Raw genomic sequence first — 57,281 nt, 5'->3', positions numbered from 1 at the left:
TCGATCGCCGCTTTGAGCTGATGGAAGCCTACTATCTTGGTGACGGTTGGTATTCCGATGGTCCCGGTCGACCGAAAGATTACTACATCTCAATGGCTTTTCACTTCTACGGTCTGTTGTATGCCACCCTCAGCCCGGATGACACCGAACGCGCTGTCGTTCTGCGTGAACGTTCGCGCTTGTTTGCCGAAGATTTTATTTACCTGTCCGCCGCTGACGGCGCATCGGTGCCGTTTGGCCGCAGCCTGACCTACCGCTTTGCCATGGTTGCTTTCTGGAGCGCGGTGGCGTTTGCCGAACTGGATGTTCTTTCGCCAGGCATAATCAAAGGGGTGATCCTGCGTCATTTGCGCTGGTGGCAGAAGCAGCCGATTTTCGATCGTGATGGCATTCTGACGCTGGGGTTTGCCTACCCGAATCTGGCGATGTGTGAAGACTACAACTCGCCGGGATCGCCTTATTGGGCATTGAAGGTTTTTTTGATTCTTGCACTGCCGGAGGATCATCCATTCTGGCAGGCTGAAGAGCTGGCGCTACCGCAACTCGTTGAAAAACGCGTTATCCCCCATGCTGCGCAGATCCTGCAGCATAGTGAGCATTCTGAGCATGTCATGATGTTGACCTCAGGCCAGCTTGAACTGAACAACTACGTTAATACCGAAGCCAAATACACCAAATTTGCCTACTCCAGCCGCTTTGGTTTCACCATTGAGCGCGGCCGTTACGGCATCAAACATGCAGCCTGTGACTCTATGCTGCTGTTGGCGGACGGCGATGGCTACTATCGTGGCCGTCGTCAGTGCGACGAGGTTCGGGTCGATGAGAATTTTATCTGGTCCCGCTGGTCTCCCTGGCATGACGTAATGATTGAGACCTGGCTTGTCCCGTTTGGCGAATGGCATCTTCGCCTGCACCGTATTAACAGTGCGCACACGCTGCAAACGGTGGAAGGGGGATTTGCGGTGATGAAAGCCGAGCCTCGGTTATGTGAGCGTGGATGCCTCCTTGCGGCATGCAACGGAACCAGCGTTATCGTTGATCTGTCGCCGTCCATAGTTCGCCAGCCAGACAGCGTGGTCACGCCGCCGAACAGTAGCATCATGTTCCCTGAATGTGCGTCGATTCCTGTGTTGACCAGCGAAATCCCGCAGGGCGAAAGCTGGCTTTGCTGCGCCGTGAGTGCCAGCGGGCAGCAAAGACAGTACTCAGCCGTTCCGCAGCTATCCATCAACAATAACCAGGTTGTTATTCAGCAACCTGAAAGTGCGCGCCAGTTGTCGTTCTTTTTATAGCGAGGGTGGTATGAAAAATAATTCAACGGGAAATCGGACTGAATATTATAAAATAAGCAGTTTTATATTCCTTTATTTCTTTACCTGGTCCGCAAGTATTGGTTTGTTGGCTATCTGGTTGGGGCAAAAAGCGCAGTTGAGCGGTACGGCGATCGGCACCGTATTTGCTGTGAACGGTATTTTCTCGGTTATTCTGAAGCCTATTTATGGCTATATCCTCGATAAAATAGGTATGAGCAAATATCTGCTCTATTTCGTCGTAGTGATGTCAGCGTTAATGGCACCGTTTTTTATTTATATCTATCAGCCATTATTACTCTCCAATACCATGCTGGGTATTATAGTTGGCGCGATTTACTTGAGCTTTGCGTGGTATGCCGGGGTGGCGGCCTGTGAATCTTATTCTGACCGCTACAGCCGTCTGAACGGCATGGAGTTTGGGCAGATCCGTATGTGGGGGTCGCTTGGCTGGGCGGTGGCGTCATCGTTCTCTGGCCTGCTGTTTAACCTCTCACCGGCCTATAACTTTATGCTCGGCAGCCTGACGTCAGTGGTGATGCTGGTTGTTCTGGTGAGTCTGAAAGTCAATGTCAATGCGGCCAACGCCTCGGAGGTGATAACTAAAGAGAAAATCTCCCCGACGGATGTTTACGCCCTGCTGCGTAATCGCAAATTTTGGGCATTCTGCCTGTACGTTGCGGGCGTGGCGTGGATGATGTTTATCGCGGAGCAGCAGTTCTCCCGCTACTTCGTCACTTTCTTTGCCGATGTACATGAAGGGAACGCCGTCTTTGGTTATCTGGGCACAGTGCAGTCGGGAATGGAATTTGTCATGTACATGGTCATTCCGCTATTCGTCAATTATATTGGCGCGAAGCGTGGTCTGCTGATTGTTGGGACGCTGGTGGGCGCGCGATTGGTGATATCTGGGCTATGTGACTCTCATTTATTAATTTCTGTGCTGAAGCCGCTATACGGCCTGGAGATCTGTTTATTACTGGTTTCCGTCTTCAAATATATTGCCGAGCATTTTGATAAACGTGTCAATGCGACCATGTATTTACTGGGTTATCAGGCGATGCTGTATGTCGGTAACGTGGTGGTTTCCTCTCCTGCCGGATTAATGTACGACCGGATAGGCTTTGAGAAGACATATATCATTATGGGCATTGTGGCGCTGACCTTTACATTGATATCGGCATTTACTTTATCTGCCTGTCAGAGCAAACGTGGCAAAAATATCGCTCTCGATATTGCTGAAAATACCCCTGCAAAATAATTTACGTCATAAGGAACCGAAATATGTTAAATCATATCGTTGAGGAATCGTTGCGCGTATTTCCTGGCAGTCCGGTTAATCCCGGCAGTTTTCAGGATCAAATAAGTTGCGCCAGAGAAGATGTCCTCGAATTGATTAGCCGTCATTTAACGGAATTCGGTGAACAATTTCCTGCCGAAACCTGTGTGCAAGGTTATTACCCACTGACAGAGAATGTGGAATGGACGACCAGCTTCTGGACCGGGCAATTATGGCTGGCGTGGGAAATGAGTGGTGAGAGCAAATTTCGTGAGATGGCGGAGAAGCATGTGCGTTCGTTTGGCATGCGTATTGCCGGACGCCACGATACCAACACCCACGACCTGGGATTCCTCTACACGCTTTCCTGTGTGGCGGCCTGGCGATTGACCGGCAATCGCGATGCTCGAGGTTTTTCCCTGATGGCGGCAGAAGCGCTGTTGGAGCGTTTTCATGAAAAGGCGCAGATCATCCAGGCGTGGGGCGATCTTCGCGATCCCGATCAGGCCGGACGGATGATCATTGATTGCAATATGAATCTGCCGCTGCTGTACTGGGCTAGCGAGCAAACGGGCGATCCGCGTTTTGCGAATGCGGCGAAGGCCCACGTTGCGCAGGCAGCCAAATATCTGATCCGCCAGGATGCGTCGACCTTCCACACCTACTATATGGACGTGCAAACCGGCGCACCGCGTTACGGTAATACGCAGCAGGGCTATGCTGATGATTCTTGCTGGTCGCGTGGGCAGGCATGGGGGATTTATGGTTTTCTGCTGAGCTATATTTACACTGGCGATACACAAATGGTGCAGCTGTCGAAAAAGCTGGCCAACTACTTTCTTAATCGCCTGCCGGAAGATGCCGTTTGCCACTGGGATCTGGCATTAGTCGGAACCGATGCGCTGCGCGATTCATCTTCGGCGGCGATTGCCGTCTGTGGTCTGCTGGAGCTGATTAAACATCTGCCGGTGACCGATCCGGATCGCGAGTGCTACCAGCAGTGGGCGATGGGGATCATGTCTTCGCTGACCAGGCATTATCTGATGGGTAAAGATGAACAGGGGAACGGGCTACTGAAACACTCGGTGTATCACCTGTCGAGCAACAAAGGGGTCGATGAGTGTGCAAGTTGGGGGGATTATTTCTACGTTGAAGCGTTAATGCGCTTCACTCAGAGCTGGAAGCTCTACTGGTAAGGAGTGCCCGGTGGCGCTGCGGTTGAATGCCGGATGGTGGCCTAAAACGCCTCATCCGGCAAATCGACAACCTTAAATACCCGACTCCAGAATTCGAATATTCATGTCCAGCACGTCACCTTTCACGGCTTCGCTGTAGGCTTTCATATGCGGGGTCTGCAAATGCGCTTCAAGATGCGCGATGCTTTCCCACTGCTCAACCATCACGATTGAATCTGGCGCTGTGGTCTGAAAACTCACACCTGCGGCATGATCCACCATCGGCGCATAGCCGTGGCAGCCTTCTTCTTTCAGTACGGTCGGAACGATTTTAGCAAACTGATCCAGTACCGCCTGGCGGTGATGTTGACCTGGACGTGTACGGATTTCTGCAATAACGGTAAGCATGGTTAACTCCTTCTAATTCCAGGTTACCAGTTAACCAAAAATTTCGGTCAGATGCTTGCGATATTCTGCGATATAGCGCGGGACGTCCGGCATTTTAATCACATCATTGGTGATAAAGGTCGGCAGCGCTTCCATTCCCAGGAACTGGTTTGCTTTATGGAACGGGAGATAGACGCCATCAACACCAACGCCATGGAAGAACTGGTCTTTTTCAGTGAAGGCTTCCATCGGTGCGTTCCAGGTCAGGGACAGCATGTATTTTTTGCCCTGAATCAGCCCGCCGGAGCCATATTTTTTAGAGGCATCTGAACGTGTGCGGCCATCGCTGGCGTACAGCGTGCCGTGACCTTCGGTAAACACGTCATCGATGTATTTTTTCACGGTCCACGGTGCGCCCATCCACCAGCCTGGCATCTGCCAGATAACCGCATCGGCCCAGACGAAATTCTGCACTTCTGTTTTTACGTCATAATCGCTGTCCGCGCGTACGACTTTAACATCATGCCCGAGGTCGCGCAGGATACCGTCCGCGACCTCGGTCAGGGTGTCATTCAGTTGGCCATTAGAATGGCCGAATTTTTTCGCCCCGTTGATAATCAGAATGTTGCTCATTTTGTGTCCTCAAGGAAATACGTTTGAGGACGATTTTACCCCCACCAGCGGTGCGGTGAAATTAGCAAAATGTGCAAAGTCTTTTGCTATTTGAGCAATAATAATGCAGTTACCAACTGACCTTAGCTTCAAAGCCACCTTCCGAAGCGTTGCCAAACGAGGCTGACATTCCATGCAATGTTGCGATACGGCGGACAATTGACAGGCCGAGACCGCTGCCGGTCACGCTTTGTCCTGGTGGACGATAAAAACGTTCACCGATGTGTGTAAGTACCTCCGGCGCAACGCCAGGACCATTATCTTTGACGCTGAAATTGCGGGCGTTGAGCGTCACTTCCACAATGCTCCCCTGCGGACTGTAGCGAATGGCATTATCCAGCAGATTTCGTACCATCAGGCTCAGCAACAGCGGCTGTCCTGTGCGCATAATATTGTGTGCGTTAATCTGCAAACGTACGTCAATGTGCGCCTGCTGGGCCGGGTGGTAGATATCCATCACCGCGGATTGCAGTAGCTCCTCCAATGAAATTTCCGCCACATCCTGAAGATTATCGAGGGAGTCGAGGCGCGAAAGCGTCAGGAGCTGATCGACCAGTCGGGTGGCGCGTTCAATTCCCGCATGTAGCTGCGCCAGCGCTTTTTCCCGCGTTTGCGGGTCGTCGTCTGACAGTTGCACCACTTCGGTTTGCACCTTCAGCGCGGTCAACGGACTGCGCAGCTCATGGGCGGCATCAGAAGTGAAGCGGCGTTCACGCACCATCATTGAGTGGATGCGGGTAAACAGCTGATTTAGCGATTCAACCAGCGGGCGCACTTCGCTTGGCACACCTTTCGAGTCGAGCGGCTCTTCTGATTCCGGGGCGCGCCAGCGCAGAGCTTGCGCCAGTTTTTTTAGCGGCCTGAGTTCGCGACTCAGCATGACCACCAGGATCAGCAACATCAGCGGCAGCGCAACCAGCCATGGGGTTAATTGTGCAGTAAGGATCGACAGCGCCATATCCTCCCGATATTCCCACTCCTGGCCCACCACAATGCGATATTTCCCATCAGCGGAATTCAGCCACAGGAAGCGCCAGGAATCGCTGTCGCCCCTGAGTTGGCCGTCGCTAAACCCTTCCCGGCTGTAGCTGTAGGGAATATCCTGGCCATTATCGCCATCGTGTAGCACCATTTTGCCGTCGGTGGAGTAGATGGCAAACGCCAGTGCGTCGTCATCAATATGGCCATGCTTCAGTTTCTTTGGCGTGCGGGCCATATTGCTTGAGGTGGTGACATCGCTGATATCCAGCGTGCTAAGCCGCTTGGCGAACAGCATCAGCTGGGTATCAAACAGCTCATCGACATTATCGGTAGTCTGCCTCCAGGCCACAAAACTGGATACGGCCCAGGTGGCTGATGCCAGAATCAGAAAAATAAGCGTTAGCCTGACGCGCAGGCTGAGGCGTTGTGTGAGTTTCATGCGTCACCCAGGGTGTAGCCAATGCCATGCACGGTACGGATAAAGTCGCTGCCGAGCTTACGGCGTAAGTGATGAACGTGGACCTCAACCGCATTGCTGGAGACATTTTCGTCCCAGGTATACAGTTTTTCTTCAATCAGTTTGCGGGGCAGGACGCGACCTTTGTTGCGCATCAACAGTTCCAGCAGTGCGAACTCTTTAGGTTTGAGTGACAAAGGTTCACCCGCCGCCGTGGCGACCAACGCGCCGGGATCGAGCGTTACCTGGCCATGGCGCAATGTGTTGCTGGCCTGGCCGCTGGCACGACGCACCAGCGCCTCCAGTCTGGCAGCAACTTCGATCAGCGCAAAGGGTTTACACAGATAGTCATCTGCGCCCAGGCGCAGGCCTTCAACGCGTTCCGCCAGCGCGTCGCGAGCGGTCAGAATCAGTACCGGCTCCTGCTTCCCGTTAGCTCGCCATTCGCGCAAAATGTCCCGTCCGTCTATGCCTGGCAGTGTCAGGTCGAGGATTACCGCATCATAAGGTGCGCTGTAGAGTGCTTCTTTCCCCTGGCGACCTTCGGTAAACCAGTCAATGCTGAAACCCATTTTACTCAGACCTGTTTTCAGGCCATCGCCAATCAACGTGTCATCTTCGATCAGTAAAATACGCATATGTTCTTCCCTGCGATACCTCATTTGCAGTCAGTAAACCTGTGGCTACAGTCTCTGTACAGTAAAAAAAGTATCTTTTTTTGCCTTAAGAACTTGTTAAGGATTAACTTATTTAATAGTCGTAAACCAACATGAAAGGGAGACATGACGATGAAAAAATTAGCTGCAATGGTTGCCGTAATGGCACTGTGTTCCGCACCTGTTCTGGCAGCTCAGCAGGGCGGCTTCTCTGGGCCAACGACAACCACTACGCAGAGCCAAAACGGCGGATTTGTCGGCCCGAACGGTAGCAGCACGACAGTAGAAAGCGCCAAATCACTGCGTGATGACACCTGGGTTACCCTGCGCGGGAACATCGTTGAGCGTATTTCCGACGACCTGTATGTGTTTAAAGATGCGACCGGCACGGTGAATGTGGATATCGACCACAAGCGCTGGAACGGCGTAACCGTCACACCGCAGGATGTGGTTGAAATCCAGGGTGAAGTGGATAAAGACTGGAACTCCGTTGAAATCGACGTGAAACAGATTACCAAAGTTGCTAAGTAATCCCCATCAGGGCCGCGTCCGCGGCCCTTTTCTTTGTGACTCAACACGCCAGATAGGGTAGTATCTGCGGCAATATTGCCCTTCAATAGAGGGGTACAAAGTTGAGGAACCACGATTAATGAGCGATATGGCAGAGCGCCTGGCGCTGCATGAATTCACGGAAAACGCCTATCTGAACTATTCCATGTACGTCATCATGGATAGGGCGTTGCCGTTTATTGGCGATGGTTTGAAACCCGTTCAGCGTCGCATCGTGTACGCGATGTCCGAACTGGGGCTGAATGCCAGCGCCAAATTTAAAAAATCCGCCCGTACCGTCGGTGACGTGCTGGGTAAATACCATCCGCACGGCGACAGCGCCTGCTATGAAGCGATGGTGCTGATGGCGCAGCCGTTCTCTTACCGTTATCCGTTGGTTGACGGGCAGGGGAACTGGGGGGCGCCGGACGATCCGAAATCCTTCGCGGCGATGCGTTATACCGAATCCCGCCTGTCTAAATATGCGGAAGTCCTGCTGGGTGAACTCGGTCAGGGCACGTCGGACTGGGTGCCGAACTTTGACGGCACCATGCAGGAGCCGAAGATGCTGCCTGCGCGTCTGCCAAATATTCTGCTCAACGGTACGACCGGTATTGCCGTTGGTATGGCAACGGACATTCCGCCGCACAACCTGCGTGAAGTGGCAAAAGCAGCGATTACTCTGATTGAGCAGCCGAAAACGACGCTGGATCAGTTGCTGGATATCGTGCAGGGGCCGGATTACCCGACCGAAGCGGAGATCATTACCTCGCGCGCGGAGATTCGTAAGATTTACGAAAACGGACGCGGCTCCGTACGTATGCGTGCGGTATGGACGAAAGAAGACGGCGCGGTGGTGATTTCCGCGCTGCCACATCAGGTTTCCGGGGCAAAAGTGCTGGAGCAGATCGCTGCTCAAATGCGCAATAAAAAGCTGCCGATGGTAGACGACCTGCGCGACGAATCGGATCACGAAAACCCGACTCGTCTGGTGATTGTCCCGCGCTCCAATCGCGTGGATATGGAGCAGGTGATGAACCACCTGTTTGCCACCACCGATCTGGAAAAAAGTTACCGCATCAACCTGAACATGATCGGTCTTGATGGGCGTCCGGCGGTGAAAAACCTGCTGGAGATCCTCACCGAATGGCTGGCGTTCCGCCGCGATACCGTGCGCCGCCGCCTGAATTATCGTCTGGAAAAAGTGCTCAAGCGCCTACACATCCTTGAAGGCTTGCTGGTGGCGTTTCTCAATATTGACGAAGTAATCGAAATTATTCGTCATGAAGATGAACCTAAGCCAGAGCTGATGTCGCGGTTTGGTATTTCTGAAACCCAGGCTGAAGCCATCCTTGAGCTGAAATTGCGCCATCTTGCCAAACTCGAAGAGATGAAAATCCGCGGCGAGCAGGATGAACTGGCGAAAGAGCGCGATCAGTTGCAGGCCATTCTGGCTTCTGAACGTAAAATGAATAACCTGCTGAAGAAAGAGTTGCAGGCTGACGCTGAGGCCTATGGCGACGATCGTCGTTCTCCGCTGCAGGAGCGCGAAGAAGCGAAGGCGATGAGCGAGCACGACATGCTGCCGTCTGAGCCGGTGACCATTGTGCTGTCCCAGAGTGGCTGGGTGCGTAGCGCGAAAGGCCACGACATCGATGCGCCGGGATTAAGCTATAAAGCGGGCGACAGCTTTAAGTCGGCAGTGAAGGGTAAGAGCAATCAGCCGGTGGTGTTCGTGGACTCGACCGGCCGCAGCTATGCCATCGATCCGATTACGCTGCCGTCGGCGCGCGGTCAGGGTGAACCGCTGACCGGGAAGCTCACTCTGCCGCCGGGCGCGACGGTTGAGCACATGCTGATGGAAGGCGATGATCAGAAACTGCTGATGGCATCGGATGCGGGCTATGGTTTTGTCTGCACCTTCAATGACCTGGTAGCACGTAACCGTGCAGGTAAGGCATTGATTACGCTGCCAGAGAATGCGCGCGTCATGCAGCCGGTGGTGATTGAAGATGAAACCGATATGCTGCTGGCGATTACTCAGGCTGGTCGCATGTTGATGTTCCCGGTGAGCGATTTACCGCAGTTGTCGAAAGGCAAAGGGAACAAGATCATTAATATCCCTTCAGCGGAAGCGGCGAAAGGCGAGGATGGTCTGGCGCAACTTTACGTGCTGCCGCCGCAGAGCACGCTGACTATCCACGTCGGTAAGCGCAAAATCAAACTGCGTCCCGAAGAGTTGCAGAAAGTGACCGGCGAGCGTGGCCGTCGCGGCACGCTAATGCGTGGTCTGCAGCGTATCGACAGCATTGAGATTGACTCGCCTCGACGCGCCAGTCACGGCGACAGCGAAGAATAACGCTACCGTCCGGCTCTCCCTGTTAAAGCCCAGGGAGAGCCAACGTTAAAAATTCCCGTGAAACCGTTGTTTATTCGTGCGTTGCGATTAACAATACGCTTTTCCAGAGAGCCGCCCTTAACAAAGCCCTAACCTGATACCGCGTGATGAATCAGGTGACGTAAAATGCCAGGCTCTTAGGCCTTAGAGGTTGTTATGCTATATATTTTTCGTTTAATTATTACTGTTATTTACTGCGTTCTGGTCTGTATTTTCGGTTGCATATACTGTCTGTTCAGCCCGCGAAATCCAAAACACGTTGCAACGTTCGGTCATATGTTTGGCCGCCTGGCTCCCCTTTATGGTCTGAAGGTCGAGTGCCGCATGCCGGCAGACGCGCAGAACTATGGTAATGCTATCTATATTTGTAACCATCAGAACAACTATGACATGGTTACTGCTGCGAATATCGTTCAACCGCCGACGGTGACGGTAGGTAAAAAAAGCCTGCTGTGGATCCCTTTCTTCGGGCAGCTGTACTGGTTAACCGGTAACCTGCTGATTGACAGAAATAACCGCGCAAAAGCACACAGCACCATTGCTGCCGTGGTTAATCATTTCAAAAAACGCCGCATTTCTATCTGGATGTTCCCGGAAGGAACGCGTAGCCGCGGTCGCGGTCTGCTTCCGTTTAAAACCGGCGCGTTCCATGCAGCGATTGCTGCTGGTGTCCCGGTCATTCCGGTGTGCGTTTCCACAACCTCGAACAAGATAAAATTAAACAGACTCAATAATGGTCTGGCGATTGTCGAGATGTTGCCGCCGGTGGATATTAGCCACTTTGGCAAAGATCAGGTTCGTGAACTGGCAGCACATTGCCGCACGTTGATGGAACAAAAAATCGCAGAGCTCGATAAAGAAGTTGCTGAGCGGGAAGCCGCCGGTAAGGTTTAATCCGCGCAATTCGGGTTTTTTACAGGAAATGACTTCCTGCGTGTTAATAGCCAGTTTTTTATGGAGTTTATATGTCATTCAGTCGGCGTCAGTTCATTCAGGCATCGGGGATCGCACTGTGTGCAGGTGCTGTTCCGCTGAAGGCTAATGCTGCCGGTCAGCAACAACCGTTACCTGTGCCTCCGCTGCTGGAATCCCGCCGGGGGCAGCCGCTATTTATGACGCTGCAACGTGCGCACTGGTCCTTTACACAAGGCACGCGCGCACCTGTCTGGGGAATTAACGGCCGCTACCTGGGACCGACAATTCGCGTCTGGAAAGGGGATGACGTCAAGCTTATCTACAGCAACCGTCTGACTGAGAATGTCTCGATGACCGTCGCCGGGTTACAGGTACCAGGCCCGCTGATGGGCGGCCCGGCGCGCATGATGTCCCCGAATGCTGACTGGGCGCCGGTGCTACCGATTCGCCAGAATGCCGCCACGTTGTGGTATCACGCCAATACGCCAAATCGTACTGCTCAGCAGGTCTATAACGGCCTTGCCGGGATGTGGCTGGTTGAAGATGAAGTGAGTAAATCACTGTCTATTCCCAACCACTATGGCGTGGATGATTTTCCGGTCATTATCCAGGACAAGCGGTTGGACAACTTTGGCATGCCGGAATACAGCGAGCCCGGCAGCGGTGGCTTTGTCGGTGATACGCTGCTGGTCAATGGGGCGCAAAGCCCGTATGTCGAAGTCTCCCGCGGCTGGGTGCGCTTGCGTTTACTGAACGCTTCAAACTCGCGTCGTTACCAGCTGCAAATGAGCGATGGCCGTGCGCTGCATGTGATTTCCAGCGATCAGGGCTTTTTACCTGCGCCCGTTTCGGTGAAGCAGCTTTCGCTTGCGCCTGGCGAGCGTCGTGAGATCCTGGTGGATATGACGAACGGTAATGAGGTCTCTATCACCTGTGGCGAGGCAGCCAGTATTGTCGACAGGATCCGCGGGTTCTTTGAGCCTTCCAGTATTCTCATCTCCACGCTGGTGCTGACTCTGCGTCCAACGGGGCTTCTGCCGCTGGTGACTGACAGCCTGCCAATGCGCCTGCTGCCAACGGAAATCCTCAGCGGTTCGCCGATTCGCAGCCGTGATATCAGCCTGGACGATGACCCTGGCATCAACGGTCAGCTGTGGGACGTCAATCGTATGGATATTACCGCTCAGCAGGGCTCCTGGGAGCGCTGGACGGTGCGGGCGGATATGCCCCAGTCCTTCCATATTGAAGGCGTCTCGTTCCTGATCCGTAATGTGAATGGCGCGATGCCGTTCCCGGAAGACAGAGGCTGGAAAGATACCGTCTGGGTTGACGGCCAGGTTGAATTACTGGTTTATTACGGACAGCCTTCCTGGGCCCATTTCCCGTTCTACTTTAATAGCCAGACGCTGGAAATGGCAGATCGTGGCTCAATCGGACAGATGTTGGTGAACCCGGCGCCGTAATGCGCCGGGATTTCCGTTATGCCCGCCAGAACATGCGCGAGAACAGGATCAGAATGGGGTAAATCTCCAGACGCCCCATGATCATGGCCGCGCACATCAGTAGCTTTGCTTCCTCATTTAAGGTGCCAAATGTTGTGGCGGTGACGCCAAATCCTAGCCCCATATTGTTGATGCAGGCGGCGACGGTGGCAAAAGAGGAGAAGAGATCGTAGCCCATCAGATTGAGCGCCCAGATAAAAAAGCTGGTGAACAAAACGTAGAGAAAGAAAAAGCTCCATACCGAACGCACCACCCGGTCGCTTACCACGCTATTGCCCACTTTAATGTTCAGCAGGGCACGGGGATGCGCGAGCTGGTGTAACTCCTGACGGCACTGCTTGAACATAATCAAAAAACGTAGCACCTTAATCCCCCCGCAGGTCGATCCCACACAACCGCCGAAGAAACTGGCGCTGAGCAGCATGAAGATCGTGTGCGAAGGCCACTGCGCATAATCCGCCGTCGACAGGCCATTATCTGTCAGCATCGAACTTGCCAGAAAAAAAGCATGCACCAGGCTGTCCGTTAATCCGTACATGCCTGCCCGCCAAACTTGCCAGGTGGCGATCAGAGTGACAACCAACGCAATAAGCAAAAAGAAACGCAGTTCGGCATTACGACGAAAGGGTTTGAAGGTACGTTTCACGATAGCCACGTACCAGAGGGTGAAGTTAAACGCGGACAGCAGGGAAAATACCCCAGCGACCAGCTCGATCGCATGGCTGTTATAGAAGCCGATGCTTTCACTGCGAGTGGAAAATCCGCCGAGAGAAACCGTCGACAGCCCGTGGCATAAGGCATCGAAGAACGACATCCCGGTAGCCCAGTAGGCCAGAGTACAGATTAGACCCAGAATGACATAGGTCAGCCACAGCGTACGTGCAGTATCGGCAAGCCTTGGAGTGAGCCGTTCTTCTTTGAAGGGACCCGGCATTTCAGACTGATACAGCTTCATGCCGCCGATACCCAAAAGCGGTAATACCGCCACGGCGAGGACAATAACACCCAGGCCACCAATAAAATTAAGCTGGGCCCGATAGTAGAGATACGACTTCGGCATGGCGCTGACGTCGCCAATTACCGTTGCGCCCGTGGTGGTAATCCCGGAAACCCCTTCAAACAGGGCATCCGCAAAGGAGAGGTTTAAGCCATCGTCCATCCACATCGGCATCGCGCTGATAAACGAAAACAACAGCCAGAACAGGACGATAATAACGAAACCATCTCGTGTTCGCAGTTGAATACCCGCATGTTTGGTTGCCAGCCACGCCCCGCCGCCGAGGGTGAAGAAAGTCATAAATGTGCTGAAAAAAGCGAACAAGCTCCGCTCTTTGTTTAACAAAGCGATGGTCATCGGTGGCAGCATAGAAAAGCTGTAGAGAAGAACCAGAAACCCACACAGGTGAACAACAACCCGTAGCTGGGAAATATGCAGTGAATCGTTGAGTCGCAATGAAAAATCCCCCGCCGAAAAAGAGTTATCTCAGCTGGCCGGCATGGTGTTAATTATGATTGATAAAAATGAGCGTCGTAAAATTTAACAATTTATATAACTTTCTACTGCCCTGGTTCAGACTCCACTTCATTTCTTGTCGACATACAGCGTATAATCCCCGGCCTTTGATTATTTTTTTACCATTTTTGGAAGCATTATGAGCGCAATATCCCTGATCCAGCCGGACAGAGACCTTTTCTCCTGGCCGCAGTACTGGGCTGCCTGTTTTGGCCCGGCACCGTTTTTGCCGATGTCACGCGACGAAATGGACCAACTTGGCTGGGATAGCTGCGACATCATTCTGGTTACCGGCGATGCATACGTCGATCATCCCAGCTTTGGCATGGCAATATGCGGCCGTATGCTGGAAGCGCAGGGCTTTCGTGTAGGGATTATCGCCCAGCCGGAGTGGAACAACAAAGACGATTTTATGCGTTTGGGTAAACCGAACCTGTTCTTTGGTGTGACCGCAGGCAACATGGACTCGATGATCAACCGTTATACCGCCGATCGCCGACTGCGCCATGACGATGCCTACACACCAGACAACGTAGCAGGTAAACGCCCGGACCGCGCCACGCTGGTCTATACCCAGCGTTGTAAAGAAGCATGGAAAGATGTGCCGGTTATTCTCGGCGGCATTGAGGCCAGCCTGCGCCGTACCGCGCACTATGACTACTGGTCTGATACCGTTCGTCGCTCTGTTCTGGTGGATTCCAAAGCCGACATGCTGATGTTCGGCAACGGCGAACGTCCGCTGGTAGAAGTGGCGCATCGTCTGGCGATGGGCGAAACCATCGATCAGATCCGCGACGTGCGTAACACCGCGATTATGGTTAAAGAAGCGCTGCCGGGTTGGAGTGGGGTGGATTCCACGCGTCTCGACACGCCGGGCAAGATTGATCCGATCCCCCATCCGTACGGCGAAGATCTGCCGTGTGCTGACAACAAACCGGTCGCACCGAAAAAGCAGGAAGCGAAAGCGGTAACCGTACAGCCGCCGCGTCCGAAACCGTGGGAAAAAACCTACGTGCTGCTGCCGTCCTTTGAAAAAGTGAAGGGCGATAAAGTGCTGTATGCGCATGCGTCGCGTATCCTGCACCACGAAACCAACCCTGGCTGCGCGCGTGCGCTGATGCAAAAGCACGGCGATCGCTACATCTGGATCAACCCGCCAGCCATTCCGCTGTCTACCGAAGAGATGGATAGCGTCTTTGCGCTGCCGTACAAGCGCGTGCCGCATCCGGCGTATGGCGACAGCCGCATTCCTGCCTATGAGATGATCCGTTTCTCGATCAACATTATGCGTGGCTGCTTTGGCGGCTGTTCGTTCTGTTCGATCACCGAGCACGAAGGCCGCATTATCCAGAGCCGCTCTGAAGACTCGATCATCAATGAAATCGAAGCCATTCGCGACACCGTTCCGGGCTTTACCGGCGTGATTTCCGACCTCGGCGGGCCAACGGCGAACATGTATATGCTGCGCTGTAAGTCACCGCGTGCGGAGCAGACCTGCCGTCGTCTGTCATGCGTCTACCCGGATATCTGTCCGCATATGGACACCAACCACGAACCGACGATTAACCTTTATCGCCGGGCGCGTGATTTGAAAGGCATTAAAAAGATCCTCATTGCTTCCGGTGTGCGCTATGACATCGCGGTTGAAGATCCGCGCTATATCAAAGAGCTGGCGACCCACCACGTTGGCGGCTATCTGAAGATTGCGCCAGAGCATACTGAAGAAGGCCCGCTGTCGAAGATGATGAAGCCGGGGATGGGCAGCTACGATCGCTTTAAGGAGTTGTTCGATACCTACTCTAAACAGGCGGGTAAAGAACAGTACCTGATCCCGTACTTCATCTCCGCGCACCCGGGTACGCGTGACGAGGATATGGTGAATCTGGCGCTGTGGCTGAAACAACGTCGTTTCCGTCTGGATCAGGTACAGAACTTTTATCCATCGCCGCTGGCGAACTCCACAACCATGTATTACACCGGGAAAAACCCGCTGGGTAAAATTGGTTATAAGAGTGAAGACGTGGTGGTGCCGAAAGGTGATAAGCAGCGCCGTTTGCATAAAGCCCTGCTGCGTTACCACGATCCAGCTAACTGGCCGTTAATCCGCCAGGCGCTGGAAGACATGGGTAAAAAGCATCTGATCGGCGGTCGTCGTGAATGTCTGGTTCCGGCGCCTACGCTGGAAGAGATGCGCGAAGCACGTCGCCAGAATCGTCATACCCGTCCGGCGTTGACCAAGCACACCCCGGTGGCGCACCAGCGCCAGACCCCTGCCGCAAACAAAAAACGCGGGAAAGTAGCGGGACGTTAATTTGCTTTGCCCGGTGGTGAAATGCTTATCAGGCCTACGAGCAGCACAGTTTTGTAGGCCGGATAAGGTGCTTGCACCGCCATCCGGCAGAAGTGCTCAGTATTTATGCCTCACGAATTCTGGCCGCTAATGCGGCCAGTTTTGCATCATCCGCCCGTTCATGATCGTGTGATGACAGATACCCTTCATATTGCTCGAAAAATTTGGTCTGCCGCGACTCAATCGGTTTCCAGTGAGTTAGATCGCCAGTGCCGTGCATGGGGCTTAATTTGCTGTGCACATGGTCTACGCCGAAACCTTCGAAGAACATCCCCGTACGACTGACATCCGGGAAAGCCTTATCCAGTTTCTTAGCCACTTTTTGGGTTGCCATCATCAGGTCAGCCAATGCCTGCGGCGGCATATCGAAGGCATAGCTGGGGTAATGCTTTTTCGGGATCACCACGGTAAAACCGTCGGTGTTCGGGAAAATCGACAGAAAAGCCAGATGGTGCTCGTCTTCCCAGACCTTATGGCAGGGGGCTTTACCTTCAACAATTTGACAGAAAATACAGGTCATTCCTTTTCTCCGCAGGTAAGGTGATTCGTCAGGGCGCAGTTAGTTTAGTACAGACCCAACACCTTCCACCACATCAGACCTACGGTGATAAACACCGCCTGGTTAAACAAGCTAATGATAAATCCTGTGCGCCACCAGACGCCCGTTGGAACGTACCCGGCGCCAAACAGGATTGGACCGCGAGCGTGGGTGTACTGGGTGAGCGAGCAGTACAAACTGCTGGTGAAGGCCAGCATTAACGCCGTGGGGGCTGCGGGGATATTCAGATGCAGTCCGACGCCGAGGAAAACGGCGTACAGCGCGGCAATCTGTGCATTACCGCTGGCAAAAAAGTAGTGGGTATAGAAGTAGGCGGCATTCAGCAGCAACAGGACGATCACCCAACTGGTACCGTGCATAGTACTGCTCAGGCTATCGCCGATCAGATTGCCAAACCAGGTAGTGAAACCTAGTTTTTTCAGCTGGTTCGCCATCATCAGCAGCGCGGCAAACCAAATCAGCGTGTCCCATGCGCCTTTCTCGCTTTTCACATCTTCCCAGCTCAGAACGCCGCTTAGCAATAAAATGGACAGTCCCACGAACGAGGCTGTAGTGGCGTCGACGCCTAACGTATCGCCAAAAATCCACAGCACCAGCAGTACGCCGACGGTAACCAGCATTAGCCATTCGCCGCGAGACATACTGCCCATTTCCGCCAGCTCTTTGCGCGCCAGGTTCGGGGCATCCGGCGTGTGCTTTATTTCCGGGCGCACGATCCAGTAGACCAGCAGTGGAACCAGCAGTAAGGATACAAGGCATGGCAGCAGCGCCGCCATAAACCAGCTGCCCCAGGTCAGCGTGACGCCCGCATTGGCCGCCAACTTCACCGCCAACAGGTTGCCGGTATAACCGGTCATAAAGAGCGCGGCGGTGACGTCGTTGACGTTGCCAATGCAGGTGATAAGAAAGGTACCGATTTTACTGCGGGACTCATCTTCCGGGTTCGAATGGAAACTGCGTGCCAGAGAGTCGGCAATCGGATAGATGACGCCGCCGCAGCGTGCTGTATTACTCGGCATTGCCGGGGAGAGGATCAGATCGGCAAAAGCCAGACCATAGGCGAGTCCCAGCGTGCGCTTGCCGAGCAGACGGATCATCTGCAGCGCAATGCGTCGTCCGAGGCCAGTTTTGATAAAACCGCGGGCAATCATAAAAGCCACGACGATAAGCCAGATAAGTGAACTGTTCAGTTCGCTTAGCGCTGTGGTGATAGCGCCGCTGGCGGTTTTATCCCCGGCCGCATAGGCGAGTGCAAAAACCGTAATCCCAATAATGCCAACCGCGCCGATGGGTAAAACTTTTGCCACGATAGAAGCAATCGTCGCAACGAAGATAATTGCCGAATGCCAGGCTGGCGCACTTAACCCGGATGGAGGGGTAAGTTGCCACAGCCCGGCAGAAATGAATGTTATAAGAATTAATGGGAGCCATTTGACTCCGCTACCTTTTTTCTCAGTCACGGTTACGCACCTATGGATATGGTGAATACATTCATCAAATAAATATATTTATTTGATAATTAACAGGTTATGTTGCGCAATGCTGCTCCAGTGACTGCAAGAAATACAACAATATATGTGCGTGAATTGTTTCCTGATATTTCAAATCAGTAAAGGCCCGACGAGAGTGTCGGGCTGGAGGGAAGGGGTTAACCGCCGAACTGGTCCGGGTCTGGCCCCAGACGCTTGCCCTGATCGAGTTTCGCGATTTCGCCTAATTCATCTTTATCCAGGCGGAAGTCCCAGACGTTAAAGTTTTCTGCGATACGCGCAGGGGTGACCGATTTCGGAATCACCACCAGGCCGCTATCCAGATGCCAGCGGATGACAATCTGCGCCGGTGATTTGCCATATTTCTCTGCGAGGTCACGGATTATCTTTTGATCGAAGACGTCTTTGCCGCCCTGCGCCAGCGGGCTCCAGGATTCGGTCTGGATTTTATGTGTGGCGTTCCAGGCGTGCAGCTGGCGCTGCTGCATGAGCGGGTGAAGTTCTATCTGATTAATCACCGGAGGTACGCCGGTTTCATCCATCAGCCGCTGGAGATGGTTGATCTGAAAGTTGCACACGCCGATGCTCTTAATCAGCCCTTCTTTTTGCAGGTCGATCATGTTTTCCCACGCTTCAACGTAGTGGTCGATCGCCGGAACTGGCCAGTGCATCAGGTACAGATCGAGGTAATCAAGCTGGAGTTTCTCCATGCTTTCGAGCAAGGCTTCCCGGGGGCGTTTCTGGTCATCATTCCACAGCTTGGTGGTAATGAATAACTCTTCCCGTGGCACGCCTGCGTCACGTATTGCTTTGCCGACACCTTCTTCGTTTTTGTACGCTGCCGCGGTATCAATTGAGCGATACCCCACTTCCAGCGCTTTATGAATGGCAGTGATGACTTCTTCGTTGCTTGCCTTCCAGACCCCCAGGCCCAGTTGCGGCATGACATTACCATCCTGTAGTTTGATAATGGTTGGAGTGGTCATAATTCCTCCCCTTAATGACTGTCACCGGAACATACTCCGGTGACATAGGTGTGACTTAAGTCTGGTATAAATACCCAAAAACGAAAGGCGGAGGTTAAAAAACCTTAGCGGGCAGCTTCGTAAATCCGACGGCTGACCTCAAGCGTAATGTCCTGATGTTCGCCCAGTTTCGTACCGCCATGCGCTTGCAGTTTTTCCAGCAGCGCCGGGATGGAGCTACCGTCCAGACCGTAGTCAGACAGGCGAGTCGGTACGCCCATTTGTTCGAAGAAAGCGCGGGTTGCGGCAATGGCGGCGTCGATGCGCTGGTCATCGCTTCCTTCGGTGATATTCCAGATACGCTCTGCGTATTGCAGCAGTTTGGCACGCTTGGTATCACGTTTTTCATTCCACAGCGCTGGCAGAACGATGGCCAGTGTTTGAGCATGATCCAGACCGTGCATTGCAGTCAGTTCATGGCCCAGCATATGCGTTGCCCAGTCCTGCGGTACCCCTGCGCCAATCAGACCGTTCAGCGCCTGGGTTGCCGCCCACATGACGTTCGCACGCACGTTGTAATTTTCCGGTTCCTGCAAGGCTTTCGGACCTTCTTCTACCAGTGTGAGCAGAATGCCTTCGGCAAAGCGATCCTGAATTTTCCCGTCGACCGGATAAGTCACATACTGCTCAACGGTATGAACGAACGCATCCACGACGCCGTTTGCAACCTGACGTGGCGGCAGGGTGTAGGTGTAAACCGGATCCAGTACGGCAAATACTGGCTGCACAAATGGGGTCATAAAGGCCAGTTTATCGCCGGTGGTTTTACGCGAAATTACCGCGCCGGAGTTAGATTCAGAGCCGGTTGCAGGCAGGGTTAATACGGAGCCCATCGGGATGGCACTTGTTACGTCGTTGCCGTGGGTTTCCAGAATGCGCCATGGATCGATGCCGTCAGCGTACTGTGCAGCAGCCGCGATGAATTTGGTGCCGTCCAGCACGGAACCGCCGCCTACTGCCAGCAGAAACGTCACTTTCTCATCACGCACGATTTTTACCGCGTTCATCAGCGTTTCATAAGATGGGTTTGGCTCGATACCGCCAAACTCCAGCACGTCCAGACCTTTCAGCGCGTCCTGAACTTGTGCCAGGACACCTGTTTTTTTCACGCTGCCGCCGCCGTAAGTAACCAGTACGCGAGCGTCCTGAGGAATTTGATCGCGCAGCTCAGCAATCGCGCCTTTACCAAACAAAATACGTGTTGGGGTATGGAGATTAAAGTTGTTCATTGCTCGTTCCCTTTGGTGGGTAATAAAAGAGGGCAGGAGAGTGTCTGCCGGATGATGAACATTGTGGTCGCCCGCCGCGCTGCTCTCAATGCTCATTTCTGCCGATGTCTTGCCCATTTCTACAGACTGCTGGAGAAAACGGATAAATCTGCGCATTATGTCAGGGTCGAAAAACGATAATGAAATGGTGCCCCATGAACCGTGATGAGATCTGCCTTCTGCTGACAGATAAAATTAAGCATCTGAAAAACAATGAAAATAAACTTAGCGAACTGCTGCCAGATGTCCGCCTGCTACACGGTACGGAGCCGGCGGCGCGTACACCAGTCATGTATCAGCCAGGCATCATATTTCTCTTTTCGGGACATAAAATTGGTTACATTAATGAGCGCGTATTTCGCTATGACGCCAACGAATACCTGCTGCTAACCGTACCTTTACCCTTCGAATGTGAAACGTATGCGACGACGGAGGTTCCTCTGGCCGGTATTTACCTGAATGTCGATATCCTGCAATTGCAGGAGCTGTTGATGGACATTGGGGAAGACGAGCTGTTCCAGCCCGCTATGGCTGCCAGTGGGATTAACTCTGCGACGCTCTCAGACGAAATTCTCTGTGCTGCTGAGCGCCTGCTGGATGTGATGGAGCGACCGCTGGATGCGCGTATTCTGGGGAAACAGATCATTCGCGAAATCCTCTACCATGTGCTGACAGGGCCGCGTGGTGGCGCGTTACTTGCGCTGGTAAGTCGCCAGACGCATTTCAGTTTGATAAGCCGGGTACTCAAGCGGATTGAAACCAAATACACCGAAAACCTCAATGTAGAACAGCTGGCGGCAGAGGCGAACATGAGCGTATCGGCGTTTCATCATAATTTTAAAGCGGTGACCAGTACCTCGCCGCTGCAATATCTGAAGAGCTATCGCCTGCATAAAGCACGGATGATGATGATCCACGATGGAATGAAGGCCAGTGCGGCTGCAATGCGCGTCGGCTATGAGAGCGCATCGCAATTCAGTCGGGAGTTCAAACGTTTCTTTGGCGTAACGCCGGGGGAAGATGCGGCAAGAATTCGTATGATGCAGGGGAGTTGATTTCTTGTCGGCTTTAAAGCTAGCTGTGCGCCATCAATGAAATGCCGGAGTGACTCCGGCATACGGCTAATACTCAGGCGCTACAGTATTTTTTTTTAATCACCACGAACAGCGTTCCCAACAGACCTGCGGTTAACAGAGCAATCGGCAGGATCATTAAAAAGGTCATCACCTGATCTTCATGACGTTTGACGAACGGGATCATACTCAGCGCATAGCCGAAACTGGTAACGACGGTGACCCACAGCAGTCCGCTCAGCCAGTTAAAAAACTGGAACCGACGGTTAGGAAGCCCTGAAATGCCCGCCATCGTTGGCAGCAAGGTACGGACGAACGCCAGGAAACGCCCGGCAAGCAGCGCCATCAACCCGTGTTGGTCAAACATGCAGGTAGCGCGTTGATGGTATTTTTCAGGTAATTGCGCCAGCCAGCCTTTCACCGTGCGCGTGTTGCCCAGCCAGCGTCCCTGAATGTAGCTCAGCCAGCAGCCCAGACTGGCTGCGGCAGTCAGAATAGCTATGGTAGGTAAAAAACTCATCACGTCCTGAGCGATCAGCGCTCCTGCCAGTAATAACAGGCTGTCTCCGGGTAAAAAGGAGGCGGGCAGCAGGCCATTTTCTAAAAACAGTGTGGCGAACATGACGAAGTACACCACGCTCACAACGTGTGGATCCGCCAGTGCGGCAAAATCGTGTTGCCAGAGCGCGGAGACAATATCTTGAATGACTACCATGGACTTTCCTGTGGAACAGCGTTTATATGTGGATTGTACTCCTGAATTGCCCGGGATGCCTTGATCCCGGACGCAACAATTGCAGACTTTTCCACCAGAAGTGTCTGCATATATGTCCATCTGTGGCAATTTTACTCGATTCGGGCAAATCCTGCGGCCAAATCGGCAATCAGATCGTCAACATTCTCTAAACCAATATGCAAACGGATGAGCGTTCCGCTGAAGTCCACCTCGCCTTGCGGACGGATTGCCGCAATGTGTTCCGGCTGGTTGGCGAGAATCAACGACTCAAAACCGCCCCAAGAGTAGGCCATGCTGAACAGGCTGAAGTGATCCAGATACGCGGCCAGCTCCTCATTATTGAGTTTCTTATTCAATACAAAGGAGAACAGGCCGCTGCTGCCGGTGAAATCACGTTTCCAGAATTCATGCCCTTTACTGCCGGGCAGTGCCGGGTGGTTCACACGGGCGACCTGCGGATGGCTGGCCAGCCACTCGGCGACCTTTAAGCTGCTTTCATGGTGCTGACGCAGGCGCACACTCAGCGTACGCAGCCCACGACTGGTCATATAGGCGGTATCGGCGTCCAGCATTTGCCCCATCAGATACGCATTTTCGCGAAGTTGATCCCAGCAGCGGGCATTAGATACCGCCGTTCCGACCATGCCGTCGGAATGGCCAATCAGATATTTGGTGCCTGCCTGAATAGAAATATCGATGCCAAAATCCAGCGCTTTGAACAGCACTCCGGCAGCCCAGGTGTTATCAATCATGATGATTGCGTCAGGTGCTACGCTTCTGACGGCGGCAACAATTGCCGGAACATCATGCACTTCCATGGTGACAGAGCCGGGCGACTCCAGAAATACGACTTTGGTGTTCGGCTGCATGTGCTTCACAATATCGGCGCCAATCAGCGGATCGAACCAGCCGGTGGACACGCCGAGCTTGCCGAGAATTTTGGTGCAGAAATCCTGACTGGGTTCATAGGCGGTATTGGTCATCAGCACATGATCGCCTTGCTCCACAAAAGCGAGGATGGTGTTGGCAACGGCAGCCGCACCACAAGGGAACAAGGCGCAACCCGCGCCGCCTTCCAGTTCGCACATCGCTTCCTGCAGAGAGAAATGCGTCAGGGTTCCGCGACGTCCATAGAAAAGCGCACCGTTGGCACGGTTGTGTGTGGCCTGCTTTTTGGCCTCCACGGTGTCAAACACCAGCGAAGAAGCGCGCTGGATCACGCTATTTACCGAGCCCAGCGTGTATTTTTTACTGCGTCCTGCGTGAACGAGCTTGGTTTCAAGTTGCTTATCTGCCATGTTGTCTTACCTGTTTTTATACGTCTGGATGTCTAAACTACCATGAATCAAAGATGACGCATCCTGCAGAACGGTCATACAGTAGAAAATAATCTCAAAATGCTTCTGGTGACTTTTTTACTGCGTAAGCGCAAGGAAAAGAAACCAAAGGTGCGGCAATATGTAAATAGTAATGAGAACGACTATCAATTCGACGTCTTTTTGATATCATTACGCTCAGATTTTGTGATTTGCGTCCTGGAGATACAGAGTGGGTAATAATTTGATGCAGACGGATCTTTCCGTCTGGGGTATGTATCAGCACGCCGATATCGTGGTTAAGTGCGTGATGATTGGGCTGATTTTGGCGTCAGTGGTCACCTGGGCTATCTTCTTTAGTAAGAGCCTTGAGTTCTTTACTCAGAAACGCCGCCTTAAGCGTGAACAGCAACTGCTGGCGGAAGCCCGCTCTTTAGATCAGGCAAGTGAGATTGCCGCAGGATTCGATGGCAAAAGCCTGGGCGCACAGTTGATTAACGAAGCGCAAAACGAGCTGGAACTGTCAGAAGGCAGTGACGATAACGAAGGCATTAAAGAGCGTACCGGCTTCCGTCTGGAGCGTCGTGTGGCGGCGGTAGGTCGTCATATGGGACGTGGTAACGGATACCTGGCCACCATCGGGGCTATCTCTCCATTCGTCGGTCTGTTCGGTACCGTATGGGGCATCATGAATAGCTTCATCGGGATTGCACAAACTCAAACGACCAACCTGGCCGTTGTTGCGCCGGGTATCGCAGAAGCGCTGTTAGCGACCGCAATTGGTCTGGTCGCAGCAATTCCAGCGGTTGTTATCTACAACATTTTCGCACGTCAGATTGGCAGCTATAAAGCGATGCTGGGTGACGTCGCGGCACAGGTGCTGTTACTGCAAAGTCGCGATCTGGACCTGAACGCAAGCGCATCCGCGCATCCGGTACGTGCAGCGCAGAAATTACGTGTAGGATAATGTTCCATGGCAATGAGCTTTAATGAAAACCTGGACGATAACGGTGAAATGCATGAAATCAACGTGACGCCGTTTATCGACGTTATGTTGGTTTTATTGATCATTTTTATGGTGGCCGCACCGTTAGCAACGGTGGATGTGAAAGTGAATCTTCCTGCCTCCACCAGCACGCCGCAGCCGCGTCCGGAAAAACCGGTTTACCTGTCTGTTAAAGCCGATAAAAGTATGTTTATTGGCAACAATCAGGTGACGGATGACACCATGATTAGCGAGTTAAATGCACTGACAGATGGGAAGAAAGACACCACCATTTTCTTCCGGGCAGATAAAACCGTTGATTATGAGACCATGATGAAGGTTATGGATACGCTGCATCAGGCGGGCTTCCTGAAGATTGGTCTGGTTGGCGAAGAGACTGTGAAAGCGAAGTAATCCTCCTCATTGCCGGGTAATGGTTGCCGCCTTACCCGGCGTGCATCTCCTGATTCAACTCTCTCGCATACCTGTTCTTATCTGTTCTCGTCTAACGCGACCGTGGTTATCCTGGTGGGTTCGTAGTTCCCTTCAGACAGCTTTCGTGTCAGGCGTAAGGTGGCTGTTTCCCGCGCGAGTATATGCTGGTAGGTGCTTTCCAGTCGGGCCATGATTTTGTCCCGCAGTTCTGGTTGCTGCTCCATAATGGCTTCGATCGCGGCACCGTAGATCTCTTCTTTAGCCTGTAGCGTGTAAATTTCACGCCGATTTTGCCATTTCATCCGTACCAGTGCAGCGGGAATAGAGACTATCTCCTGAGCAACGCTTTCCAGCGTCGCGTTTTTATTGGCAATCAACACGGCTAAATTTTGCTTTAAGACAAACTCATCGCTTTTATGGTTATCTAAAGCCAAATAAACATTGTTATCCTCAACATCTTTCATTCTATTTCTCTTCCAAAGAATAAAAAATAGGGTCGCTGGTTTCACGCGTAATTAAATTAAGCCAAATTTTGTTGCCCTGTTCATTTATGATGGCTGTTTTTTGAGTCAAAATTTTACTTAATTCTTGTGCGTTAATATCGCCTTCTGCTTGTAGTGAATTGAGAAGGCGAGAGAATGACTCAATTTTTGCTGCACGAAACAGACGCTCTTTTAAATGACGGTCGCACTCTTCAAATAGCATATTTCGTGACTGACCGGTAGCCGTTGAGCTAATCAAAATATCGGATTCGTAATCGCTTAATGTTCTCTTTCCCTGAGTCAAATTTTCATTATTATCTACGGGATTGGTATTGGTAGCGGGGCTGGATAAGTGAAAGTGCGAGGGAACAAGATGCTCGGGAAGCATGTTGAAATATCCTTTGATGCCAATGATATGTTGTTTTAAATAAACCAGGCCGCGTTGACAATAGCATGGCGTAATTTTAAAATCAAAAAAAATGGAGCCAGTATATGAACAGTATATTTTATTCTGTTATTACCCTGCTATTGCTGACCTGCGGGGTACTTTTGTTAATGCGCAGTGCAAATAAAAACCGACATGCCGAAAATGGGCACTCTGAAAACCAGCCGGAAATGCTGAGTAAAGAAGAAGGCGAGGACCATTTCTCGGTATTGATGAATTCGATTACGCCGGTCTGGTATTGGCGCGTTAATCACGAATATATCGATTTTATCCACTCCACGATCAAGCGGATGACAATGGTGGAGTTGAATGAGACACCTGGATTATTTGATGCGCAGCGGCGTTGTAGCGATCTCAACTCTGCGGTGTATAAATATTACGACAATATTAAAAAGCGCTGTTTGAGCGGTGAGAAGGTCCCGCATGCCGACCTGGACGTGCTCAACCTGCGTCAGTGTTTCAGGGAGTTCAGCCTGGAGGCTTATCCCGCGCTTGTCGCGCTGGTGTGGCCGGAGTATCAACGCCCGGAGATCAAAGCGGAAGAGGTGTGAAGGGGACTGTTTGGCCCGTATTACGTGCCGGGGAGGCTAACGCTGTCACCCGGCACGATGTTACATACGGCTATTTGTCAGATGAGGCCTGCCACAGGTTCAGCTTACCGTCCGCGACGTGCTTATCGATCTGCGCCAGTTCTTCGGTGCTGAACGTCAGGTTCGCCAACGCCTGAACGTTTTCCTCCAGTTGCTCCGGTCGACTGGCGCCAATTAATACCGAAGTCACCCGGTTGTCTTTTAGCAGCCAGCTTAAGGCCATTTGTGCCATCGACTGTCCACGCTGTTGCGCCATCTCATTGAGCAACCGCAGGCTGTTAAGATTCTCTTCCGTCAGCATATTTTCCGTCAGCCCACGAACTTTTTTCCCTTCACGCTGCATGCGTGAACCTTCCGGAATGCCGTTGAGGTATTTCCCCGTCAGCAGTCCCTGAGCCAGTGGCGTAAAGGCGATGCAGCCCATGCCATTGGATTCCAGCGTATCCAGCAGGCCGCTGCTGTCTACCCAGCGGTTAAGCAGGTTGTAAGAAGGTTGGTGGATCAGCAGGGGAATTTTCCATTCCCGCATCAGCTCGGCCATTTTCTGCGTACGCTCTGGCGAATAGGATGAGATGCCGACATACAGCGCTTTGCCGCTCTGTACGGCGTGGGTCAGGGCTGAGGCGGTCTCTTCCATTGGCGTATTTTCGTCGACGCGGTGTGAGTAGAAGATATCGACATAGTCGAGGCCCATGCGTTTCAGGCTCTGATCGAGGCTGGCGAGCAGGTATTTGCGCGAACCGCCAGAACCGTATGGCCCTGGCCACATGTCATAGCCTGCCTTGGTGGAGATAATCAGTTCATCGCGATAGTGTGCAAAATCCTCGCGCAGTAATCGGCCAAAATTCTCTTCTGCGCTGCCTGGTGGCGGCCCATAGTTATTGGCTAAATCAAAATGCGTGATGCCTAAATCAAATGCTTTACGCAACAGGGCTCGCTGTGAATCCAGCGCCTGAACGTGCCCAAAACTGTGCCATAAACCCAGCGATAGCGCGGGTAAGCGCAAACCGCTGCGCCCACAGTAGCGATAGAGCATCTGTTCGTAACGTTCAGGATTGGCAAACCAGGCCATGAGATCTCCTTAGTGCAGGTGAATTTCGAAACAACGTTTCTATTCTAGCGGGTTCACGGTGAATATCCCGTTCACCAGGTCACACTGAGATGAAAAACTGGGCAAAAACAGGTCACTGTGCTTTGCTTAAAAAAACATCAATCAGGAGTGCGACGATGCCGCGTTTGACTGCCAAAGATTTTCCGCAAGAACTGCTCGACTACTATGACTATTACGCTCATGGCAAAATAACGAAACGCGAGTTTCTCAATATGGCAGCGAAATATGCAGTGGGTGGCATGACGGCATTGGCCTTATTCAATTTATTGAAACCCAACTACGCTCTCGCAATGCAGGTAGAATTTACCGATCCCGATATTCTGGCGGAATATATTACCTATCCCTCGCCTGAAGGTCATGGTGATGTGCGGGGGTATTTGGTTAAACCAACGAAGGTGACGCGGAAAGTTCCGGCGGTGGTGGTAGTGCATGAGAATCGTGGGCTGAATCCGTATATTGAAGATGTGGCGCGACGGGTGGCGAAGGCGGGCTTTATGGCACTCGCGCCTGATGGGTTAAGTTCGGTAGGGGGATACCCAGGCAATGATGATAAAGGTCGGGAATTGCAGCAGCAGGTTGACCCCGTAAAGTTAATGAACGACTTTTTTGCCGCCATTGAATTTATGCAGCATTATTCAGGGACGACGGGAAAGGTAGGTATCACCGGATTTTGCTATGGTGGTGGTGTGTCGAATGCCGCAGCTGTGGCTTTCCCTGAACTGGCCTGCGCGGTGCCTTTTTATGGGCGTCAGGTTCCTGCATCAGATGTCCCTAAAATAAGCGCGCCTTTATTACTGCACTATGCGCAATTAGATACCCGAATTAATGAGGGATGGCCTGCATATGAAGCGGCGCTAAAGGCGAATAAGAAAGTCTATGAAGCATATATCTACCCCGGTGTTAATCATGGCTTTCACAATGATTCTACCCCTCGTTATGATAAAGCTACCGCTGAATTAGCCTGGGAACGTACCCTTGCGTGGTTTGATAAATATTTGCGATAGAAAACAATAGATTATTTAATGCTTTTAATTAATTACCTGAATAATAATGCTACCTAATTTCATTAGCATTCATAGTGATATAGGGTGGAGAGATAGTGGATGTACTTAAGAAAGTAAAAAAATAAAGAACGCATTATATCTTCTCTACTGCCTGCCGATAACAAGGATAAGTATCGCCTGATGGCGAATTCCTCATCAACGGCAAGGAAATTATTATGCGTCTGCTGAAAAACTTCACTATTCGTATTGTCATGTTGGCAATACTGGGACTTTTCTGCCTGCTCTGGTCGGGCGTGGGTTTATTCAGTCTTCATTCGTTATCAAAAATATCTGAAGGCAATGATATTGACCGCCATCTTGTCCATCAGATGACGGTTCTCAGTCAGGGTAACGATCAGTACTTTCGCTTCGTAACGCGCTTAAGTCGCGCCATGGATGTCAAAATGAGCGGCGGAACGCCTGATTTTGCGCCGGCGCAGCAGTCCCTGGAGAATATGAGTAAAAAACTCCAGGAGATGAAAACATTGTCTCCAGGCCCCATGGATCCGGAAGTTGCCGCGGCGGTACTGACGAAGTGGCAGGCGCTGCTGGACAATGGCGTGATCCCGCAAATGCAGTTGGCAAAGCAGGGCACGCTCACGGCCTTTGCGGAACATGCCAGTACCATAACGCCAGCGCTGAGCCGTGAATTTGGCGCCAGTGCCGAACGTTTTAACGCCACGGCAGGAGAGCGGCTCGATACCACCCGCGTGATGGTCGATGGCAAAACGTCTATCATCCGGACGTTAATTATTACTGCCGTTATCCTCGGTATTGCCCTACTGTTCTTTACCGACCGTTACCTCGTCGCCATGATGGTGAAACCGCTGGGACGTATTCGCCAGCAGTTCCAGCAGATTGCGCAGGGCGATCTCAGCCATCCCATTGAAGATTTTGGTCGTAACTGTGTGGGCCAACTGGTGCCGTTACTGTGCGCGATGCAGGACAGCCTGCGCGAAGCCGTCAGTACCATCCGTTCAGGTAGTGACAACATCTGGCGAGGGGCGACGGAAATTTCCACCGGTAATAACGATCTCTCCTCACGTACTGAAGAGCAGGCCGCGGCGCTGGAAGAGACCGCTGCCAGCATGGAGCAACTGACCGCAACGGTAAAACTGAACGCTGAAAATGCGCGTGAAGCCAGCCAGCTTGCCGATACGGCCACAGAAACGGCAGGTAAAGGGAGCACGCTGGTTTCAGAAGTGGTTGAGACGATGGATGGTATTGCCGCCAGCTCTAAACAGATCGCGGAAATCACGTCAGTTATTAATAGTATTGCTTTCCAGACCAATATTCTGGCGCTGAACGCCGCAGTTGAAGCTGCCAGGGCAGGCGAGCAGGGGCGCGGTTTTGCCGTCGTTGCCGGTGAAGTACGCAACCTTGCCAGTCGCAGCGCCGGAGCGGCGAAAGAGATTGAGACGCTAATTGGCGAGTCATCGCGTCGTGTCGACCAGGGGGCTCGTCTGGTTAAAGAAACGGGATTAACCATGGAGGCAATTCTGCGCGGTGCCACCGAAGTGACGGTCATCATGAAGCAAATTGCCTCAGCCTCGGAAGAACAGAATAAGGGCATCTCGCAGGTGAGCGTGGCGATCACGCAGATGGACAGCGTAACGCAACAGAACGCTGCATTGGTAGAGCAAGTCTCCGCCGCTGCCGTGGCGTTGGAACGCCAAACAGAGGAACTGCAACGCTCGGTGCAACAGTTCCGCCTCTCAGCGAATGATGTGCAATACGCCGCTGCTAATACTGCTTCCCCTTCAGCAGACAACAAAACGTCTGCGGCAGCTAAAACGGATGAATGGGTGTCCTTTTAAGCTGGCATAAAAAGTTCGTGATACCTCTGGTTTTTGCTCAAAAAATCGCTATATAATTTATTATATAGCGATTGGAGGTTATGCATGGACAACCATTTTGGAAAAGGCCTGATGGCCGGATTAAACGCCTCAAGTGCGGACAGCGCACGCTCAGTGGCGAATTTTTGTGCGGATTATAAGCGTGGTTTTGTGTTGGGATTTTCACATCGCATGTTTGAAAAAACGGGCGATCGACAGCTTAGCGCGTGGGAAGCGGGCATCCTCACGCGTCGCTATGGACTGGATAAAGAGATGGTTATGGATTTCTTTAGAGAGAATCAATCCAGTACAACAATTCGTTTTTTCATGGCTGGCTATCGACTCGAAGCTTGATCCGAAAGGGGTATTATCTTGCTTTAATTAATTACACTATTGACCTACGCCTTCGTTTTGTTGCTCCGTCGAAGTATTATAATGCACATAACCATATAAAAAGTGTGGTAATGGCGCGCCGATCGCAATATGCAACATGCGAATGGTGCAAAATAAAAGCCAGGTCTTCGCAACGGAATAACTATAAAATGACTGGAGATAACTCTCTCATCAATTCGAGCGGCATTAATCGCCGTGATTTCATGAAGCTTTGTGCAGCACTGGCCGCTACCATGGGGCTCAGTAGCAAAGCCGCCGCAGAAATGGCCGAATCAGTTTCTCGTCCTCAGCGCCCACCGGTTATCTGGATTGGTGCCCAGGAGTGTACGGGTTGTACTGAATCGCTGCTTCGCGCGACACACCCTACAGTGGAAAACCTCGTTCTGGAGACAATCTCTCTGGAATACCATGAGGTGCTCTCTGCCGCCTTCGGCCATCAGGTTGAAGAGAACAAACATAACGCTCTGGAGAAGTACAAAGGGCAATATGTTCTGGTAGTAGATGGATCTATCCCACTGAAAGATAATGGTATTTACTGCATGGTTGCCGGTGAGCCGATCGTGGATCACATCCGCCGGGCCGCAGAGGGCGCAGCCGCTATCATTGCCATCGGCTCTTGCGCCGCGTGGGGTGGTGTTGCTGCCGCTGGCGTTAACCCAACGGGTGCCGTCGGCCTGCAAGAAGTTCTGCCAGGCAAAACCATCATCAACATCCCCGGCTGTCCGCCGAACCCGCATAACTTCCTCGCAACGGTCGCGCATATCATCACTTACGGTAAGCCGCCGAAGCTGGATACCAAAAACCGTCCGACATTCGCCTATGGCCGTTTGATTCACGAGCACTGCGAACGTCGCCCGCACTTCGATGCTGGTCGTTTTGCGAAAGAGTTTGGCGATGAAGGCCACCGTGAAGGTTGGTGCCTCTACCATCTGGGCTGTAAAGGGCCAGAAACCTACGGCAACTGTTCAACGCTGCAATTCTGCGACGTTGGCGGCGTGTGGCCGGTGGCTATTGGTCACCCTTGCTACGGCTGTAACGAAGAAGGCGTCGGTTTCCATAAAGGTATTCACCAGCTTGCTCATGTGGAAAACCAAACGCCGCGTTCCGAGAAGCCTGACGTCAATATGAAAGAAGGCGGTAATGTATCTGCCGGAGCGATTGGACTGCTGGGTGGCGTAGTAGGACTGGTTGCCGGCGTCAGCGTGATGGCGGTACGTGAACTGGGGCGTCAGCAAAAGAAAGATAACGCTGACTCACGGGGAGAATAACCGTGAACAGACGTAACTTTATTAAAGCAGCCTCCAGCGGGGCATTGCTGTTGGGCGCAGCGCCGTCCATCAGTCATGCGGCTGCAGAAAACCGTCCGCCGATCCCGGGTTCTCTTGGGATGCTCTATGACTCGACGCTGTGCGTAGGCTGCCAGGCCTGTGTCACCAAGTGTCAGGATATCAACTTCCCGGCCCGTAACCCGGAAGGCGAGCAAACCTGGTCGAACAACGACAAACTGTCTCCGTATACCAATAACATCATCCAGGTGTGGCGTAGCGGAACAGGCGTGAACAAAGACCAGGAAGAAAATGGCTACGCATACATCAAGAAACAGTGCATGCACTGTGTTGATCCGAACTGCGTTTCCGTTTGCCCGGTCTCCGCGCTGAAGAAAGATCCGAAAACCGGCATCGTCCATTATGACAAAGACGTCTGCACGGGCTGTCGTTACTGCATGGTCGCCTGCCCGTACAACGTGCCTAAGTACGACTACAACAACCCGTTTGGTGCGCTTCACAAATGTGAACTGTGTAACCAGAAAGGCGTTGAGCGTCTGGACAAAGGCGGTTTGCCGGGTTGTGTTGAAGTGTGCCCAGCCGGTGCGGTGATTTTTGGTACCCGTGAAGAGTTGATGGCTGAGGCGAAAAAACGTCTCGCGCTGAAGCCTGGCAGCGAATACCACTATCCGCGTCAAACGGTGAAAGCAGGCGATACCTATCTGCATACGGTACCGAAGTACTACCCACACCTGTACGGTGAGAAAGAAGGTGGTGGTACACAGGTTATGGTGCTGACGGGTGTTCCTTACGAGGATTTGGATCTGCCGAAGCTGGATGATCTTTCAACTGGTGCGCGTTCCGAACATGTTCAACATTCCCTGTACAAGGGCATGATATTACCCCTGGCTGCGCTGGCGGGCTTAACCGTGCTGGTTCGTCGTAACACGAAAAACGACCATCACGATGGAGGAGACGATCATGAGTCATGATCCTAAACCGTTGGGCGGAAAAATAATCAGCAAACCGGTCATTATTTTTGGGCCGCTTATCGTCCTGTGTATGCTCCTGATCGTGAAACGTCTGGTCTTCGGACTGAGCTCAGTCTCCGATCTGAACGGCGGTTTCCCATGGGGTGTATGGATCGCGTTTGACCTGTTGATTGGTACTGGCTTTGCGTGCGGTGGTTGGGCGCTGGCGTGGGCGGTGTATGTTTTCAACAGAGGACAATACCATCCGCTGGTACGTCCGGCGCTGTTGGCGAGCCTGTTTGGCTACTCGCTGGGTGGTCTGTCAATCACCATCGACGTCGGTCGTTACTGGAACCTGCCGTATTTCTACATTCCGGGCCACTTCAACGTGAATTCGGTACTGTTCGAAACGGCGGTCTGTATGACCATCTATATCGGCATCATGGCGCTGGAATTTGCTCCGGCTCTGTTTGAACGTCTGGGGTGGAAAGTTTCTCTCAAGCGTTTGAATAAAGTGATGTTCTTTGTTATTGCTCTCGGCGCGCTGCTGCCAACCATGCACCAGTCTTCAATGGGTTCATTGATGATTTCTGCGGGTTATAAGGTGCATCCGCTTTGGCAAGCTTATGAAATGTTGCCGCTTTTCTCGGTATTAACCGCCTTTATTATGGGCTTCTCGATCGTCATCTTTGAAGGCTCACTGGTACAAGCGGGTCTGAAAGGTAACGGTCCGGACGAGAAAAGTTTGTTCATCAAGCTGACGAACACCATCAGCGTGCTGCTGGCGATTTTCGTGGTTCTGCGCTTTGGCGAACTGATCTATCGCGACAAGCTGTCGTATGCGTTTGCAGGCGATTTCTACTCAGCCATGTTCTGGCTTGAGGTCGTGCTGATGGTCTTCCCGCTGGTGGTGCTGCGCGTCACTAAGCTGCGTAATGATTCGCGCATGCTGTATCTGTCTGCGCTGAGCGCATTGCTGGGTTGTGCAACATGGCGTCTGTCCTATTCGCTGGTGGCGTTCAATCCTGGTGGTGGCTACCACTACTTCCCGACCTGGGAAGAACTGTTGATTTCTATTGGTTTTGTGGCTATTGAGATTTGTGCATACATCGTACTCATTCGTCTACTGCCGATACTTCCTCCTTTAAAACAAAACGATCAAAATCGTCATGAGGCGAGCAAAGCATGAGCCAGAGAATTACTATTGATCCGGTAACCCGTATTGAGGGTCATTTACGCATCGACTGCGAAATCGAAAATGGCGTGGTATCTAAAGCATGGGCTTCCGGCACCATGTGGCGCGGCATGGAAGAGATCGTGAAAAACCGCGATCCGCGCGATGCCTGGATGATTGTGCAGCGTATCTGTGGCGTTTGTACGACCACTCACGCTATCTCTTCCGTTCGTGCAGCAGAAAGTGCGCTGAATATTGATGTTCCGGTGAACGCACAGTATATCCGTAACATCATTCTGGCCGCGCACACCACGCATGACCACATTGTTCACTTCTATCAGCTGTCTGCGCTGGACTGGGTGGATATCACCTCTGCCCTGAAAGCTGACCCAGCGAAAGCATCTGCCATGCTGAACGGCGTGTCCTCCTGGCACCTGAACAGCGCAGAAGAGTTCACCAAGGTTCAGAACAAGATCAAAGATCTTGTTGCCAGCGGTCAGTTAGGCATTTTTGCTAACGGTTGCTGGGGTCACCCGGCAATGCAACTGCCGCCGGAAGTGAACCTGATTGCGGTCGCTCACTATCTCCAGGCGCTGGAATGCCAGCGTGATGCCAACCGCGTTGTGGCGCTGTTGGGCGGTAAAACGCCGCACATCCAGAACCTGGCGGTAGGTGGGGTTGCTAACCCGATTAACCTCGACGGTCTTGGCGTGCTGAACCTTGAACGCCTGATGTACATCAAGTCATTCATTGATAAGCTGAGCGACTTCGTTGAGCAGGTTTACAAGGTTGATACCGCAGTCATTGCTGCGTTCTACCCTGAATGGCTGGAACGTGGTCAGGGCGCGGTTAACTACCTGAGTGCGCCGGAATTCCCGACTGATGGTAAAAACGGCAGCTTCCTGTTCCCGGGTGGTTACATTACTAATGAAGATCTGTCGACCTATCGTCCGATCACCTCTCACTCCGATGAGTACCTGATCAAAGGGATTCAGGAGAGTGCGAAACACGCGTGGTACAAAGACGAAGCGCCGCAGGCTCCGTGGGAAGGCACAACGGTTCCTGATTACACCGGTTGGTCAGATGACGGCAAGTACTCCTGGGTTAAAGCACCGACCTTCTATGGTAAAACGGTTGAAGTGGGTCCGCTGGCCAACATGCTGTGTAAACTGGCGGCCAAACGCGAGTCTACTCATGCCAAGCTGAATGAAATCATCGCGATTTACACCAAGCTGACCGGTAAAACTATCGAAGTGTCTCAGCTGCACTCTACGCTGGGTCGTATTATTGGCCGTACCGTTCACTGCTGTGAACTGCAGAACGTTCTGCAGGATCAGTACAACGCGCTGATCGTGAACATCGGTAAAGGCGACCACACCACCTTCGTGAAACCGGATATTCCGGCAACGGGCGAATTCAAAGGTGTTGGTTTCCTCGAAGCGCCACGCGGTATGCTGTCTCACTGGATGGTGATTAAAGATGGCATTATCAGCAACTACCAGGCGGTTGTACCGTCAACCTGGAACTCTGGCCCACGTAACTTTAATGATGAAGTGGGACCGTATGAGCGCTCGCTGGTAGGTACGCCGATTGCCGATCCAAACAAACCGCTGGAAGTGGTTCGTACCATTCACTCCTTCGATCCTTGTATGTCATGTGCGGTGCATGTGGTGGACGTTGACGGGAACGAAGTGGTCTCAGTTAAGGTTCTGTAATGCGGATATTAGTCTTAGGGGTCGGCAATATTTTGCTGACCGACGAAGCCATCGGAGTACGTATCGTTGAGGCATTAGAGCAACGGTACATCCTGCCAGACTTTGTTGATGTTCTGGACGGTGGTACGGCTGGGATGGAGCTTCTCGGCGATATGGCGAACAGAGATCATCTGATCATTGCTGACGCCATTGTGTCGAAGAAAAACACGCCAGGAACGATGATGGTCCTGCGGGATGAAGAGATCCCGGCGCTGTTTACCAACAAAATCTCACCGCACCAGCTTGGCCTGGCCGACGTTTTGTCGGCCCTGCGTTTCACCGGCGAGTTTCCGAAAAAGCTGACGTTAGTCGGCATTATTCCGGAATCACTGGAGCCGCATATCGGGCTAACGCCAACGGTCGAAGCGATGATTGAACCTGCGCTTGAGCAGGTTCTTGCTGCGCTTCGCGAATCAGGTGTTGAAGCGATCCCTCGGGAGGCGGCTCATGTCTGAGGAGTTTGTCGGTTTTCAGACGGCCCCGAAGATGCAGATTCAGGCAGCGTTTGAAGAGGTTGCCCGGCGTTCGATGCACGATCTCTCTTTCTTGCATCCGAATATGCCGGTATATGTCTCTGATTTTACGCTGTTTGAAGGGCAGTGGACGGGGTGTGTTATCACACCCTGGATGCTCAGCGCACTGATTTTCCCTGGACCAGACCAGGTCTGGCCGGTACGTAAAGTCAGCGAAAAAATCGGGCTGCGTCTGCCGTATGGCGAGATGACCTTTACCGTTGGTGAACTGGAGGGCGTATCACAATACCTTTCCTGTTCACTGATGTCGCCGCTTTCGCACAGCATGTCTGCGCAAGAAGGTGTGCGCCTGACTGACGATTGTGCGCGAATGCTGTTATCGCTGCCGGTGAGCGATCCAAATGCGCCGCAGCTCAATCGCCGCGCGCTGCTGCTGGGTCGTCGGAACTGCGAAAATGCATGAGCTGTCCCTTTGTCAGAGCGCGGTTGAGATTGTTCAACAGCAGGCAGAGCAGCACGGTGTCAAACGTGTAACCGGCGTTTGGCTGGAAATCGGGGCGCTCTCCTGCGTTGAAGAGAGCGCCGTGCGTTTCAGTTTCGACATCGTCTGTCAGGGGACGCTGGCGCAAGGGTGTGAGCTGCATATTGATTACAAGCCAGCCCAGGCATGGTGCTGGGATTGCAGTCAGGTTGTGGAAATCACCCAGCATGATGCGCAGTGTCCACATTGTCAGGGGGATCGTCTGCGAGTTGATGCGGGCGATTCACTGAAAGTGAAAAGTATTGAAGTCGAATAACCCATAGGTTGCTATGGGGCGGAGTCAGATATGTGTATTGGAGTCCCTGGTCAGGTTCTGGCCGTTGGTGAAGATATTCACCAGCTTGCGCAGGTTGAAGTGTGCGGCATCAAACGTGATGTCAATATTGCCCTGATTTGTGAAGGTGATACGGCTGAGCTGGTCGGGCAATGGGTGCTGGTGCACGTAGGGTTCGCCATGAGCATCATTGATGAAGATGAAGCTAAAGCCACGTTAGACGCACTTCGCCGTATGGAGTACGACGTCACCAGCGCGTGATTTTATGCCGGATGGCGGCGCAAACGCCTTATCCGACCTACGGCATGACATCTTTGTAGGCCTGATAAGACGCCCCGGCGTCGCCATCAGGCATTTTAAGCCTGGCGCTTATCTTCGGTATTGGTATCGAAGTCGCTGGCTTCATGGCGTTCATGAAGCTGCTCGTTCAGAGGTCCGTTGGTGCGGTTCACAATACGACCACGCTTAACCGCCGGACGTGCCGCAATCTCTTTTGCCCAGCGCTGCACGTGCTTGTAGCTTCCTGCATCAAGGAACTCTGCCGCGTCGTACACGTTACCCAGAACCACATTGCCAAACCACGGCCAGACTGCCATATCGGCAATGGTGTATTCATCTCCGGCGACAAACTGATGCTGCGCTAACTGTTTATCCAACACGTCAAGTAAGCGCTTGGCTTCCATGGTGAAGCGATTAATCGCGTATTCAATTTTAACCGGCGCATAATTATAGAAGTGACCAAAGCCACCGCCAAGGAACGGGGCAGCACCCTGTAACCAGAACAACCAGTTTAGCGTTTCAGTACGTTTTGCCAAATCCTGCGGCAAGAAATAACCATATTTTTCCGCCAGATAGAGTAGGATTGCGCCAGATTCAAATACGCGAACCGGTGGGTTTTGCGAGTGGTCACGCAGTGCCGGGATCTTCGAGTTCGGATTCACCTCAACAAAGCCGCTGGAAAACTGATCTCCATCGCCGATGCGGATAATCCAGGCATCGTATTCCGCGCCCTTCACGCCCTGCGCCAGCAACTCCTCCAGCATAATCGTCACTTTCTGCCCGTTTGGCGTACCCAGCGAATAGAGCTGCAGCGGATGCTTGCCAACCGGCAGCGTTTTCTCGTGTGTAGCGCCGGAAACAGGGCGGTTGATATTGGCGAATGCGCCGCCGTTCGATTTTTCCCACGTCCAGACTTTCGCGGGCTGATAGGTATTGTCTGACATAGTGACCTGCCTTCTGAGTGGTTGTTTGATGCAGTGTAGCAGCCAGGTAGAACTGAATTTAACAGATTGGGACTTTATGCCGTTTTGTGCTGAAAGGGGAAGATAAATCTAACCCGTTCATTGTACCTGGCCCGTACTCCATGAAGAGGAAATCATTGTTGCACGGAAATTGCTACCGTATTCGCCATCAAAAATTGGCGGTGAATAAGCAGTAATAATGAAAAAGGGTGTTCCAGGAGTAAGCGGTTATCAGGGCCCGGCGGGTGGGTGGGGCGCGGTAAAAGCCGTCACTGCTTCGCTGTTTTCGCAAAAGGCTGTCGCCCGCGACATTATCGCGATGTTTAAAATGAACCAGGTGAAAGGATTCGACTGTCCGGGCTGTGCATGGCCGGACCCTGGCCATCGGGCACCGATGGAGCTGTGCGAAAATGGCGTTAAGGCGGTCTCCTGGGAGACAACCAACAAGAAAGCGTCACCGGAATTTTTCAGCCGTCATCCGGTTTCTACACTCTGGCATTACAGCGATTATGAGCTGGAAAACATTGGTCGTTTGACGCATCCAATGAAATACGATGCCGCATCAGATACCTGGCAGGCGGTGGATTGGGATATCGCCTTCCAGGAGATCGGCGAGCGTCTGCGCAGCTATGATTCAGCACAACAGGTTGAGTTTTACACCTCCGGCAGAACGTCAAATGAGGCAGCGTTCTTGTATCAGCTGTTTGCCCGCGAATATGGCAGCAGCAACTTCCCTGATTGCTCAAACATGTGTCACGGATCGACCAGCGCAGGGCTAACGCCGGCCATTGGCCTTGGAAAAGGAACCGTTGAACTTGAGGACTTTGACCACTGCGATCTGGTGATTTGTATCGGGCATAACCCTGGCACTAACCATCCGCGCATGCTGACCACCTTACGCGACGTTGCCAAACGCGGGGCTAAAATTATCTCCATTAATCCGCTGAACGAAAGGGGGCTTGAGCGCTTTAGCTTCCCGCAAAGCGCGAAAGAGATGTTCACTGGTCAGGCGACGGCGCTGAGCAACGACTACTACCAGGTAAAAATTGGCGGTGACGCTTCGCTGCTCAAAGGCATCATGAAAGCGCTAATCGAAATGGACGAAGCGCGGATCTTATTGGATCAGCAGCCGACGCTCGATCATGCGTTTATCGAAGAGCATACCGCTGGATATGCCGCGTTGTATGATGACTTACGCCAGCGTAGCTGGGCGGAGCTGGAACAGGACTCGGGTCTGACGCGCAGTCAGATGGAAGATCTGGCGCACAGTTACAGTAAATCCCGCGCCACGATTGTTTGTTACGGCCTGGGCATCACCCAGCATAAAAACGGCACTGAGAACGTCCAGCAACTGGTAAACCTGCTGCTGCTGAAAGGCAATATAGGTAAGCCTGGGGCGGGGATCTGCCCGTTGCGCGGTCATTCTAATGTGCAGGGCGATCGTTCTGTGGGGTTCAACGAAGCGGCGTCCGAAGATTTCCTGCAACGCCTTGAGACGTATTTTTCTATCCGTGTTCCGCGCAAACATGGTCGTTCCAGCGTGGAGAGTATTCGGGCCATCGAGCGGGGCGATGCAAAAGCACTCATCTGCATGGGTGGCAATCTGGCGGTGGCGATGCCCCAGCCGCAGCGTACCTTTGCGGCGATGAAAAATCTGGATCTGCAGGTCCATGTGGCGACCAAACTGAACAGATCGCACCTGCTGCTGGCAAAACACAACTATTTGCTCCCCGCGTTGGGTAGAACCGAGCGCGATCTGCAAGCTACGGGCATTCAGTCTGTGACCGTCGAAGACTCGATGTCGATGGTCCACGCGTCCTGTGGCGCGCTGAAGCCGGCTTCCCGCTGGCTAAAATCCGAGCCTGCGATTGTGGCGGGCATGGCGCGCGCAACGCTGCCGCTTTCGCCGGTAAACTGGGAAGCGTTGACCGGGGACTACGCGCTGATCCGTAATGCCATTGAAGCCGTGATCCCGGCGTTCCACGACTACAACGCCCGTATTGCTGAACCGGGCGGGTTTCGTATGGATACGCCTGCTTCGCGCCGTGAATGGCGAACGGAGAATGGCAAAGCCAACTTTATCGTCAGCCATCAGCGGGCGGTAGAGCGGGAGAACCAGCCTGCTGCTGCGCTTGTGCTGGCGACGCTACGCAGCCACGATCAGTACAACACCACGATTTATGGTATGAACGATCGCTATCGTGGCATTACCGGCCGTCGGGATGTGGTGTTTTTAAGCGCTGAAGAAGCGATGAGCCGCGGTCTGAGCCAGGGTGATGTGGTCAACGTTCAGGCGCTGGACGACAACGGTCAGCCCTGCGCGGATCGCATCATGTACGGTTTAACGGTGGTGATTTACAACATGGCGGCGGGCTCAATTGGCGCGTATCTACCTGAAGCGAATGTCCTGCTCTCGTTGGACGCGGTGGATACACAAAGTTTGACTCCGGCCTATAAAAGCGTACCGGTAATCCTTACTCAGGTGTAGTTCCTGTTGTGAATTTTTCGCCTCTGAGCGCCAGCCGCTGCGTTGAGGTGTATGATGATGTCGACCTCTGTCCGGTTAGTGTCGCAGAGCAGGTAATCAGAGCGAAAAATTCACGCCAACCTGCTCAGGCTGTATTGTTTTGAGGTAAGGTGCATGAGCAAAGGAACGACCAGTCAGGATGCCCCATTCGGGACATTATTGGGCTACGCCCCAGGTGGCGTAGCAATCTACTCTTCAGATTACAGCTCCCTCGACCCGCGGGACTACGACGATGATGCGGCATTTCGCAGCTATATCGACGACGAATACATGGGCCACAAATGGCAGTGCGTAGAGTTCGCACGCCGCTTTCTCTTCCTTAACTATGGTGTGGTCTTCACCGATGTAGGCATGGCCTGGGAGATCTTCTCCTTACGCTTCCTGCGCGAAGTGGTGAACGACAATATCCTGCCGTTACAGGCATTTCCCAATGGTTCACCCCGCGCACCGGTAGCAGGCGCGTTGCTTATCTGGCAAAAAGGCGGCGAATTTAAAGATACCGGGCATGTGGCGGTCGTTACCCAGTTGCTGGAAAACAAAATCCGTATTGCCGAACAGAACGTGCTCCATACGCCGCTGCCTCCCGGACAGCAGTGGACCCGCGAGCTGGAGATGGTGGTTGAAAACGGTTGCTACACTCTGCGGGATACCTTTGACGACACCACCATCCTTGGCTGGATGATCCAGACCGAGGATACTCGTTACAGCCTGCCGCAGCCGGAGATCGCCAGTGACTCACTGAAAATTGGCGGCGCACGACTGGAAGATAACGGGCAGTTTGACGGTAAATGGCTGGATGAACAGGATCCGCTGCAAAAAGCCTACGTGCTGGCGAATGGGCATGTGATTAATCAGGATCCGCATCAGTACTTCACCATTACCGAAAGTGCCGAGCAGGAGCTGATCAAAGCCACTAACGAGCTGCACCTGATGTACTTGCACGCGACCGACAAGGTGCTGAAAGACGATAACTTGCTGGCACTGTTCGATATTCCGAAAATCCTCTGGCCGCGCTTGCGCCTTTCCTGGCAGCGTCGTCGGCATCATATGATTACGGGTCGTATGGATTTCTGTATGGATGAACGTGGACTGAAGGTGTATGAGTACAACGCCGATTCCGCCTCGTGCCATACCGAAGCTGGCTTGATTCTCGAAAGATGGGCCGAGCGTGGCTACACAGGGCAGGGACACAACCCGGCTGAAGGGTTGATCAACGAACTGGCGGGTGCCTGGAAGCACAGCCGCGCACGTCCGTTTGTCCACATCATGCAGGATAAGGATATCGAAGAAAACTATCACGCGCAGTTTATGCAGCAGGCGCTGCGTCAGGCCGGGTTTGACAGCAAAATTCTGCGTGGCCTCGATGAGCTACGTTGGGATGATGCCGGTCAACTGATTGACGGTGACGGCCGCCTGGTGAACTGTGTCTGGAAAACCTGGGCGTGGGAAACCGCGATTGAGCAGGTGCGAGAGGTCAGCGAAACGGAGTACGCCGCGGTACCAATTCGTACCGGGCATACGAATCAGGAAGTGCGTTTAATCGACGTGTTGCTGCGCCCGGAAGTGCTGGTCTTCGAACCTCTGTGGACGGTGATCCCAGGCAACAAAGCGATATTGCCAATCCTCTGGCAGCTTTTCCCGCACCACCGCTATCTGCTTGATACCGATTTCACTGTTAATGAAGAGCTGGCACAAACCGGTTATGCGGTGAAACCCATTGCAGGACGTTGTGGCAGCAACATCGATCTGGTGAGCCATCAGGAAGAGCTACTGGATAAAACCAGCGGTAAGTTTGCCGAGCAGAAGAACATTTATCAGCAGCTTTGGTGTTTGCCAAACATTGCCGGTAAATATATTCAGGTTTGTACCTTCACCGTAGGCGGTAACTACGGCGGTACCTGCCTGCGCGGCGACGAATCACTGGTGATTAAAAAAGAGAGCGATATCGAACCGCTGATTGTGGTGAAGGAATAATCGCAACCCCCTGTGGTGGTGATGTTACTACCACGGGGTTATTTGATGGGAATAATTTTAGAAATACTCCAAAGCAAAAACCCGCCTTTTGGGCGGGTTCTTTGAATAGTGGTGCCCGGACTCGGAATCGAACCAAGGACACGGGGATTTTCAATCCCCTGCTCTACCGACTGAGCTATCCGGGCAACGAGGCGCATTAAACCCGATTCACTTCGTTTCGTCAACGAAATTTCTTCAAATCAATGCAGACTGCACAATCTATCACCACATTGTTGCTATTGCACGCATTCTCAGGCAAAAAAAGCCGTCCACGCTGCGGAAAGCGGCATTGCCAGTAGAAGGGCAGGAAGCATATTCACCACCGCAAACATTTTGATGCCACAAATCCGCAAACCGGTTGCAAGTAGCAACAGTCCGCCTACAGCGCTGAAATCGGCCATCATGGCTGGGGTTGTCAGCGGTAAAATCAGAGCCGCACAGGTGGCAAGCGTCAACTGAATTGCCAGCATCGGTATGAAAATGGCAGATACGGCGATCCCTAGCGAGCAGGCGAAGATAATAGCGGTGAAGAAATCGAGAAATGACTTGGCGATTAAAATATTAGGATCGCCGGTCATCCCTTCATGGATCGCCCCGAATATCCCGGTCCCGCTGGCGCAAAACAACACGATGATCGCCACATAGCTTTGGATAAAGGATTCGTGTGTTGCATTGGCATCCGATTTGGTGAAAAGCTGTTGCGCTTTGGCAACCGCGGCATTGATTCCTTTTTCCAGATGGCAGAATTCGCCAATTAATGCACCGATCAGTGTCGCCAGAACCATCACCGGCAAGTTAACGCATTTGATAACCAACAAGATACCAATTCCCAACGAGCACAACCCGAATATTGAGGTCATTGAGATCCGAATACGTTCGGGTAAGTGCTGACTGAGCAGCGCGCCGAGAACACCGCCTAATAAAATGGCGCTGGCATTAATAAAGGGTCCGATTACCACGTTTGCTCCTGCATACCCATTATCGTCTTGATGCTAAAGGCAACTGTTTGGGTGAAATTATGTTTCAGATTGCATTATTATGCCGCTATTTTCAGACGAAATGCTTGTTTATCTGTGAGGTTTAAGCACAGGATTTTATCTTGCGCCTGTAGGTGAAAGATGCCATGATTGCGCGAATTTTCTCCTGTCTGAATGGGGCTGCCTGGGATGACATTACTCCCTCTACATCGCCTTCATCATCGCTTTTTTGCGCGACGTTCGCCCCTTCCTGCGACTTATCTTCACGCTCCCACCATGCGGTGAGGGCAGCGTACGCTCACTGCAGGATAACAGTAAGATCAGAGACTATCTGCTTTTACTGATGTCTGGCGGTCGGGGCTGGTAACCAGTTTGACCCGTCATTTCGTGGGCAAAGCAATGCGGCTTTGCCCGGGACTTTTGATTTTCCCGAAACGGGTTATTGCGCTTATGAAATCAATGAAAATTGCCGCCAGTGGTGAACTGGCTTCTCGTCTTTCCAGCCATCGCCAGGTGGTTGCGCTGGACAGCACCGATTTTACTGACGTCGCGGCAGTCGTCATTACCGTTGCGGACAGCCGCAGTGGGATCCTGGCTTTGCTGAAACGCACTGGTTTTCATATACCGGTGTTTTTGTTCGCAGAGTCTGATGTCGATGTACCTGCGGGCGTTAACGCGGTGATTCGCGGTCAGGCTCAGGACTGGCTGGAGCTGGAGTCTGCTGCCTGTCAGTATGAGGAAGAATTGCTGCCGCCGTTCTATGACACGCTTACCCAGTATGTCGAAATGGGGAACAGCACGTTTGCCTGCCCGGGGCACCAGCACGGTGAGTTTTTTAAGAAGCATCCGGCGGGCCGACATTTCTATGAGTTCTTTGGCGAGAACCTGTTCCGCGCGGATATGTGCAACGCTGACGTTAAGCTGGGCGATCTGCTGATTCATGAGGGATCAGCGAAACATGCGCAGAAATTTGCCGCGAAAGTTTTTCACGCGGATAAAACCTACTTTGTGCTGAACGGAACCTCTGCGGCGAATAAAGTGGTCACCAACGCGCTGCTGACGCGCGGCGATCTGGTGCTGTTTGACCGCAACAACCATAAGTCCAACCACCACGGTGCGCTGATCCAGGCAGGCGCGACGCCGGTTTATCTGGAAGCGGCGCGTAATCCGTTTGGCTTTATTGGCGGTATTGACGAGCACTGCTTTGATGAGGCGTATCTGCGCCAGCAACTGCGTGACGTTGCGCCGCACAAGGCTGACCAGCCGCGCCCGTTCCGTCTGGCAATCATTCAGCTTGGTACCTATGACGGTACGATCTACAACGCCCGGCAGGTGATCGACAAGATCGGTAGCCTGTGCGATTACATCCTGTTTGATTCTGCCTGGGTTGGCTACGAGCAATTTATTCCGATGATGGCCGATGGGTCACCGCTGCTACTGGAGCTCAATGCTGACGATCCGGGGATCTTTGTCACCCAGTCGGTACACAAACAGCAGGCCGGATTCTCGCAAACCTCGCAGATCCACAAAAAGGATAACCATATTCGTGGTCAGGCGCGATTCTGCCCGCATAAGCGTCTGAACAATGCGTTTATGCTGCATGCTTCCACCAGCCCGTTTTACCCGCTGTTTGCGGCGCTGGACGTGAACGCCAAAATACATGAAGGCGAGAGCGGTCGTCGGCTATGGGCGGAGTGTGTGGCGCTGGGGATCGAGGCTCGTAAAGCGATTATTGCCCGCTGTAAGATGATTCAGCCGTTTATTCCTCCGGTAGTTGATGGTAAGCCGTGGGAAAGCTATCCGACGCAGGTGATTGCCAGTGAGCGCCGCTTCTTTAGCTTTGAACCGGGTGCTAAATGGCATGGTTTTTCCGGCTACGCGCGCGACCAGTACTTCGTTGATCCCTGCAAGCTGTTGTTAACTACTCCGGGCATTGATGCGCAAACCGGGCAATATACTGAGTTTGGTATTCCGGCGACGATTCTGGCGCATTACCTGCGTGAAAACGGCATTGTTCCGGAGAAATGCGACCTTAACTCGATTCTGTTCCTGCTGACCCCGGCAGAAAGCACCGAGAAACTGGCGCAACTAGTGGCGATGCTGGCGCAGTTTGAGCAGCATATTGAGGACGATACGCCGCTGGCAGATGTGCTGCCCACCATCTTCAACAAGTATCCGGTACGCTATCGGGATTACACGCTGCGTGAACTGTGTCAGGAGATGCACGATTTATACGTCAGCTTTGATGTGAAGGATCTGCAAAAAGCGATGTTCCGACAGGAGAGTTTGCCTGCCGTGGCGATGAACCCGCAGGATGCCAACAGCGCCTTTATCCGTGGTGATGTCGAACTGGTGCGTATTTGTGATGCCGCAGGTCGCGTTGCGGCAGAAGGTGCGCTGCCATATCCTCCAGGCGTTCTGTGCATGGTACCGGGCGAAATCTGGGGTGGGGCGGTGCAACGTTATTTCCTGGCGCTGGAAGAGGGTGTTAACCTGCTGCCGGGCTTCTCGCCGGAGCTGCAAGGTGTTTACAGTGAAACGGATGCAGACGGTATTAAGCGTCTGTATGGATATGTTGTGAAGTAAGCGCAAAAAAACGGGTTACCTTTTGGCAACCCGTTTTTCTCTGCGTAAACGTTAGTGCGCGATAGTTTGGGTGCCTGCCGGAACGCGTACGTGTTTATATTTAAACAGCGCCACGAAGGCAAAAGCCAGAACCAGCGAGTAACCTGCGAAGATCAGCCACACGGTCTGCCAGTCGGTAATACCGTTCAGCGTATAGTGTTCAACTACTTTACCGCTCACCAGTCCGCCCAGAATACAACCGAAGCCGTTGGTCATCATCAGGAACATACCCTGTGCGCTAGCGCGGATTTCAGGGCGAACTTCTTTCTCCACGAATACCGAGCCAGAGATGTTGAAGAAGTCGAAGGCGCAGCCGTAAACAATCATCGACAGAACCAGCAGCACGGTACCGAACGGTGTCGGATCGCCGTAGGCAAACAGGCCGAAACGCAGCATCCACGCCACAATACTGATAAGCATTACATTCTTAATACCGTAACGGCTCAAGAAGAACGGGATGGTCAGGATAAACAGTGTCTCGGAAATCTGCGAGATCGACATCATCACCGAGGCGTGTTCAACGATGAAGCTGCCGGAGAACAGCGGGTTGTTATCGAAGCTGTGCAGGAAGGTATTACCGAACATATTGGTAATCTGCAGCTCCGCGCCCAGCATCATTGAGAAGATGAAGAAAATCGCCATGCGCTTGTTTTTAAACAGCGCGAAAGCATCCAGGCCCAGCATGGACGACCAGCTCTGGTTTTTCTGCTGGTTAGCCACCGGAATATGCGGCAGCGTCAGCGTGAACAGCGCCAAAACAACGGACAGCGTTGCACCGATATACAGCTGCATATGACTCAGCTCGAAGCCGGAGAAGCTCACGCCCCACATCGCCATGATAAAGCCGATAGTGCCCCAGATACGGATTGGCGGAAAGTCCGTTACGATATCCATCCCGGCTGACTGCAGGCGATAGTAAGAAATGGTGTTGATTAACCCCAGCGTTGGCATATAGGCCAAAGAGTTAAGCAAGATCACAAAGAACATCGCGCCTGGGGTGGTGACTTCGGCTGCGGCGAACAGCGTTGCTGCACCGACCAGGTGACAAATGGCGTACACCCATTTCGCACTGATCCATTTGTCGGCCACGATCCCTAACAGCGTAGGCATAAACACGGCGGCGATCCCCAGCGAGCTATACACTGCGCCAATGGATGCACCATCGAATTTTAGGGTGACAAACATATAGGAGCCGAGGGTAGTGAGCCAACTACCCCATAAGCAGAACTGCAGAAACGAGAGCACTTTCAGCTGCAGCTTAAGATTCATGTTAATTTCCTCACACCGTAATGCGGATGAATGTTTTAAAAGGCACATTTGCCGGGGCTTGATGATGTGATTCTATCAACGAGGGACACTCTTTTTTTGTTACCTGTGACAAATATTTGCAAACAATTTCTGATTGCAAAGCAAAAGAGTGATGGAGTTAACACTTTGCCCTCTTCCGGGCCCCGTTTACCGGGGCAGAAGAGGGGATATATTAGCGGCGTCGATATGATTTTTGTGCGGAATTGACCTTGTAAAGGTATCGGCGTGATTCAGCCGACGGATGTCGGGTAGTCAGCGTTTGATAAACGTCCCCCGGGGTCATGCTGTTGATAATATTCGCGGCCTGGATTTTATCGTTCGAGAAAACGCGCAGTACGCTGCCCGCACCGCCGTTATATGCCGTGATCACCGCGTAGCGACGGGACGTTGGATTATCAATGCCGCCTAAATAGACATTGTTGAGCATAGCCAGATAGGCGGTACCGGTATCAATGTTGCTGGCCGGGTCAAACAGGAAGCTACGGCTCGGTGTGCCGGAGCGCCCTTGCGAGCGAAACACATCTTTCCCGGCGCTGTGCTGTACCACCTGCATCAGTCCCAGCGCATCGGCATGGCTGACCGCATATGGGTTAAATGAGGATTCGGTTTGCATGATGGCCAGAATCAGTGACTCATCGACGCCATACTTACGCGAAGCCTGACGCACCATGCCGACGTATTTATGCGCGCGCTTATCAAGGTGGTTCGGTACCAGGTTGATCGTCACGCTATAGATGATGCGAATACCATTGCTGCGGCTTTTCAGGCGTGTTTTCAGCAGATAGTCAGCGAAATTGGTGGCACGCCCCTCCCAACGAATGGGCTGGCCGGTATTATCGACCACCTGCCCGTACAGGAATGGCTCTTTGGAAATCTTAATGTCGTCGACATCGGAATAGAGATCGATAGAACCCGGATCATCCCCCATCAGCAATGTCTTGATAATCGCCCGACGCAGGTGTCCGGCGGGATCTGTCCCGGCAATGGTCTCGACGGTTATCGTACCGTCATCAAAGTTGATATGGCTGCGGGTTTGATACTGATCGGTATACTTTACGTAGTCCTTTGGACCCGCAATCAGCACTTCCTTAAATCCCCACAAATTCTCAATGTTATGGGCAAATTGCCCCATCAGAATATCAAAACCGTTGGTATCCTTGACCCAGGCTTCGTTATAGGAATCGCCTTTTTTGGTCGAACTGGAACAGGAGATGAGCAACGGCGCAATAACGGCAAGCGCGAGAAATTTTTTCATCATTCCGGGAGTGCGTGTTGTGTTTGTTATTTGCAAGGACCAGAGTAAATCGTAGGCCGGATAAGCGCAGCGCCATCCGGCAACGGTTCTTAAGACTCTGGTGTATAGCCTTCAATATGCACGTCTTTGCCTTCAAACAGGAAGTTGATCATCTCCTGCTCAAGCAGTTTACGATGCTCAACGTTCATCATATTGAGCTTCTTCTCGTTAATCAGCATGGTTTGCTTATGCTGCCATTGCGCCCATGCTTCTTTAGAAATCTCGTTGTAGATGCGTTTCCCCAGATCGCCCGGGTACAGCTGAAAATCCTGGCCTTCTGCTTCGCGTTGCAGGAAAGTGCAAAAAATCGTTCTGCTCATAAAAAATCCTCTCTATCGACCGGTACGTTAAACGTGTGTACCGGCACGTAATTGCTGTAACAAACGCTCCACGGGAGCCGCCAGTCCGACCGACGGCGGTTGCGCTAAGTTATACCAGAGCGCGTTGCCTTCATCCATGCATGAGCCGAATGAAGACACAGGAAGCCACATAGGCACAATGTCTAAGTGGAAATGGCTAAAGGTATGGCGAAACGCATTAAGTTGGGTCAGATTATCTGCGTTAATTTGCCGTTGCGCCAGCCAGTTGCGCAGTCCATCTTCGCCGTCAAACTGTGGAAAACAGTATAAACCACCCCATAAGCCGCTGGGCGGTCGCTGTGCGAGCAGCACTTCGTCATTATGCTGCATCAGTAAAAAATAGCCCGTTCGTTCCGGCAGCGTTTGCTTGGGTTTTTTACCCGGGTACAACGCCCAGCTTGCATTGGCGCTGGCCACACAGCCATTTTCCAACGGACACAGCGAACATTTAGGTTTTGAGCGCGTACAGACCATGGCGCCTAAATCCATCATCGCCTGATTAAAACGCTCAACGCCATGGGCGGGCGTCACCTGCTCGCTCAACTCCCACAGCTTCTTTTCGACCTCTTTTTTACCCGGCCAGCCGCTTACAGCATAACAGCGAGCCAGCACGCGTTTGACGTTACCGTCGAGAATCGGAAAATGCTGACCCAGAGAGAGGGAAAGGATCGCGCCTGCGGTTGAGCGACCGACGCCAGGTAGGGCGGCCACCTCATCAAAAGTTTGCGGAAATATACCGCTATGCAGCGTGACAACCTGCTGCGCGGCTTTATGCAGATTACGCGCTCGGGCGTAATAACCCAGCCCGGTCCACAAATGCAGAACCTCATCCATCGGCGCATGGGCTAAATCCGTTACCGTTGGGAAGCGCGCCATAAAGCGTTCAAAATAAGGGATAACGGTCGCAACCTGAGTTTGTTGCAGCATTACCTCAGAGAGCCATACTTTGTAAGGCGTCTTATCAATTTGCCAGGGCAGCGTTTTCCGCCCGTATTTGTCGTACCAGCTCAAAACCTGAGCCGAGAATTGAGACGCTTGCATGATTACCGTTTCATTATTGCCGGGGGCAAGATTGCAGCACAGCGGCAACGGGGTGTAAACCGGAACTTTCCGCTGCTCACTTTCTTCCTTTACTTGCATCCGGCAACTAACTTTGGATAATGCCCGTTTTCAGAACTCAAACACAGCAGACTAAACTTTTATGAAGAACGACGTCATTTCACCGGAATTTGATGAAAACGGCCGCCCTCTGCGCCGGATTCGTAGTTTTGTTCGTCGCCAGGGGCGACTGACGAAAGGGCAGGAGCACGCGCTGGAAAACTACTGGCCGGTGATGGGCGTTGAGTTCAGCGAAGAGCCTGTAAATTTCGCAGAACTGTTTGGCCGTGATGCGCCAGTCACGCTGGAAATCGGTTTTGGTATGGGAGCGTCGCTGGTCGCAATGGCGAAAGCGCGTCCGGAACAGAATTTCCTTGGCATTGAGGTTCACTCGCCGGGCGTTGGTGCGTGTCTGGCTTCAGCCCATGAAGAGGGTGTCGAGAACCTGCGCGTCATGTGCCATGATGCCGTTGAAGTCCTGCATAAAATGATTCCTGACAATTCTTTATCTATGGTTCAGTTGTTTTTCCCTGACCCGTGGCATAAAGCACGTCATAATAAACGCCGTATCGTTCAGGTACCGTTTGCTGAGCATATCTTATGTAAGCTGAAGCTGGGCGGCGTATTCCACATGGCAACCGACTGGGAAGCTTATGCGGAACATATGCTGGAAGTGATGTCCTCCATTGACGGGTATAAAAACCAGTCCGAGAGTAACGATTATGTACCGCGCCCACAATCGCGCCCGGTAACCAAATTTGAACAACGTGGTCATCGTCTTGGCCACGGCGTATGGGACTTAATGTTCGAGAGGGTGAAATAATGGCAAAGAACCGTAGCCGTCGTCTGCGTAAAAAGATGCACATCGAAGAATTCCAGGAAGTAGGGTTTTCGGTTGCATGGCGTTTCCCGGAAGGTACATCTGGAGAGCAGGTCGATCAAATCGTTGATGACTTTATCAATGAAGTTATCGAACCGAACAAGCTGGCTTTTGACGGCAGCGGCTATCTGGCCTGGGAAGGTCTGATCTGTCTGCAGGAAATCGGCAAATGCACCGAAGAACACCAGGCAATCGTGCGTAAATGGCTGGAAGAGCACAAACTCGAAGAAGTGCGTACCAGCGAACTTTTCGATATTTGGTGGGACTAAGTAGCACAGGGTCGGCAAATGCCGGCCCGATTTGTCTTGAGGGAAAGATATGATGCGCAAAACGCTGCTGGCGGCAGTCCTAACGTTCACGGCGATGGCCGCACATGCAGATTACCAGTGCAGCGTCACCCCGCGTGACGATGTGATTTTGAGCCCACAAACGGTGCAGGTGAAGGGCGAGAACGGCGACCTGATTATTACCCAGACCGGCGATGTCACCTTCAACGGTAAACAGTACAGCCTGAACGCCGCACAGCGTGAGCAGGCCAAAGATTATCAGGCGGCGTTGCGTAGCAGCCTGCCGTGGATTGACGAAGGTGCCAGAGCGCGCGTAGAGAAAGGTCGCGTGGCGCTGGATAAAATCATCGCCAAAGAGGTCGGTGAAAGCAGCAACATGCGTGGCCGCTTAACCAAGCTGGATGCGCAATTGAAAGAGCAGATGAACCGTATCATCGAGCATCGAACTGATGGCCTGACCTTCCATTATAAGGCGATTGATCAAGTCCGCGCGGACGGACAACAGCTGGTTAATCAGGCGATGGGCGGTATTTTGCAGGACAGCATCAACGAAATGGGGGCCAAAGCTGTACTCAAAGGCGGTGGTAATCCGTTGCAGGGCGTGCTTGGTAGCCTTGGTGGCTTGCAAACCTCAATTCAAAACGAATGGAAGAATCAGGAACAAGACTTCCAACAGTTTGGCAAAGATGTTTGTGCCCGCGTCGTGACGCTGGAAAACGATCGTAAAACGCTGGTTAGCACTCTGAAATAATCTTCACCTCTTTTTAACGGCGCAGAAACATTCTGTGCCGTTTTATTTTGTATATTTCTGTTTTTTTGATATCCATCTCTAAGAATGACAATTTGATGGAGATATAAATCTGGTTAATTGGAACTCGTCACATTATTCATCTGTAGGATAGACATAATGCTGCAAATTCAAGTAACTGGAGAAATAACATGGAGTTTTTCAAGAGAACGGCACTTGCCGCACTGGTTATGGGTTTCAGCGGCGCGGCGCTTGCACTGCCAAACATCACCATTTTAGCGACCGGTGGGACGATTGCCGGCGGTGGTGATTCCGCGACAAAATCTAACTACACGGCAGGCAAGGTTGGCGTAGAAAATCTGGTTGAGGCCGTACCTCAGTTGAAAGATATCGCTGTCGTTAAAGGCGAGCAGGTGGTGAATATCGGCTCCCAGGATATGAATGACGAAGTCTGGTTAACGCTGGCCAAAAAGATTAATACCGAGTGTGATAAAACCGACGGCTTCGTGGTGACACATGGTACGGATACCATGGAAGAAACCGCCTATTTCCTCGACCTGACCGTCAAGTGCAACAAGCCGGTCGTGCTGGTCGGCGCCATGCGTCCATCTACGGGTATGAGCGCTGATGGCCCGTTCAACCTGTATAACGCAGTGGTAACTGCCGCAGACAAAGCCTCTGCCAACCGCGGAGTGCTGGTGGTGATGAACGACACCGTTATGGATGGTCGCGACGTGACTAAAACTAACACTACCGACGTTGCTACCTTCAAATCCGTTAACTACGGCCCGTTGGGTTACATTCATAACGGTAAAATCGACTACCAGCGTACGCCTGCGCGTAAGCACACCACGTCTACTCCGTTCGATGTTTCTAAGCTGACCGAGCTGCCGAAAGTTGGGATTGTTTTCAACTATGCTAACGCCTCCGATCTGCCGGCAAAAGCACTGGTAGATGCGGGTTACGCAGGGATCGTTAGTGCAGGTGTAGGTAACGGTAACTTGTATAAAACCATTTTCGATACGCTGGCAACCGCCGCGCATAAAGGTACCGTTGTGGTGCGTTCATCTCGTGTACCAACGGGTGCCACCACGCAGGATGCAGAAGTTGATGATGCAAAATACGGATTTGTGGCTTCAGGTTCCCTGAACCCGCAAAAAGCACGTGTTCTGCTGCAGCTTGCGCTGACTCAAACCAAGGATCCTAAACAGATCCAGGAAATGTTTAATCAGTATTAATGACTGAAGGTGGCTGCGCTCATCGACCTAACCCTGTAGGCCTGATAAGCGCAGCGCCATCAGGCAATTTGCCGGATGCGGCTCAAGGCCTTATCCGGCCTACATCGTTACCGTATTACTCCGCCAGAAACAGCTCCAACAGAGAGTTCAAAAACAGCTTACCGTGTTGAGTAATCTGCCAGTATTCATCGCATTCGCTCAGGTAGCCCTGGGAAATAGCCTCATCGATTTGTCGACGAATAACGTCCTCGGTAAGTCCGGTATATTGTCTGAACTCCGCGCGAGGCGCGGCCTCAAGCAACCGGAAACGGTTCATAAAGAACTCGAACGGCTTATCGGCTTCGGCGACATCACGCTGGCTTTCGAGATAACGCCCTTGCATGTAGCCACGCGGATGCCGCGTTTTGGTGGTACGCAGAATGTGCCCGTCCGGGAACGTAATTTTGCCATGCGCGCCGCAGCCAATACCGAGATAGTCGCCAAAACGCCAGTAATTAAGGTTGTGCTGACACTGATAGCCCGGCTTTGCATAGGCTGAGGTTTCGTACTGTTGATACCCGGCGGCGGTCAGCAACTGGTGGCCTTGCTCAAAAATATCCCACAGCGCATCATCGTCTGGTAAAACAGGCGGTCGGGAACCGAACAGCGTGTTGGGTTCGATGGTCAACTGATACCAGGAAAGATGCGGTGGGTTGAGCGCGATGGCCTGCTGTAAATCGCCCAGCGCCTCTTCCAGCGTCTGATCTGGCAAACCATGCATCAGGTCGAGGTTAAAGCTGCGTAGCCCCAGACCGCTCGCCAGGTGTGCTGCTCGTTTGGCTTCTTCCGGCCCGTGAATACGTCCCAGACGCTCGAGTTTGGCGGAGCTAAAGCTCTGTACGCCAATCGAGATACGGTTTACGCCAGCGCGTTGATAATCAACAAAGCGATCGGCTTCCACCGTCCCGGGATTCGCCTCCATTGTGATTTCTGCATCTGCGGCCAGATTCAGCCGTGCACGCACGCCGTCGAGCAGCGTTTGCATTGCCGGGCCAGAAAGCAGGCTCGGCGTACCACCACCGATAAAAATTGTCTTTACTTCCCGCCCCTGGGCGTGGGCCACCTCAGTATCCAGATCGCTCAGCAGGTGCTGAACATAGTCGTCATGAGGAACCTCGCCCTTAAGCGCATGCGAGTTAAAGTCGCAGTACGGGCATTTCTGCACGCACCAGGGGATGTGAATATAAAGACTTAGCGGCGGAAGGTTAACCATTGCGCAGGGCATCCAGCAGCAGCTTCAGTGCCTGTCCGCGGTGAGAAATCGCACTTTTTTCTTCGCGGGTCAGCTCAGCAGCTGTTTTTCCTTCGGACGGCACAAAAAAGATTGGGTCGTAACCAAAACCACCGTTTCCGGCCGGTTCACGGGTAATCACGCCCGGCCAGCTTCCGTGGCACACTAAAGGCGTGGGATCGTCCGCATGGCGCATATACACCAGCACGCAGTGGAATTGCGCCTGACGCTGGTCATCCGGGACATCCCGCAGGGTGTGCAGCAATTTTTCCAGGTTCTGCTGATCGGTCGCATCTTCGCCGGAATAGCGGGCTGAATAGATACCCGGCGCGCCGCCAAGGGCATTTACTGCCAGGCCGGAGTCATCAGCAATGGCTGGCAAACCCGTAATTTGCGCGGCATGACGCGCCTTCAGAATGGCGTTCTCAATAAACGTCAGCCCGGTCTCTTCTGCAGAATCAACACCTAGATCCGTTTGGGCAACAACATCAAGACCGAAATCACTCAGAAGAGAGGCGAGTTCACGCACTTTACCGGCATTGCCGGTCGCGAGGACAACTTTTTGCATGGGATACCTAATCAGTTAGCGCCGCAATTTCGGGCGGGATCTGTTGCGGATGAATAATTTTAACCTGTTTGTGCCGACCAAGCTCGCCCTTCTCAATAACGACCTGGCTTTTCGCTACGCGGAACTGTTTGCCGAGAAACTTCACCAGATGGCTGTTGGCTTGTCCATCGACCGGCGGGGCGGTAATGGCGACTTTAACTTCGTCGCCATGTAAACCCACAATACTGTCACGGCTGGCTTTCGGCTGAATATAGAGCCGTAAAACCAGACCGTCGTCGCAGGGTGTAACGGCACTCATAGCGCCATCCACAGCCCCGGCAGCAGTATGTTGCCTGTCGCCTGTAACACTTCTGCGATACCCATGTTAATGACATAGAGCAGCATAACCAGAATCATTGGGGAGAAATCGATCCCGCCCATGCCTGGAAGTATGCGACGGATAGGACGCAACAGCGGATCCGCCAGTTGAATCAGCACGTACTCCACCGGGCTGCGACCCTGGCTGACCCAGCTCATAATCGCCATTACCAGCAGCACCCAGAAAATCAGCAGCCCAATGGTCTTCAGGACAATCAGCACGGCGGCGATCCAGATGATCGGCTGGAACGTTACCACCTTAAACAGCACGATGGCTTTGATAAAGCTGAGAACGAGCGCGACTAATGCTGATGCGCTGTCAATGGGCCCCATCGGAGGAATAATACGGCGTAACGGCCCAATAATGGGCTGAGTGATTTTCACAATAAACTGCGAGAACGGGTTGTAGAAATCGCAGCGAGACCATTGCATCCACACGCGCAGCAGCAGCGCCATGGTATACAGCTCAATTACCGTTGAGAGCAGGAAGGTCAACGTATTCATGGTGTTCCTTAATTTTCCTTATTTTTTAGTGTAATCACGAGCACCAAAAATGGCAGTGCCGATGCGCACCATCGTGCTACCCGCCGCGATAGCGGCATCCATATCATCAGACATCCCCAGCGAGAGCGTATCGATATTTGGATAGCGTGTTTTCAACCCGGCAAATGCTACAGCCATTTGCTGTGCAACTTCAAACTGCCTTACATAATCTGACTCAGGAGCGGGAATAGCCATCAAACCACGCAGGGTAATGCGCGGCAGCGCAGCGACTTCAGCGGCCAGGGCATCAAGCTCTGCCAGCGGAATCCCTGACTTACTGTTCTCATCGCTGATATTAATCTGGATCAGCACATTCAGCGGCGGCAAGTCTGCCGGGCGCTGTTCGCTCAGACGGGCAGCGATACGTAGACGGTCGATCGTATGGCACCAGTCAAAGTGCTCGGCGACCAGACGACTTTTGTTGGACTGCAGCGGGCCGATAAAGTGCCACTGCAGATCGTTGACGCCTTTTTCCTGAAAGTAGCGGATTTTATCCACCCCTTCCTGGACATAGTTTTCACCGAAGGCACGCTGCCCTGCGGTAATGGCTTCTTCGATGGCGCTCG

At 52.5% G+C, this 57,281-nt stretch carries 55 protein-coding genes and 1 tRNA gene (2 of these 56 only partly in view); 30 read left to right on the top strand and 26 right to left on the bottom strand.

Going from position 1 to position 57,281, the window contains the following annotated elements:
• The 3 genes in view from WN16_RS23690 to WN16_RS23680 are tightly spaced (at most 23 nt apart) and all read left to right on the top strand, a layout consistent with a single transcriptional unit that may run on beyond the window.
• Window positions 1-1,292 carry the 3' portion of a DUF2264 domain-containing protein gene (locus WN16_RS23690; RefSeq protein ID WP_044700872.1) on the top strand. It extends 529 nt beyond the left edge of the window, so the window shows 1,292 of its 1,821 coding nt (coding positions 530-1,821); the start codon falls outside the window, past its left edge; its stop codon occupies window positions 1,290-1,292.
• A gap of 10 nt (window positions 1,293-1,302) precedes the next feature.
• Window positions 1,303-2,571 carry an oligosaccharide MFS transporter gene (locus tag WN16_RS23685; RefSeq protein ID WP_044700870.1) on the top strand — a complete coding sequence of 423 codons (1,269 nt, stop codon included), beginning with the start codon at window positions 1,303-1,305 and terminating at the stop codon, window positions 2,569-2,571.
• A gap of 23 nt (window positions 2,572-2,594) precedes the next feature.
• Window positions 2,595-3,785, top strand: coding sequence for a glycoside hydrolase family 88 protein (locus WN16_RS23680; RefSeq protein ID WP_003838151.1), 1,191 nt, complete (start codon window positions 2,595-2,597; stop codon window positions 3,783-3,785).
• A 72-nt stretch (window positions 3,786-3,857) separates the two neighbouring features.
• Here WN16_RS23680 and WN16_RS23675 read toward each other — a convergent pair whose 3' ends face one another.
• From WN16_RS23675 to qseB, 4 genes are all read right to left on the bottom strand, one after another.
• On the bottom strand, window positions 3,858-4,172 hold the full coding sequence (locus WN16_RS23675; RefSeq protein WP_003024557.1) for a putative quinol monooxygenase: 315 nt from the start codon (window positions 4,170-4,172) through the stop codon (window positions 3,858-3,860).
• Between the two features lie 30 nt (window positions 4,173-4,202).
• Window positions 4,203-4,784 carry an NAD(P)H-dependent oxidoreductase gene (locus WN16_RS23670; RefSeq protein ID WP_003838153.1) on the bottom strand — a complete coding sequence of 194 codons (582 nt, stop codon included), beginning with the start codon at window positions 4,782-4,784 and terminating at the stop codon, window positions 4,203-4,205.
• 109 nt (window positions 4,785-4,893) lie between these two features.
• A complete protein-coding gene (gene qseC / locus WN16_RS23665; RefSeq protein ID WP_003846328.1) occupies window positions 4,894-6,243 on the bottom strand; it encodes a quorum sensing histidine kinase QseC in 1,350 nt (449 codons plus the stop codon).
• Window positions 6,240-6,899, bottom strand: a complete 660-nt coding sequence (qseB, locus tag WN16_RS23660; RefSeq protein ID WP_003024547.1) for a quorum sensing response regulator transcription factor QseB — start codon at window positions 6,897-6,899, stop codon at window positions 6,240-6,242. The genes qseC and qseB overlap by 4 nt, the downstream gene beginning before the upstream one ends.
• Before the next feature lie 150 nt (window positions 6,900-7,049).
• Between qseB and WN16_RS23655 the strand changes: the two genes are divergently transcribed.
• From WN16_RS23655 to ftsP, 4 genes are all read left to right on the top strand, one after another.
• Entirely contained in the window at window positions 7,050-7,448 is a 399-nt protein-coding gene (locus WN16_RS23655) for a YgiW/YdeI family stress tolerance OB fold protein (protein ID WP_003024544.1), read from the top strand.
• Window positions 7,449-7,566: 118 nt separating this feature from the next.
• Window positions 7,567-9,825, top strand: a complete 2,259-nt coding sequence (parC, locus tag WN16_RS23650; protein ID WP_003024543.1) for a DNA topoisomerase IV subunit A — start codon at window positions 7,567-7,569, stop codon at window positions 9,823-9,825.
• A gap of 195 nt (window positions 9,826-10,020) precedes the next feature.
• A complete protein-coding gene (gene plsC / locus WN16_RS23645) occupies window positions 10,021-10,758 on the top strand; it encodes a 1-acylglycerol-3-phosphate O-acyltransferase (RefSeq protein WP_003024540.1) in 738 nt (245 codons plus the stop codon).
• Between the two features lie 71 nt (window positions 10,759-10,829).
• Complete coding sequence (gene ftsP / locus WN16_RS23640; RefSeq protein ID WP_044700867.1) at window positions 10,830-12,242, top strand: cell division protein FtsP; 1,413 nt, start codon at window positions 10,830-10,832, stop codon at window positions 12,240-12,242.
• A gap of 16 nt (window positions 12,243-12,258) precedes the next feature.
• Here ftsP and WN16_RS23635 read toward each other — a convergent pair whose 3' ends face one another.
• Window positions 12,259-13,734, bottom strand: coding sequence for a TrkH family potassium uptake protein (locus WN16_RS23635; protein WP_044700865.1), 1,476 nt, complete (start codon window positions 13,732-13,734; stop codon window positions 12,259-12,261).
• A gap of 199 nt (window positions 13,735-13,933) precedes the next feature.
• On the opposite strand from WN16_RS23635, the gene WN16_RS23630 reads away from it, so the two are divergent.
• Window positions 13,934-16,105 carry a YgiQ family radical SAM protein gene (locus WN16_RS23630; protein WP_003024532.1) on the top strand — a complete coding sequence of 724 codons (2,172 nt, stop codon included), beginning with the start codon at window positions 13,934-13,936 and terminating at the stop codon, window positions 16,103-16,105.
• 103 nt (window positions 16,106-16,208) lie between these two features.
• Here the strand turns inward: WN16_RS23630 and WN16_RS23625 are convergent, their stop codons facing one another.
• The 4 genes from WN16_RS23625 to yqhD form a co-directional block, all read right to left on the bottom strand.
• Window positions 16,209-16,664, bottom strand: coding sequence for an HIT family protein (locus WN16_RS23625; protein WP_003024529.1), 456 nt, complete (start codon window positions 16,662-16,664; stop codon window positions 16,209-16,211).
• 44 nt (window positions 16,665-16,708) lie between these two features.
• Window positions 16,709-18,163 carry a DASS family sodium-coupled anion symporter gene (locus tag WN16_RS23620; RefSeq protein ID WP_016150982.1) on the bottom strand — a complete coding sequence of 485 codons (1,455 nt, stop codon included), beginning with the start codon at window positions 18,161-18,163 and terminating at the stop codon, window positions 16,709-16,711.
• Between the two features lie 188 nt (window positions 18,164-18,351).
• On the bottom strand, window positions 18,352-19,179 hold the full coding sequence (gene dkgA / locus WN16_RS23615; protein WP_003024520.1) for a 2,5-didehydrogluconate reductase DkgA: 828 nt from the start codon (window positions 19,177-19,179) through the stop codon (window positions 18,352-18,354).
• Window positions 19,180-19,283: 104 nt separating this feature from the next.
• Window positions 19,284-20,447, bottom strand: coding sequence for an alcohol dehydrogenase (gene yqhD, locus WN16_RS23610; RefSeq protein ID WP_003838168.1), 1,164 nt, complete (start codon window positions 20,445-20,447; stop codon window positions 19,284-19,286).
• 194 nt (window positions 20,448-20,641) lie between these two features.
• On the opposite strand from yqhD, the gene WN16_RS23605 reads away from it, so the two are divergent.
• Window positions 20,642-21,541: an AraC family transcriptional regulator gene (locus WN16_RS23605; protein ID WP_044700864.1), complete on the top strand. Its 900-nt coding sequence runs from the start codon at window positions 20,642-20,644 to the stop codon at window positions 21,539-21,541.
• A 73-nt stretch (window positions 21,542-21,614) separates the two neighbouring features.
• On the opposite strand, the gene yghB is transcribed toward WN16_RS23605, so the two are convergent.
• Complete coding sequence (gene yghB, locus WN16_RS23600) at window positions 21,615-22,274, bottom strand: DedA family general envelope maintenance protein YghB (protein ID WP_003024510.1); 660 nt, start codon at window positions 22,272-22,274, stop codon at window positions 21,615-21,617.
• A gap of 131 nt (window positions 22,275-22,405) precedes the next feature.
• Window positions 22,406-23,593, bottom strand: coding sequence for a cystathionine beta-lyase (metC, locus tag WN16_RS23595; RefSeq protein ID WP_003024509.1), 1,188 nt, complete (start codon window positions 23,591-23,593; stop codon window positions 22,406-22,408).
• Between the two features lie 250 nt (window positions 23,594-23,843).
• On the opposite strand from metC, the gene exbB reads away from it, so the two are divergent.
• Together exbB and exbD are read left to right on the top strand one after the other, a co-directional pair.
• A complete protein-coding gene (gene exbB, locus WN16_RS23590; protein ID WP_003024507.1) occupies window positions 23,844-24,578 on the top strand; it encodes a tol-pal system-associated acyl-CoA thioesterase in 735 nt (244 codons plus the stop codon).
• A gap of 6 nt (window positions 24,579-24,584) precedes the next feature.
• Complete coding sequence (gene exbD / locus WN16_RS23585; RefSeq protein WP_003024505.1) at window positions 24,585-25,010, top strand: TonB system transport protein ExbD; 426 nt, start codon at window positions 24,585-24,587, stop codon at window positions 25,008-25,010.
• Between the two features lie 77 nt (window positions 25,011-25,087).
• Here the strand turns inward: exbD and WN16_RS23580 are convergent, their stop codons facing one another.
• Window positions 25,088-25,495 carry a hypothetical protein gene (locus WN16_RS23580; RefSeq protein WP_003838178.1) on the bottom strand — a complete coding sequence of 136 codons (408 nt, stop codon included), beginning with the start codon at window positions 25,493-25,495 and terminating at the stop codon, window positions 25,088-25,090.
• 1 nt (window position 25,496) lies between these two features.
• Window positions 25,497-25,901: a hypothetical protein gene (locus WN16_RS23575; RefSeq protein ID WP_044700861.1), complete on the bottom strand. Its 405-nt coding sequence runs from the start codon at window positions 25,899-25,901 to the stop codon at window positions 25,497-25,499.
• A 104-nt stretch (window positions 25,902-26,005) separates the two neighbouring features.
• Here WN16_RS23575 and WN16_RS23570 point away from each other — a divergent pair, with 104 nt between their 5' ends.
• On the top strand, window positions 26,006-26,509 hold the full coding sequence (locus WN16_RS23570) for a hypothetical protein (RefSeq protein WP_003024499.1): 504 nt from the start codon (window positions 26,006-26,008) through the stop codon (window positions 26,507-26,509).
• 70 nt (window positions 26,510-26,579) lie between these two features.
• Here WN16_RS23570 and WN16_RS23565 read toward each other — a convergent pair whose 3' ends face one another.
• Complete coding sequence (locus tag WN16_RS23565) at window positions 26,580-27,620, bottom strand: aldo/keto reductase (RefSeq protein WP_044700859.1); 1,041 nt, start codon at window positions 27,618-27,620, stop codon at window positions 26,580-26,582.
• A gap of 155 nt (window positions 27,621-27,775) precedes the next feature.
• On the opposite strand from WN16_RS23565, the gene yghX reads away from it, so the two are divergent.
• From yghX to hybG, 11 genes are all read left to right on the top strand, one after another.
• Window positions 27,776-28,663, top strand: coding sequence for a YghX family hydrolase (yghX, locus tag WN16_RS23560; RefSeq protein ID WP_032937394.1), 888 nt, complete (start codon window positions 27,776-27,778; stop codon window positions 28,661-28,663).
• A 215-nt stretch (window positions 28,664-28,878) separates the two neighbouring features.
• Window positions 28,879-30,519, top strand: coding sequence for a methyl-accepting chemotaxis protein (locus WN16_RS23555; protein WP_044700857.1), 1,641 nt, complete (start codon window positions 28,879-28,881; stop codon window positions 30,517-30,519).
• An 84-nt stretch (window positions 30,520-30,603) separates the two neighbouring features.
• Window positions 30,604-30,891, top strand: coding sequence for a DUF2623 family protein (locus tag WN16_RS23550; protein ID WP_003838189.1), 288 nt, complete (start codon window positions 30,604-30,606; stop codon window positions 30,889-30,891).
• A 188-nt stretch (window positions 30,892-31,079) separates the two neighbouring features.
• Window positions 31,080-32,198, top strand: a complete 1,119-nt coding sequence (gene hybO, locus WN16_RS23545) for a hydrogenase 2 small subunit (RefSeq protein WP_003024486.1) — start codon at window positions 31,080-31,082, stop codon at window positions 32,196-32,198.
• 2 nt (window positions 32,199-32,200) lie between these two features.
• Entirely contained in the window at window positions 32,201-33,187 is a 987-nt protein-coding gene (gene hybA / locus WN16_RS23540) for a hydrogenase 2 operon protein HybA (RefSeq protein ID WP_003828357.1), read from the top strand.
• The gene (hybB, locus tag WN16_RS23535; protein WP_103790827.1) at window positions 33,177-34,355 is read left to right on the top strand and encodes a Ni/Fe-hydrogenase cytochrome b subunit; all 1,179 of its coding nucleotides are present in this window, start codon (window positions 33,177-33,179) and stop codon (window positions 34,353-34,355) included. Before hybA ends, hybB begins: the two co-directional genes overlap by 11 nt.
• On the top strand, window positions 34,352-36,055 hold the full coding sequence (gene hybC / locus WN16_RS23530) for a hydrogenase 2 large subunit (protein ID WP_003024476.1): 1,704 nt from the start codon (window positions 34,352-34,354) through the stop codon (window positions 36,053-36,055). Before hybB ends, hybC begins: the two co-directional genes overlap by 4 nt.
• Window positions 36,055-36,549 carry a HyaD/HybD family hydrogenase maturation endopeptidase gene (locus WN16_RS23525; RefSeq protein ID WP_003024473.1) on the top strand — a complete coding sequence of 165 codons (495 nt, stop codon included), beginning with the start codon at window positions 36,055-36,057 and terminating at the stop codon, window positions 36,547-36,549. The genes hybC and WN16_RS23525 overlap by 1 nt, the downstream gene beginning before the upstream one ends.
• Window positions 36,542-37,030 (top strand): hydrogenase-2 assembly chaperone, encoded by a 489-nt coding sequence (gene hybE / locus WN16_RS23520; RefSeq protein WP_003024465.1) that lies wholly within the window; start codon window positions 36,542-36,544, stop codon window positions 37,028-37,030. The genes WN16_RS23525 and hybE overlap by 8 nt, the downstream gene beginning before the upstream one ends.
• The gene (gene hypA / locus WN16_RS23515) at window positions 37,023-37,364 is read left to right on the top strand and encodes a hydrogenase maturation nickel metallochaperone HypA (protein ID WP_003024462.1); all 342 of its coding nucleotides are present in this window, start codon (window positions 37,023-37,025) and stop codon (window positions 37,362-37,364) included. The genes hybE and hypA overlap by 8 nt, the downstream gene beginning before the upstream one ends.
• A 30-nt stretch (window positions 37,365-37,394) precedes the next feature.
• Window positions 37,395-37,643: a hydrogenase maturation factor HybG gene (gene hybG / locus WN16_RS23510; protein ID WP_003024459.1), complete on the top strand. Its 249-nt coding sequence runs from the start codon at window positions 37,395-37,397 to the stop codon at window positions 37,641-37,643.
• Window positions 37,644-37,738: 95 nt separating this feature from the next.
• On the opposite strand, the gene yghU is transcribed toward hybG, so the two are convergent.
• Entirely contained in the window at window positions 37,739-38,605 is an 867-nt protein-coding gene (yghU, locus tag WN16_RS23505) for a glutathione-dependent disulfide-bond oxidoreductase (RefSeq protein ID WP_016150976.1), read from the bottom strand.
• Window positions 38,606-38,822: 217 nt separating this feature from the next.
• Here yghU and WN16_RS23500 point away from each other — a divergent pair, with 217 nt between their 5' ends.
• Both WN16_RS23500 and gss read left to right on the top strand, forming a co-directional pair.
• The gene (locus WN16_RS23500) at window positions 38,823-41,111 is read left to right on the top strand and encodes an FdhF/YdeP family oxidoreductase (protein WP_088169073.1); all 2,289 of its coding nucleotides are present in this window, start codon (window positions 38,823-38,825) and stop codon (window positions 41,109-41,111) included.
• Between the two features lie 153 nt (window positions 41,112-41,264).
• A complete protein-coding gene (gss, locus tag WN16_RS23495; RefSeq protein WP_003838200.1) occupies window positions 41,265-43,124 on the top strand; it encodes a bifunctional glutathionylspermidine amidase/synthase in 1,860 nt (619 codons plus the stop codon).
• 109 nt (window positions 43,125-43,233) lie between these two features.
• Here the strand turns inward: gss and WN16_RS23490 are convergent.
• A tRNA-Phe gene (locus tag WN16_RS23490) sits at window positions 43,234-43,309 on the bottom strand.
• 105 nt (window positions 43,310-43,414) lie between these two features.
• A complete protein-coding gene (locus WN16_RS23485) occupies window positions 43,415-44,122 on the bottom strand; it encodes a DUF554 domain-containing protein (RefSeq protein WP_003838201.1) in 708 nt (235 codons plus the stop codon).
• Between the two features lie 468 nt (window positions 44,123-44,590).
• Here WN16_RS23485 and WN16_RS23480 point away from each other — a divergent pair, with 468 nt between their 5' ends.
• The gene (locus WN16_RS23480) at window positions 44,591-46,726 is read left to right on the top strand and encodes an ornithine decarboxylase (RefSeq protein ID WP_044700851.1); all 2,136 of its coding nucleotides are present in this window, start codon (window positions 44,591-44,593) and stop codon (window positions 46,724-46,726) included.
• 51 nt (window positions 46,727-46,777) lie between these two features.
• Here WN16_RS23480 and WN16_RS23475 read toward each other — a convergent pair whose 3' ends face one another.
• The 4 genes from WN16_RS23475 to mutY all read right to left on the bottom strand — a co-directional run bounded on the left by WN16_RS23475 (window position 46,778) and on the right by mutY (window position 50,767).
• On the bottom strand, window positions 46,778-48,034 hold the full coding sequence (locus WN16_RS23475) for a nucleoside permease (RefSeq protein ID WP_003027130.1): 1,257 nt from the start codon (window positions 48,032-48,034) through the stop codon (window positions 46,778-46,780).
• Between the two features lie 211 nt (window positions 48,035-48,245).
• Complete coding sequence (gene mltC, locus WN16_RS23470; protein ID WP_049001609.1) at window positions 48,246-49,331, bottom strand: membrane-bound lytic murein transglycosylase MltC; 1,086 nt, start codon at window positions 49,329-49,331, stop codon at window positions 48,246-48,248.
• 86 nt (window positions 49,332-49,417) lie between these two features.
• The gene (locus WN16_RS23465; protein ID WP_003027126.1) at window positions 49,418-49,687 is read right to left on the bottom strand and encodes an oxidative damage protection protein; all 270 of its coding nucleotides are present in this window, start codon (window positions 49,685-49,687) and stop codon (window positions 49,418-49,420) included.
• A 27-nt stretch (window positions 49,688-49,714) separates the two neighbouring features.
• Window positions 49,715-50,767, bottom strand: a complete 1,053-nt coding sequence (gene mutY / locus WN16_RS23460; protein WP_044700888.1) for an A/G-specific adenine glycosylase — start codon at window positions 50,765-50,767, stop codon at window positions 49,715-49,717.
• Between the two features lie 160 nt (window positions 50,768-50,927).
• Between mutY and trmB the strand changes: the two genes are divergently transcribed.
• From trmB to ansB, 4 genes are all read left to right on the top strand, one after another.
• Window positions 50,928-51,647 (top strand): tRNA (guanosine(46)-N7)-methyltransferase TrmB, encoded by a 720-nt coding sequence (gene trmB, locus WN16_RS23455; RefSeq protein ID WP_044700848.1) that lies wholly within the window; start codon window positions 50,928-50,930, stop codon window positions 51,645-51,647.
• The gene (locus tag WN16_RS23450; protein WP_003027115.1) at window positions 51,647-51,973 is read left to right on the top strand and encodes a YggL family protein; all 327 of its coding nucleotides are present in this window, start codon (window positions 51,647-51,649) and stop codon (window positions 51,971-51,973) included. The genes trmB and WN16_RS23450 overlap by 1 nt, the downstream gene beginning before the upstream one ends.
• A gap of 49 nt (window positions 51,974-52,022) precedes the next feature.
• Window positions 52,023-52,742, top strand: coding sequence for a DUF2884 domain-containing protein (locus WN16_RS23445; RefSeq protein WP_032950065.1), 720 nt, complete (start codon window positions 52,023-52,025; stop codon window positions 52,740-52,742).
• A gap of 188 nt (window positions 52,743-52,930) precedes the next feature.
• On the top strand, window positions 52,931-53,977 hold the full coding sequence (ansB, locus tag WN16_RS23440; RefSeq protein ID WP_044700845.1) for an L-asparaginase 2: 1,047 nt from the start codon (window positions 52,931-52,933) through the stop codon (window positions 53,975-53,977).
• Window positions 53,978-54,092: 115 nt separating this feature from the next.
• On the opposite strand, the gene hemW is transcribed toward ansB, so the two are convergent.
• The 5 genes in view from hemW to WN16_RS23415 are tightly spaced (at most 18 nt apart) and all read right to left on the bottom strand, a layout consistent with a single transcriptional unit that may run on beyond the window.
• Entirely contained in the window at window positions 54,093-55,229 is a 1,137-nt protein-coding gene (gene hemW / locus WN16_RS23435) for a radical SAM family heme chaperone HemW (RefSeq protein WP_003846355.1), read from the bottom strand.
• Entirely contained in the window at window positions 55,222-55,815 is a 594-nt protein-coding gene (locus WN16_RS23430) for an XTP/dITP diphosphatase (RefSeq protein ID WP_003027104.1), read from the bottom strand. Before WN16_RS23430 ends, hemW begins: the two co-directional genes overlap by 8 nt.
• Window positions 55,816-55,822: 7 nt before the next feature.
• Window positions 55,823-56,113 carry a DUF167 family protein YggU gene (yggU, locus tag WN16_RS23425; RefSeq protein ID WP_003027101.1) on the bottom strand — a complete coding sequence of 97 codons (291 nt, stop codon included), beginning with the start codon at window positions 56,111-56,113 and terminating at the stop codon, window positions 55,823-55,825.
• Window positions 56,110-56,676: a YggT family protein gene (locus WN16_RS23420; protein WP_044700843.1), complete on the bottom strand. Its 567-nt coding sequence runs from the start codon at window positions 56,674-56,676 to the stop codon at window positions 56,110-56,112. Before WN16_RS23420 ends, yggU begins: the two co-directional genes overlap by 4 nt.
• Before the next feature lie 18 nt (window positions 56,677-56,694).
• Window positions 56,695-57,281, bottom strand: the 3' portion of a protein-coding gene (locus WN16_RS23415; RefSeq protein ID WP_003838215.1) for a YggS family pyridoxal phosphate-dependent enzyme. It continues 118 nt past the right edge of the window; 587 of the gene's 705 nt are visible here — the last part of the coding sequence; its start codon lies beyond the right edge, outside the window — the gene reads right to left on this strand; it ends in the stop codon at window positions 56,695-56,697.

Source organism: Citrobacter sp. ABFQG (assembly GCF_004322975.1).
Taxonomy (GTDB): Bacteria; Pseudomonadota; Gammaproteobacteria; order Enterobacterales; family Enterobacteriaceae; genus Citrobacter; species Citrobacter freundii.
The sequence above is the reverse complement of the archived record's forward strand: the minus strand, read 5'-3'. Positions and strand labels throughout refer to the sequence as shown.

What these genes read in the sequence shown, in the direction of transcription:
- trmB (WP_044700848.1), top strand. Translation starts at nt 50,928, where the DNA reads ATGAAGAACGACGTCATTTCACCGGAATTTGATGAAAACGGCCGCCCT.
- WN16_RS23605 (WP_044700864.1), top strand. Translation starts at nt 20,642, where the DNA reads ATGAACCGTGATGAGATCTGCCTTCTGCTGACAGATAAAATTAAGCAT.
- WN16_RS23555 (WP_044700857.1), top strand. Translation starts at nt 28,879, where the DNA reads ATGCGTCTGCTGAAAAACTTCACTATTCGTATTGTCATGTTGGCAATA.
- ansB (WP_044700845.1), top strand. Translation starts at nt 52,931, where the DNA reads ATGGAGTTTTTCAAGAGAACGGCACTTGCCGCACTGGTTATGGGTTTC.
- yghB (WP_003024510.1), bottom strand. Translation starts at nt 22,274, where the DNA reads ATGGTAGTCATTCAAGATATTGTCTCCGCGCTCTGGCAACACGATTTT.
- qseB (WP_003024547.1), bottom strand. Translation starts at nt 6,899, where the DNA reads ATGCGTATTTTACTGATCGAAGATGACACGTTGATTGGCGATGGCCTG.
- yghX (WP_032937394.1), top strand. Translation starts at nt 27,776, where the DNA reads ATGCCGCGTTTGACTGCCAAAGATTTTCCGCAAGAACTGCTCGACTAC.
- WN16_RS23450 (WP_003027115.1), top strand. Translation starts at nt 51,647, where the DNA reads ATGGCAAAGAACCGTAGCCGTCGTCTGCGTAAAAAGATGCACATCGAA.
- hybE (WP_003024465.1), top strand. Translation starts at nt 36,542, where the DNA reads ATGTCTGAGGAGTTTGTCGGTTTTCAGACGGCCCCGAAGATGCAGATT.
- WN16_RS23625 (WP_003024529.1), bottom strand. Translation starts at nt 16,664, where the DNA reads ATGACCTGTATTTTCTGTCAAATTGTTGAAGGTAAAGCCCCCTGCCAT.
- hemW (WP_003846355.1), bottom strand. Translation starts at nt 55,229, where the DNA reads ATGGTTAACCTTCCGCCGCTAAGTCTTTATATTCACATCCCCTGGTGC.
- parC (WP_003024543.1), top strand. Translation starts at nt 7,567, where the DNA reads ATGAGCGATATGGCAGAGCGCCTGGCGCTGCATGAATTCACGGAAAAC.
- WN16_RS23525 (WP_003024473.1), top strand. Translation starts at nt 36,055, where the DNA reads ATGCGGATATTAGTCTTAGGGGTCGGCAATATTTTGCTGACCGACGAA.
- mltC (WP_049001609.1), bottom strand. Translation starts at nt 49,331, where the DNA reads ATGATGAAAAAATTTCTCGCGCTTGCCGTTATTGCGCCGTTGCTCATC.
- hybC (WP_003024476.1), top strand. Translation starts at nt 34,352, where the DNA reads ATGAGCCAGAGAATTACTATTGATCCGGTAACCCGTATTGAGGGTCAT.
- plsC (WP_003024540.1), top strand. Translation starts at nt 10,021, where the DNA reads ATGCTATATATTTTTCGTTTAATTATTACTGTTATTTACTGCGTTCTG.
- ftsP (WP_044700867.1), top strand. Translation starts at nt 10,830, where the DNA reads ATGTCATTCAGTCGGCGTCAGTTCATTCAGGCATCGGGGATCGCACTG.
- WN16_RS23480 (WP_044700851.1), top strand. Translation starts at nt 44,591, where the DNA reads ATGAAATCAATGAAAATTGCCGCCAGTGGTGAACTGGCTTCTCGTCTT.
- WN16_RS23630 (WP_003024532.1), top strand. Translation starts at nt 13,934, where the DNA reads ATGAGCGCAATATCCCTGATCCAGCCGGACAGAGACCTTTTCTCCTGG.
- WN16_RS23685 (WP_044700870.1), top strand. Translation starts at nt 1,303, where the DNA reads ATGAAAAATAATTCAACGGGAAATCGGACTGAATATTATAAAATAAGC.
- WN16_RS23445 (WP_032950065.1), top strand. Translation starts at nt 52,023, where the DNA reads ATGATGCGCAAAACGCTGCTGGCGGCAGTCCTAACGTTCACGGCGATG.
- mutY (WP_044700888.1), bottom strand. Translation starts at nt 50,767, where the DNA reads ATGCAAGCGTCTCAATTCTCGGCTCAGGTTTTGAGCTGGTACGACAAA.
- WN16_RS23570 (WP_003024499.1), top strand. Translation starts at nt 26,006, where the DNA reads ATGAACAGTATATTTTATTCTGTTATTACCCTGCTATTGCTGACCTGC.
- hybO (WP_003024486.1), top strand. Translation starts at nt 31,080, where the DNA reads ATGACTGGAGATAACTCTCTCATCAATTCGAGCGGCATTAATCGCCGT.
- yggU (WP_003027101.1), bottom strand. Translation starts at nt 56,113, where the DNA reads ATGAGTGCCGTTACACCCTGCGACGACGGTCTGGTTTTACGGCTCTAT.
- WN16_RS23475 (WP_003027130.1), bottom strand. Translation starts at nt 48,034, where the DNA reads ATGAATCTTAAGCTGCAGCTGAAAGTGCTCTCGTTTCTGCAGTTCTGC.
- WN16_RS23655 (WP_003024544.1), top strand. Translation starts at nt 7,050, where the DNA reads ATGAAAAAATTAGCTGCAATGGTTGCCGTAATGGCACTGTGTTCCGCA.
- WN16_RS23680 (WP_003838151.1), top strand. Translation starts at nt 2,595, where the DNA reads ATGTTAAATCATATCGTTGAGGAATCGTTGCGCGTATTTCCTGGCAGT.
- dkgA (WP_003024520.1), bottom strand. Translation starts at nt 19,179, where the DNA reads ATGACCACTCCAACCATTATCAAACTACAGGATGGTAATGTCATGCCG.
- WN16_RS23675 (WP_003024557.1), bottom strand. Translation starts at nt 4,172, where the DNA reads ATGCTTACCGTTATTGCAGAAATCCGTACACGTCCAGGTCAACATCAC.
- WN16_RS23430 (WP_003027104.1), bottom strand. Translation starts at nt 55,815, where the DNA reads ATGCAAAAAGTTGTCCTCGCGACCGGCAATGCCGGTAAAGTGCGTGAA.
- WN16_RS23465 (WP_003027126.1), bottom strand. Translation starts at nt 49,687, where the DNA reads ATGAGCAGAACGATTTTTTGCACTTTCCTGCAACGCGAAGCAGAAGGC.
- hybG (WP_003024459.1), top strand. Translation starts at nt 37,395, where the DNA reads ATGTGTATTGGAGTCCCTGGTCAGGTTCTGGCCGTTGGTGAAGATATT.
- WN16_RS23575 (WP_044700861.1), bottom strand. Translation starts at nt 25,901, where the DNA reads ATGCTTCCCGAGCATCTTGTTCCCTCGCACTTTCACTTATCCAGCCCC.
- WN16_RS23565 (WP_044700859.1), bottom strand. Translation starts at nt 27,620, where the DNA reads ATGGCCTGGTTTGCCAATCCTGAACGTTACGAACAGATGCTCTATCGC.
- gss (WP_003838200.1), top strand. Translation starts at nt 41,265, where the DNA reads ATGAGCAAAGGAACGACCAGTCAGGATGCCCCATTCGGGACATTATTG.
- WN16_RS23500 (WP_088169073.1), top strand. Translation starts at nt 38,823, where the DNA reads ATGAAAAAGGGTGTTCCAGGAGTAAGCGGTTATCAGGGCCCGGCGGGT.
- hypA (WP_003024462.1), top strand. Translation starts at nt 37,023, where the DNA reads ATGCATGAGCTGTCCCTTTGTCAGAGCGCGGTTGAGATTGTTCAACAG.
- WN16_RS23670 (WP_003838153.1), bottom strand. Translation starts at nt 4,784, where the DNA reads ATGAGCAACATTCTGATTATCAACGGGGCGAAAAAATTCGGCCATTCT.
- exbD (WP_003024505.1), top strand. Translation starts at nt 24,585, where the DNA reads ATGGCAATGAGCTTTAATGAAAACCTGGACGATAACGGTGAAATGCAT.
- qseC (WP_003846328.1), bottom strand. Translation starts at nt 6,243, where the DNA reads ATGAAACTCACACAACGCCTCAGCCTGCGCGTCAGGCTAACGCTTATT.
- yghU (WP_016150976.1), bottom strand. Translation starts at nt 38,605, where the DNA reads ATGTCAGACAATACCTATCAGCCCGCGAAAGTCTGGACGTGGGAAAAA.
- metC (WP_003024509.1), bottom strand. Translation starts at nt 23,593, where the DNA reads ATGGCAGATAAGCAACTTGAAACCAAGCTCGTTCACGCAGGACGCAGT.
- hybB (WP_103790827.1), top strand. Translation starts at nt 33,177, where the DNA reads ATGAGTCATGATCCTAAACCGTTGGGCGGAAAAATAATCAGCAAACCG.
- WN16_RS23420 (WP_044700843.1), bottom strand. Translation starts at nt 56,676, where the DNA reads ATGAATACGTTGACCTTCCTGCTCTCAACGGTAATTGAGCTGTATACC.
- WN16_RS23580 (WP_003838178.1), bottom strand. Translation starts at nt 25,495, where the DNA reads ATGAAAGATGTTGAGGATAACAATGTTTATTTGGCTTTAGATAACCAT.
- WN16_RS23550 (WP_003838189.1), top strand. Translation starts at nt 30,604, where the DNA reads ATGGACAACCATTTTGGAAAAGGCCTGATGGCCGGATTAAACGCCTCA.
- yqhD (WP_003838168.1), bottom strand. Translation starts at nt 20,447, where the DNA reads ATGAACAACTTTAATCTCCATACCCCAACACGTATTTTGTTTGGTAAA.